This is a genomic window from Eisenbergiella massiliensis, from assembly GCF_003435485.1.
In genome coordinates this window covers 1-57,671 of sequence record NZ_QVLV01000025.1, presented here as the reverse complement: position 1 = coordinate 57,671, position 57,671 = coordinate 1, and the positions used below count along the sequence as shown (strand labels likewise).

The window sequence follows — 57,671 nt, the reverse complement described above, 5'->3', positions numbered from 1 at the left end:
TATATTTACCAGAAAACGGCACCTGCCAAAATTAATTCAACAAGTGCCGCCTTCTAACCGCGGCGATGCCGCCGCTTGTATTCTCTTATTTTTCTTTAATAAACTGGGCCACCTGCTTATCCCATACACAGATATGATTCAGCAGCCATTCCACAATGTTCTTCTTCACAGCCTCCACAAAAGATTCGCTGGGGCCTTCCTCCTCATCCAGCATATCCTTCAGCTCGTTAACGGCCTTTACGAAGGAAGCATGCTGCACCTTATGTGCTTCCAGCAGCGGATACTCGTTGTCTGCCTGAAGCTTTTCCTCATCTGCAAAATGAACATTGGTATAATCCATCAAAAATCCCAATGTCTGCACTGCAACCAGCTTCTCCGTACCTACCCTGCAGTCTTCGGTCAGCTTGTTGACCCTTGCAATCAGTTCCTGGTGCTGGCTGTCAATCAGGTCATTCCCTGTTCTCAGCGTATCATTAAAAACAATTGACATATCCTTACCTCCCAAAATCCTCCGGGCAATACGTTCCCCTCTCCCGGATTTCCTCAGATTACTCGGTTACGGAAAACTGGTCCTTGCCTACGCTGCACAGCGGGCATAACCAATCCTCGGGAAGATCTTCAAAAGCTGTGCCGGGATTGATTCCGTTGTCCGGATCTCCAAGCTCAGGATCGTAGATATATCCACATACATCACATACATACTTTTTCATTTTAACCACCTGTTCCTTTCTTAGTTATAATATTTTAACCACAATATAAATTATTATAACAAAAAGGAGGCTATATTACAATCTGTCCGTTTCAATCGCATCCAGTTTTTTTAAACCAGCTCATCCTGGATGCAGGCAGTATTTATGTTCTCTTCTATTGCTCCCTCATTACGGAGCTTCTTCAAATAATCCAATGCGGCTGTGCGTGTATCACCTATAATTCCTGCCTGTGTGGAAATTCCTTTTTCCCGGAAAAGCTCTTCTGTCCGGCCGCCCAGCCCACCGCAGATGACCGCATTCACCTTCTGCTTTTCAAGAAATTCCGGCAGCATGGCAGGACGCAGGCCGGGATTGGGGATATCCGTTTCCTTCATTATCTTTCCGCCGTAAACCATGTAAATATGAAATCTTTCGCACAGTGCAAAATGTCTGGCCACATGGTTACCGGTACTTGCTACAGCTATTTTCATCCTTATACCTCCTGCATATCGCAGGCTTGCCTGTGATACTGCATCAATCAAGCTGGTCATTTGAAAGGAGCCTGTGAAACCTGCGCCTCCCGTTTTTCCCTTCCGCTTTTTTATCTATTAATGGGTATCAAAGCCTGCCCTTAAGCCAGTTCGTCCAGCGTACATTCCAGGATTTCCGCTATCTGCTTCCCAAGCTGTATGGACGCTGCCTTCGTTCCTCTTTCTATCTGGGATAAATAAGACTGCCCTACTCCAATTGCGCCGGCAAGCTCGGCCTGGCTAAGCCCCTTTGCCTCCCGCCTTTTCTTGATATTTTCACCTACAGACATAATTTTCCCTTCTTTCCAGTTTATTACTGTGGTAATATGTTTATATATTACCATGATAATAGTATATCCCACAATTGGTGGATTGTAAATATTTGGTATTACATTTGTTGGATAAATAAAACTATTAAAGGAGTACCCCATGTACGAACCCGCCAATGTCGCCGAACGAATTAATAAGCTTTTGAAAGAAAAAAATCTGCAGCAGAAAGATATGCTTATGGAATGCGGGCTGAACAAAAATACGATATCCTCCATGCTCTCCCGAGGTTCCATGGTTAAGGCCGACACACTTGCCAAAATAGCCGATTTCCTATCCTGTTCTGTTGATTATCTTTTGGGTCGTACAGAAAATCCGGAAATTTACCATTACGAAAAAGCGTCTGAAAACGCAAAAAAAATGGCAGGTAACATTCCTGTCGTAAGTTCCGTTAAAAATTTCCCGATTTTCCATGAAGAAGCTGCCGTACCTGATTTCCATGCTGTGCACAACAGATCAGTAGCATACTCGCTTTATGCTGATGACAATAGCATGGAACCGGTTATCCGTATGCACGAACTAATTGATATTATCCCATTTACAGAGCTGGTTTCTGAGGAAATCGGTATTTTTTTGGTACAGGATGAGACGGTATGCCGGAAAATAAGGCTTTTTGTCGACAAAATAGAGCTTTGTCCATTCAATCCCGATTATCCCACATTACATATTTCCAGGTTTTCCCCGGACCATTTTCAGGTTCTGGGAAAAGTCGCCCTGAATGCCGCACAATACGCGCGTATGAAATCCATTTCCGCATCCGTTCGGAAATGATCCATAATTATTTCGTTTTCCTTCACAATTTCTTCAATTGTTTAACACAAAAAGGTCACAATTATAAGGTATCCTATAACCATAGAAAGCCAATAACGCTTTTTCAATATAGATACTCTTTTTCATAACTCAAGCCAGTACCACCAGGGTACTGGCTTCCTCCCTTTTTATGGGGTGTTTTTATATCTGCGGTTCCCTTTTATTTTATGGGATTCCTACCTGCGTTTTCCCTCCATTTTCTGGGACATATTTCATATCTGCGTTTTCCTTCATTATCCTCCCTCCCCCAAAGTACACAGACCCGGCAAAAAGAAAAAAGGCAAAAAAGCCCGCGGCCAGTGCGCCGCGAATCCTTTTTTGCCCTTTTTTAGCCATTTTTTCTGAACATTTTTTTCTTGAATTAAATTGCATTGATTTGCATTGAGCCGTCTCTGCCCTTTGGCCGCTCCTGCATTTTTCTGATTTTTACAGCGGCTCCGGTACGGAACCGTTACGGGCCTCTTCATTTATTTTGCGGATTACCCGGCAGGGATTCCCCACTGCCAGGGAATTGGGAGGAATGTCCTTGGTTACCACGCTTCCGCCGCCTATGACACAACCGTCCCCAATAGTTACGCCGGGAAGGATGATCACTCCGCCGCCCAGCCAGCAGCCGTTCCCGATTTTAATCGGACGCGCATAGGTACGGCAGAAATATTCCCCGCTTTCCGGATTCCAGTCCGGTGTGAGCCGCTGGGATAATTCCACAGGATGTGTCGCCGTATACAGCTGCACATTCGATGCAATGAGCACATTGCTGCCGATATCGATCCTGTTGCAGTCCACAAAGGTGCAGTTCATATTAACGGAAACATTGCTGCCCACATAAATATTTCTTCCGTAATCACAGATAAACGGCACGCCTACAGATACGTTGGTACCCATGCCGCCGAACAGCTTTCTCAGGATTTCCGTCTTTTCCTTTTTCTGCTCGTAGGCCAGGGCATGGTACTGGGCCAGCAGCCGTCTGGCTGTGCACTTGAATTCCAAAAAGACTTCATCATGACAGTCGTAATACTCTCCGGCCATACATTTTCCCAATTCGTCCATAAGCCACCTCTTTCTAAGCGCTGTTTATATTCTAATATCGTAACAGCGGCTGTAAATAGTGTCAATAATTTATGTACACTTATATTTTTGTCCTGAATGTTATCGTTTTTCCTCCCCGTTTGCTGCTGTGTGCCGAAAGCGGCAAATGCCATTCCTGAATTCAGGCAGCGAATCCTGGAGGGCAAAACAATAATTCCTGTTTCTATGCTGCGCCACCATACCCTGGTCGATGGAATGCATATTGCCCGATTTTATAAATCATTGGACGAACAACTCACCGCTATCGTCCGGCCATAACAGGAGCTGTGCTCTCTGCGGCTCGGTAAAACAGGGAAAGAGCGGGTGCATTGCCGCATCCGTCCTTTCCCTTCCCCCGGAGCATAATTGAAAATTGACCCCGGGCATCAGTTCTCATTTTTACCTGATATCATATACGCTTCTCAGACGGATACCCTCCGTATTTCCTTCCAGAATCTTCACGGTCTTCGTTCCCGCATTCATGTCAAAGAAATTATCCGAAAGCACCAGATTATCCTCTTCATTGCGGATTTCCACGCTCTTCGCATACGCCTGCGCCGTAACGGTGATTTCATCCCCTGCTATCTCACAGGACAGTTGCGGATTCTCATAGCAAAAATACTTGGGATATGAGAAATTAACCGTGCCGTCAGAAACGATCTGTCCATCCATTTCCATCTCATAGCTCACGTAATTGGTGCGAAGCTCCGCTTGCGGATAAAGCACCTTATCCAGCCATACGCTTGTAAGGGCAGGCACCGAAAGGGTTTCTTCGCCTCCCTCAAGGATTTCGGCTTTGGGATTACGCAAAGCCCACCTTACCGTGACCTGCGCCTCCTGCATCGTCTCGTTGGCCACGTTCAGGCGGATGGATTTCTCAAACTCAAAATGCTCCCGGTTCATGTTAGCTTCGGCGCTCATCATGCCCTGTTCCTCACAGGAAAGGAGGACAGGGGCGAAAAAGCGTCTGGCATAATAATGCAGCGCCTTCAGCCTGCCCGCATAGTCCACGCTGGACCAGGATACCACCGGCCAGCAGTCGTTGAGCTGCCAGTAAATCGCGCCCATACAGCGGCCCCGGTTGCGGCGGAAATGCTCCACGCCGTAACGGATGGCATCCGCCTGGAGAAGCTGTGAAGCATAAATAAAAGTGTCAAAATCCGAAGGATATTTATAGGTCTGCTGCATATAGCCCATGATTTTACCGTTGGCGCCATACTGCCGCTGGTGTTTTTCACAGATGTAGGAAAAAGCGTTGTAATCCTCAGGATCGTCCGTGAAGGTTTCGATGGTTTTCAGGGACGGGAACGCTTGGAAGCCAAACTCCGAGGCATAACGGAAGAAATATTTCCGGTACTCGGAAAACGGCCGGTTGCCGTGCCATACCGCCCAGTAATGCACATCCCCTCTGTTCGGATCGTTTGGCTCGTCCAGACAGCCGCCGGAGGAAGGGCTGGCGGGCCAGTAAAAGGCCTGGGGATCATAGGTATGGACAATCTCCGGAATAATGCGCTCAAACATGAGGAAGTAGTCACGCACCTCGCTGGCCTTGGTCAGCCAGCTGTTTTTCTCAAACACGAACTGCTCCATTTCATTGTTTCCGCACCACAGCCCCAGGGAGGCATGATGGCGGATCCTTTTTACGTTTTCAATAAATTCCTGACGGATGTTGGCTTCAAAGGCGGGCGTCAGCTCATATACGGCGCAGGCGAACATGAAATCCTGCCAGACCATCAGTCCCATTTCATCGCAGAGATCGTAGAACCAGTCGCTGGGATAATAGCCGCCTCCCCATACGCGGATGGCGTTGTAGTTGGCAAACCTGGCTTTTTTAAGCAGCTTCGCGGTGGTTTCCGGCGTCACCCTGCCTAACAGGTTATCCTCCGGGATATAATCGCCTCCCATGGCAAACACCGCCACGCCGTTCACCTCATGGGCAAAGCACTCGCCCCATTCATCCTTCCTTCTGCGCATGGCCATGGTACGCAGGCCGATGCGTTTTTCCCAGCTGTCAATTTCCCGGCCGTCGGAATACAGGATCACCTTTACGGTATACAGATCCTGCGCGCCGTAGCCGTTCGGCCACCACAGACGCGGATGTTCAATCCGGATTTCGGAGGGAGAATTTTCCGTCACGCTTTTCGTCCCGTCAGGCGCCGTGATTTCCACCGTATAGCTCATATGCTGGCCGCAGCCGCAGAATAACCGGCCCCCGGTCACATCCATCAGCTTCGGCACCCCATCGGTGATGCCCGCGGTTTCCTCCGTCACCTGAAGCTTCAGGACCACCCCGCTGACAGAACGGTTGCCAAGCGCCGCAATGGCAGCATCGCTGTCCGCCTCCGGCACGCGCTCATGCTCCTGCAGGATCAGTACATTGTCAATCCTTCCCCTGTCTATGCCAAGCAGGGTGACAGGCCGGAAGATTCCCGCATCCGGCAGATGTGCGCCCCAGTCCCAGCCGAACATATAATGCGCCTTCCTGATATGGACAAAGCCCTCCAGCGTATCGTCATTTCCCAGGGTACGGCATTCCTGGAAGGCCTGGCGGATGAATTTTGTGGGGGAATGCAGGACCACCCTCAGCTCGTTGCCTGCGGGCCTGACTTTTTCCTTCACATCATATTCCCAGATACGGTGCATGCTGTACGCATTCCCCAGGTGTTCCCCGTTCAGGTATACATCGGCAATCGTGTCCAGGCCGTCAAAATGCAGAAGCACCCGGTCTGACTCCCGGATTTCTTCCGGGCAGTCAAACTGTGTGACATACTCATAATCATATTCCATCAGGGAAAGGGCCTTGTCCTCATTGTCCTTCCAGAACGGATCCTCCATCCTGCCGTTTGAGAGCAGGTCCCCATATACGCTTCCGGGCACGGAGGCAGGCAGCCATTCCTGTTCTCCCGCACGGCGCATAGTCCAGCCTGTATGTAATGTCTGTTCTATCATCCCAGATTCTCCTTTCCGCGCAGATAATCCGCGTACCAGATGATAATCTCCTGAATGCGGGACAGCTCGGATTCCCGGCTTACGCTGCGGTAGATCTCCTTATAATGATACAGCCAGTTTTCCAGCTCCTCCGCCAGCTTCCATGCATCGGGAAGGCTGCCATAGTTTTTGCCATAAGCCCTGGACGCTACCACCCTGCCCAGCTCATTGAACAGCCGGATGGCGTCCATGGCAGTCAGATAGGGCTTTACCAGCCCTTTGGTACGGCTGTCCATGCGGGCAATGCTTTCATAGACCGCCCCCTTGATTTCCTCCAGGTTCCGGTTCTTTTCCTCCGCATTGTCAAGCAGATCCAGCTGCTGCGCAATATAGGCTTTGTGATCCTCCGCAAATTCAGCCACACCCAGCTCCCGGAAACGGATTGCCGTCTCCCAGCCAAAAGCGCTCTGGTTGGCGGCTGACGCGATAATGCCCACGAATTTTTCTTCCCGGTCACGGAATTCCAGCAGGGAAATCTGACGGTTGATCTGCTCGAATTCAGGGATCTGTGTATTCCAGGAAAAAGCCGCGCCGTATATCATGCCCACAATGCCGAATTCCGGATGGTTCACATGCAGGAAATCGCCCCAGTCCGTATTCAGCAAGCCGATGGAATGGTATTTTACGGCATAGGTACACATCCGCTTAATATTTTCATAGGAATTTTCAATCAGATAAACAAACTGGTTCCAGCCGCAGGCGCCCGGACAGGAATATTGCACCGCTCCCGCATCAGCCAGCCATTTCGTTTCCTCCTCGCGCTGATACTTTGCATAGCCCCAGTTCAGGCACACGGTTTCTTCGGGAAGCTCCTTTATCATCTCAGGAAAACCGCAGATGACATCGCCCCAGAACATGGGACGCCTGCCGTTCTCCACCAGGAATTCGCAGAGCGCCTTTACGAAATCAATGTAAATCCGATCCACGCCCTTTTCCCGGGCCGCTTCCCTGCTCTTTCCTTTTCCCAGATCAAAGGTTTCGTCCGCACATATGTTAAACTGCTTTGAAGTAAAAAGAGGCATGAACTCCGCGATTTTGCCTTTGATAAATTCCAGGCTTTCCGGATCCGTCACATTAATGGTGTGATGGTGCATCCTTCCCCGCAGGGAAAAAGGCATTTTCTCCGAATCCTCCAGCTCGCACAGATGGGAGTAGCCCTGGGAGCTGAGCACCTTGTAGAGATGGCCGAAGCAGGACAGGGAAGGCACCAGCTCTATCCCCCTCTCGGCGCAGTACCGATCCAGCTCCAGTATTTCAGCTGCGGTCAGCGGCGTATCATCCCGCCAGATTTCACTGAAATCACGGAACAGGAAGGTATGCTCAATATACAGCTGAAGCTGGTTCATTTTATAATACGCCATTTTATCGGCCATTTTTTTCAGGAAGGACAGCTTTGGCACCCGTCCTCTGGTAATGTCATGGTAAAACCCTCTGTTGGGGATGTCCGGCTCGTCCTCAATGGTGACGGCAGGAAGCACGGCTCCGCACTGCGCAGCCATCTGCAGCAGGGTCTGGCAGCCGTACCATACGCCGGCCTCCCCTCCTGTAATACGCACATTTTTTTCATCCACAGTGAGCCGGTAGCTTTGAGGCGCCATCTCCTCCGACTGCGACAGAATCACATCGCCCGGACGGCCCGTCCCCCTGGTCAGCGCAGGGGCAAAGCCCAGCTCCTCCTTCAGCGCCTCCACAGCCAGCTTTGCCTGGGCGGTCAGCTTTTCGCCGCAGGACGGCTCCAGCACCACATAGCTTCCATAGGACAGCGTAAAATGGCTGCCCGGTTCTCCAAATTCGATGTTTTTGGGTTGCGGTATCAGATACATGTTCCCTCTCCTTTTGCTCGTATAATTTATGTATTGTTTTCGGAAAGCTTTGTAAACGCGGCCAAACCGCAGGGTCACAGCTCCTTATATTTTGTTATTGTTCACCCCGTGACCAGTAACTATATTTTTCCTTCAGCAAAGGAATGCCGTATTCCCTCGGCGTGCCTGCCAGACGGTCCAGATAAGCCTCCAGGTGGCCCCGGCAGTGCTCCGGCCCTCCCTCGCGCATGACGGTCCACATGGGGTCCGCATCATAGGCTGAGGTTTTCATCATTTCATCATTCCAGTCCAGTATCATCCTGGCCCCGCGGGCACACAGCTCAGGACGCTCCTCTGCCAGGTTGTGCTGCTCATGGGGATCCGCCTCAAGATCAAAGAGCATTTCATCCGGAAGCAGATGATAGCCGCCGTGCACCGTACGGATATAAATATAGTTGTCAAAGCGCACGCTTCTCTGGCACACATGGGCGCACTGGGTCAGCACCTCACAGGGCCTGGAGCAGTCCTTCCCCTCCCGCAGCGCGGCCGCAAAGGAAACGCCGTCATAACGGTAATTTCCAAAGGTCTGTGTCCCCAGAAGCTCCTGTACGGTAGGCAGCAGATCCACATTATCATGGAAGCCCGTCACCCGTTTTCCACCCTCCACGCCGGGCCAGCGGATGATCATGGGAATCCGGCATACCGGCTCGTCCGCCATGCCATGTTCTCCGTATACGCCGAACTCGCCCAGATCCTCTCCGTGATCCGCCGTGATAATGATTGCCAGATTTTCATCATAAAGCCCATGGGACTTCAGATAATCCAGAACCATTCCGATATTATCGTCCGTATAGCGCACCCCGTCGTCATACAGATCAATCAGATGCTTCGCTGCCTCCCTGTCCTCCAGCCTGCCCGGATGCTTGGGCCACTGAGGGAAGGTATCGTCATTCCACATATTGATTTCATTGGCGCAGTGAGGCCCGATATGAAGCAGGTGCTCCCTGAAAATATCATCAGTAATCCAGTCGTCCGGCAGCGGCGTCCCCTGGAAATGGCTCTCATAATCCGCAGGCGTGCGGTAAGGAGTATGGGGATCCCAGTAATGCACATGCAGCATCCAGTTATCCTCCTCCCCATTTCTTTCCAGCCAGTCCAGCACATGGGGCGTCACCATTTCCGCGGATTCCCCTCCCCGGTTCCCCACATTGAAGCATTCATGAAAGCCGGCGTTGAACCACCAGGCCGAATGGCGCTCCGCAAAGGTGGAAAAGGACACCGTATGAAAGCCTGCCCGCCGAAACTGCATGAACAGCCCGTTCTCCGACATCAGATCCGTAAAGCCCCTGCTTTCCCCCTGCAGACGCATATCCGCCGCTGTGCCGCCGTGTCCCACGATTCCGTTATGGATGCCGTACTGCCCGGAAATCAGCGATGCCCGGGAAGGCAGGCAGGGCGCATTGGGACAATAATAGCGGTCAAAGCAGACGCCCTCCTCCGCCACGCTGTCCATCACCGGCGTGGTATCCCTGCCGTACCCGTAACAGCCCATATGATCCGCCCTCAGGGTATCAATATCAAACATTATTACTCTCATTGCATTTTCTCCCTTTTCTCATTGTGTCTTCACATAATCAGGTTAATTTCCAGCTGTTTGTCCCTTCACAGTCCGGCCTACCGTTTCGCCCGCATATCCGAGGGCGTGGTATTATAATAGCTGTGAAAATGCTGGTAAAAATAATTCATATTGGAATAACCCACATCCGCCGCGATCACCGCGATTTTTTCATCAGAATTCAGGATTCTTTCCTTCGCCACATAGAGGCGGTAGCACATGAGATATTCCGAAAATTTCATCCCCGTTTCCTTAATGAAAATCTGCCCCAGATACGTGGAATTCATCTTGAATTTGTCAGCAATGCTTTTCAGTGAAATGCGGCCGCCATATTCAACCCTCACCATCATGACAATTTTATGGATCAGCGGCGACATGGCGCCATAGTCCATATTCAGCACCGGATCACAGTTCTTTTTTTCATCCTCTTCCGGAAGCGTTCCGTGAAGCCTCTCCACGATTATTTTTTTCACAACCTCAAGAAGCTTCTTTTTTTCCACCGGCTTGAGCAGGTAGTCCAGCGCGCCGCAGCGGATGGCCTCGCAGGCATAGCTGAATTCATCATAGCCGCTCATCATCACATAATTGGAATGCACCCCCAGGTTATTCAGGCAGTTGATCACCTCATATCCCTTATCGTTTCCGATACACACATCCATCAGGCAGATATCCGGCCTCCAGTCAAGGATGTGCGACATCACCTCCATGGAACTCCGGGCCGTCTCAATCCTGCCGAAGCCCAGGCTTTTCCAGTCCAGAAGACGCTTGATGCCTTCCAGAATATTCGGTTCATCATCCACAATCACTAATGTATACAACAGTTCCCCTCCTTTCCTGCCTGTGTCGGAATAAAGACGGAAATACGCGCCCCTCCCTCCGGGTTATTCCCGATTTCCATAGTAAAATTCTCTCCATAAAAATATTTCAGCCTCATATATACGTTCCGAAGCCCGATATCCGCATCCGGATCATCGCTTCCCTCATACATATTTTTCCTTGTGGCCTCCAGCCGTTCCGGGGCAATTCCCAGGCCGTTGTCCGCCATCAGCACCCTGACGCCCCCGCCCTCAGGCTTTATCTCCAGAATCAGCAGATTGAATTCCGAGTCCCTGTCAAAGCCGTGGGTAAAAAAATTCTCCGCCAGGGGCTGCAGCCAGAAGCTCAGCGTACGTACCTCTTCCGCCTCCTTTTCCACCTCCAGCTGATAAACGAAATTCCCCGCAAACCGAAGCGACATAATCCGCAGATACATCTCCAGCAGCTCCACTTCCTCCTTCATGCTGATCACATCCGGACAGTGGACAATCATACGGTAAAGCGTCCCCAGCTGGGTAATCGCCTCCGCAGTCTCCTCATCCCCCCACATCAGCGCCTTGGAGCGTATGCTTTCCAGCGTATTATACAAAAAATGCGGGTTGATCTGATGCTTCAGGGCGCGCATGGCCGCCTCCTGCTGCTTCAGCTTCAGTATGTATTCCGTCCGGATATAGCCCTCCAGCTTCTGGCTCACATCCTTAAGGGCAATCGCGATCCTTCCGTATTCATTTTTATTCTCCTCATGGATATCCAGATTCTTCGCCACAGAAAAATCACCATTTTCCATAGCCCCCAGCATCTGCATGATATTGGAAAGGAACCGGGCGTCATTGCGTATTCCCACAAAAGAAACCAACAACGCTCCCCCCGCCAGGATAATGAGGACAAGGCTTGTTGCAATCAGGGCCCTTCTGTTCAAATCCCAGATCGTATTACTGTTAATCACTGAAATATATGAAAAATCATACTGGCTGGAAGGAAACACCGTATAAAAAATACGCTCATACCTGTTCCCATAGAACCAGCCCTGGCTTTCCTCCATATTCGCCGCAGCCCTGAGCCACTTCATCTCCTTTTCCTGCCTGTAATCCGCATGAAGTACCTTGTCCCCCTGCATGACAGCCCAGGCCCCCGAAAGGCCCACTCCCCGAAGCAGCTCGTCCCGATCCACCCAGAAGGTAATAGAACCCAGCTGCCTGCTGATGGAATCCGGATCCCGTATTTCAAAAGAAGACAGCATCATATTGCCGAATCCCGGAATTTTCATTGCCTCCTCTTCCGATTTCAGGCCAAAGGTAACATGGATATCCCCGGAAACCCGATCCAGCCATACCGCCTTAGTCCCCTCCCCGGAAACAAAGGTAACGCCTCTCACCTGAATCCTTCTGTTAACAAACAGCTTCTTCATATCCCCCGGCATATAGGCTATCTGCGCGGAGGAGGACTTACTGTTCCCCAGCCTCTTATGCACATATCCGGCCTCCGTCTCCGCCGTAAACAAAGCCCTCGCATCCTGCATCATCTTCCGGCTGGCATAGCAGCTCTCAATATATTCATTGAGCTGATCCTTCACTGTGCCGATTTTCTTCTCAACCACGGAAAAGGCATCCTGCGCCTCCTGCCTCTGCTGCGCCGCCCAAATCGTGGTAAAAAAAACCGAAACGCCCAGAAAACACAACATGCACAATACCAGAATCGCCGCCGCATTTCCCAGAAACTTCCGCCTGTATACCTTTATCTTCAAAAAAGAAATACTATGCTTCCTCATCCCGGCTCCCTTTTCTTCCTGCTTTCCCCGTATGCAACTTTCCGCTTACAGTTCTTTTCTTTACCGCCACTACCATTATACTGTCAAAAACTTCCGCCCACAAGAAAAGGTTATACTTTCAAATGTTTTGTCAAAATTCCCCTGACAATCCCCCAATTTCGAAGCGCCAATACCACAATCTGCCCAACATCAGTGAAAATCCAATCTCTCCTCTGCAGGTTGGACAGAAACAAACCTCCCCGCCGTGAACGTTGGGAGTCCGAACTTCACGCCGGGGAGGCTTGTTTCTAAAGATCACCGCAAGTGCACGATTTCACTTTATTTAAAGAACTCATTAATCTGCTTCTGTGCTTCTCCGATAATCGTATCCAGACCGGAATTCTTTAATTCTTCCAGACATTTCGGAACGGTCGTTTCCGGATCAGACGCACCTGTCAGCATATCATATTTATATTTATCCCAAACTGCCTGGCAGTTTGCAACTTCATTCTGGATGTTTGTGATATCCAGTGCAAAACCAAGACATACGGAGGAAGATGCTTCCTCGTTCTGTTTCCTTACCTGCTCCCACTGCTGAGGATCCGCATCCTCTGTAATGGACATATTGAAGAAGGTGCCCTGTGTGTATGCAGCCAGCGGCCAGTCGTCCCTGAGCTTCTTAATCACGCCGTCGCTCACATATTCGAAGGTATTGCCTTCCACGCCGTAAGCCAGCATATCACGGAATTTGGAATCGCTGTTAACCAGTTCAAGAACCTTCAGACATTCTTCTTTGTATTTGGAGTTAACGGAAATAGCGTTCATGGAACCCTGGATGGTTTCTGTGGAATACATAGGTCCGAAAACCTTGAATACATCGTATTTCTCAACGCCGTTCAGCGTCTGCCAGGTAGCTGCCGCGCTCGGCCAGCCCTGTGCGGAGGAGAAAGGAAGCTTCTTGGGAATTTCCGTCAGGACGTTTGCATCGGGATTCACGATTCCGTCCATATACCACTGATGCAGCAGCTTCAGGTTATCCATGATATCCTGCTGTTCCAGCGTGCAGACTACGGTACGGGACTCATCATCGATTTTTACGCCTATAGGCTGAAGGCCTGCGGTAAGTCCGTCATATTCATTGAAAAATCCGTTGAACGGGCTGCCCTGCGCCATCTGCAGAGGATAGAAGCTCTTTCCTTCGCCTTCCTTCATCGCACGGAAGGGAGCGTCCAGATCCTTCATGGTCTTGATGGATTCCAGGTCAATATTATATTTCTGTACATACTGGTCATCGAAATACCAGAACTGGGTAATGGAGGAATCCTTGTAGCTGGGCACTCCGTATACGTTTCCGCCGATTGTAACACCGTTCCACAGTTCTTCCGGGATAAAGCTGTAAAGATCCGGGGTTGTGGTCTGCACCATATCGGTCAGGTTCTCAAATGCGCCCAGGTTGATAAACTTACTGTAGTTGGTGTTGTTGGTAAACATCATGTCGAAATACTCGCCGGAATTGACAATGGTATTCATCTTCTGATCGTAATCGCCCCAGCCTGCCACCTTGATATCAATTTTAACACCCAGCTTTTCCACCAGGTAATCATTGATATTTGCCAGACAGTCCGTATAGTCGCTGGGAGTGGTGCCGCCCACCGTCCACCATATCAGGGTGGGGATATCGCCGCTTGCTTTATCTGTGGAAGCGCTTGTATCCGCAGTGCTCTCTGCCGCAGGTGTAGACTCAGCCCCGCCTGCTTCCCCCGTTGCCGCACCGGCGCCGGATTCTGTTTTGGAACCGCAGCCTGCCAGCATACCAACACTGAGTATACAGGAAAGACCGATAGCCAATAGTTTCTGAACCGTGTTCTTTTTCATAGTAACCTCCTTAAAGTTTGATTTATATCAACCGGCGGCCCATCCCGCCGGGATGATAACATAAAATTATCTGTGATCAGCCTTTTACCGCGCCGACCGTAAGACCGGAAATGAAATACTTCTGGAAGAACGGGTAGGCACATGCGATGGGCAATACGATAACCACCACAATAGCCATACGGGCCGCTTCCTTGGGCATGTTCGCCACCGTATCCGCCATGCTCGCCCCCATAGTTGCCGCATTCTGGGCCAGCATATTCACATTCGTCATGATGGCGTTCAGCAGAGCCTGCAGGGAATACAGACGCTGGTCATCGATATACAGCATGGACTGGTACCAGTCATTCCAGTATGCAAAGCAGAGGAACAGCCCGATTGTTGCAAGCACCGGCAGGGAAATGGGGAGGACAATTTTGAAAAATATCGTAAACTGCCTTGCCCCGTCCATCTTGGCCGATTCAATCAGCTCCTCAGGAACCGTGGTTTTGAAAAAGGTCCTGCAGATAACCACATTGAAGGAAGAGACGGCCAGCGGCAGTATCAGCGCCCACACCGTATCCTTCAGACCCAGCAGCTGGGAGGTGATAAAGTAGGTGGATACCAGGCCTCCGTTGAATACCATGGGGATAAACACCACCATTGTGAGGAAACCGTTCAGCTTATAGCCGGGACGGGAAAGCACATATCCCATCAGCGTGGTGAGCAGGATTCCCAGCACCGTACCGAATATGGTAACGAAAAGGGAAACGCTCAGCGCCCTGATGATCAGCGTGCTCTGTGTTGCCAGATAGGAATATCCTTCAAAGGATACGATCTTCGGAATAAGATGGTATCCGTAATCCGTAATGGAAGCCTCTGCGGACAGAGAGATGGCAATAACTAGCAAAACGGGAATAATACATACCAGCGCCATCAGGAGGAACATGAGATTCAGCAGAACATTAGCCTTATTGGACACCCTGTTGAAGCGGTCGAATCCGTCCGGCTCATTTTTTCTTTTCTTTTTGATAGTTTCAGCCATGAGGCACCTCCTTAAATCATAGCGCTTTCGCGGTCAACCTTACGCACAATGGCATTGGCTGTCAGAATGGTGATACAGCCCGCCACCGACTGCACAAACGCGGCTGCGGAGGCCATGCCCGTGGTGGATGATTTCAGCTGCTTGAATACGAATACATCCAATGTATAGGAAACATTATACAGAGAATTGGAATCACGGGGCACCTGATAGAACAGGCCGAAATCGGAGTAGAAAATACGTCCCACCGCCATGATGAACATCATGATAATAACTGTCTTCATCAGCGGAAGCGTCACATATCTCATCTGCTGCCACACGGTAGCGCCGTCTATGCCGGCCGCTTCATAATAGGTCTTGTCAATCCCCGTAATTGTGGCAAGATAAACCACCATGCTGTAGCCCAGATTCTTCCACATATACATGAAAATCAAAAACGGCGGCCACAGCTTCGGTTCCATATACCACTGATGCGGGTCCTTGCCCATAGACTCCAGAAGACTGTTAAGCAGTCCCTTGTCAAAGCTTAAGAACGCCCAGACCAGCGCGGTTACAACAACCCAGGAAAGGAAATAGGGCATGAACATCGCAGTCTGATAAACCTTGGCCATTTTCTTGTTATGCAGCTGCCCGATGAGCAGCGCCATCGTTACGGGAACAACAATATTGAGTATGATAAACGCGATATTATACAGAATTGTGTTTCGAAGGATAATCCAGATGTCTCCTGCGGAAAACAGGAATTTAAAATTTTGAAAACCAATCCAGTCGCTCTGAATAATACTTTGCAGGAACCCTCCCTTAATCTTGTAATCCTTAAATGCAATAATAATACCGAACATCGGCATAAATGCGAACAGGAAATACCAGATAGTCGTGGGGAGCGCCAGAACGGTAAGCTCCGTATCATCACGTGTCCAGCGTCTTTTCTTTTTTTTCGTTACGTCCTTTGCAGCCATGTGAAACCTCCCTTTCTATTTGCTTGACGGCGTTCAAAGGGGTCTGATTGAAAGTCCGCCGTCCTCCCGTTTCCCGTCAGCCGGCCTGCCGGAAAACAGCCGCCGGAAACGCGTACGCCTCATTCTTCTGCTGGGGAGCTATTAAGCTCCTTACTTCCGGCCGCTTTATGAATTAATTATAAACTATGCATTTCGCCATTACTATCTAACATTTCTTATATAGTAGTCTAAAAACAATATGTTAATTTTAAAATTTACCTCTACATTTTTATACACATTGCACAATGATTATAGAATAATCCCCTATTTTCCTTATCTTTAATTTGTGTAACTTTTTTAGTACCCTATCTAACGTTTCTGATATAGACATTCTCCTCCCCGCCCGCCTATACTGATTATAAGAAACGCCGCCTCCCCCGGGAATTTGTTGCTGTCCCCTCCCTCCACTTGGATTCCTGGCGCTGCCGCCCTTTGCCCGTCCCCCTTTGTCCGCCTGCCGGCTCGGGTATTGTTTTCTGTAAGGGTCGTCTAAAAACGCCGGTCCTTACGCCGCGTCTTTTGCGGCGTTAGTACCGCTGCGTTTTTAATCGAGCGCAAGCGTGCCCTCTAAGAAACAATACCCGAGCCGGCAGGCGGACAAAGGGGGACGGGCAAAGGGCGGCAGCGCCAGGAATCCAAGTGGAGGGAGGGGACAGCAACAAATTCCCGGGGGAGGCCGCCACAGAACAGGAGGGCTATCTATGCCGCAACCCAATATTTTGCTGATAACCACAGACCAGCAGCGCTTTGACACTATCAACGCCTGGGGCAACACCCACATTTTTACGCCGCATCTGAACTATATGGCCGCCATGGGAACCAGCTACCGCAGCTGCTATGCCTGCTGCCCCATCTGCGTTCCTTCCCGCACCACCATCATGACCGGGCTGCACGGCTATGAAAGCGGCGTGGTCTCCAATGCCACCCACGAAACCGTAATGCGCGAGCAGACCCGCCTGCGCCGCACGCTCCCGGCGCTGCTCACGGATGCGGGCTATCAGACCTGCGCCAAAGGGAAAATGCATTTTGAACCAGCCCGCGCCTGCTATGGCTTCGAACAGATGACTCTTCCCTTAGACTACATGCGCCAGTATGACCGGAAAGCCGAAACCGCCCGCCCCAAAGCGCACGGCATCGGCGAGTGCGAGATGGAACCGGTCATTTCCACAGTGGAGGTAAAAGACAGCATCACCACCTGGATCGTTGACCAGTCCATCGATTTCCTGGAAACCAGGGATACCACCCGCCCTTTTTTCCTCTGGACCAGCTTTACCAAGCCCCATCCTCCCTTTGATCCCTGCCGGGACTTCTGGAGCCTTTATGAAAATATTCCCATGCCCGAGCCTGTTTACGGCGGCTGGTCCCGCGACCTTGCCGGGACGCCCCAGGGCTTCCTGGCAGGCGCTTATGAAAATACGAACATGCATCTGTTCGGTCCCAGGCAGCTGGAAGCATCAAGACGGGCCTATTATGCCTGCATCACCCAGATCGACTATGCCTTGGGCCGCCTTTTCGGCGCCATGCGGGAAAACGATCTGTTCCGGAACACCTGGATCATCTTCACCTCCGATCATGGGGAAATGCTGGGGGATCACCACATGTCCCAGAAAAACCTGTTCTTTGAAGGCTCGGCCCATGTGCCGCTGCTCATTGTCCCGCCAGCAGGAAGCGGCATCCCCCACAACCTGACTGTGGACAGCCTGACGGAAATTGCCGATATATATCCCACCATCCTTGAGCTGGCGGGCGTCACGCCTCCGGAGGGCATCACCGGCCGCAGCCTCCTGGCGCCGGAAAAGCTGCCAAAGGACCGTGTTTTTTATGGAGACAGCCTGCACACCAACTTCTGCGTCATGAAGGACCGGGTCAAGCTGGTATACACCACCTGCGGAGACCATACCCTACTCTTCGATCTGAATTCAGACCCCATGGAGCGCAACGACCTCTCCACAGATCCTGCATGGCAGAAAAAAAAGAATGAACTGTGGCGGCTCCTGTTGAAGCACACCGCCGAAACCGCCCCTGAGGCGCTGGAAAAAAATGCGGACAATGACTGCTGCGATCCATCCGCCCTGCGCTTCCATACCACCCGGCCGCCCCGCTTCCCCGGTGATATGCCCGGACGCTGGTTCGGCTTCCACTACCATGATTACTCGGTGGATACCTTTCACTGAATTAAACCAGCCATCCGGCCTGCCGCCTTCTCCATTTTGCAGGCAGCTCCCGGACATTTCCGTTGTAAAAAAAGAAAAGCCTCCGGCCCTTCCTCTGTCAGCAGGGGAAGCGGCCGGAGACTTTTTTTGTGCGTCCGGCGCACATTAAATACCGTCCCGGCGGGTACAAATACCTGCCGGACGGTTATATCTGCCTTACTTAGCTGTCGTTTTTTTCTGTCTGAAATTCAGTTGCATATATATCCGGGCTTATATCCGGCGGCTGCCGTCCGCCGCACTGCATCCGGTCTTTGATTCCGTCATCGCGCCGGCGGGTATTTCATCCATCCAGTAAGCGCTCGTGCCCGCGTACATACCCTTTCCATCACGGATCTCCACACGGATATAGCCTTCCCTTCCGGATAACTCAAATTCCGCCTCCGTAATGGTCTCGCCTCTGCCGGCCAGCTTCTTATAACAATTCCGCCCTTCCTGGATAACGAAGATTTTTTCCACAGGAGAGGTCTTTACCACCAGCTTCCTGTCACGGATATAAGCCTCCTTAATTTCCGGCCCCATGGAAAAATAGAAATCTCCCTTTTCCAGGGCTTCCATCACCGCGCCGTATTCCAGCTTCTCCGCCTTCACCATAGTAAAGCCGCCGAAGGAATCACACAGCGGCGAATCAAAGGGAAAGCTGTTATGGTTATCATCGGTCGCCACCGTATAAATCCGCTGGCCGGTGCGCAGCATTTCATCATAGGACTGAGGGTTGAAGCCATACAGCCCGTCATGCTCACAGCCGTGGTTATAGATTTCCATCGCCCACAGCCCGCGCAGATCCTTATAATCCTCATAGGTCTGCAGCGACCAGTAAGGATGATTATAGCAGCAAAGGAAACCCTCTGTCTTCATCAGCTCAATATAGCCGTTGATGTACTCCGTATCACTATAACGTTTTAAAGGAAGCGTAATTTTTTCTTCCTTCTCCCGCCGCTCCGGGTGCTTATCATAAAAATTAAAATGATACACCTTAAGCGTGGGCCAGGCATTCTCATGGGCGCTGAACTGATTGATATCCGCCTCAAAAGCGGCGATACTCAAAAACCTGTCATCATTCAGCTCCTCATGCTTACAGTACTGCCTGTGATCCGTAAAGGCCACAATAGAATACCCTTCCTTCTGATACGCCTCCTTCACCTGCTCCGGCGTCAGCGCCCCATCCGAAACCACCGTATGGCAATGCAGATTCGCTTTGTAAAAATTCCCCTTTTCCGGCAATAAATAAAATGTTCCCATGCCCTGCACTCCTTTTTTCCGCCCTTACCGGCTATTTTTTCACCCTGATCTGACAGTAATCCAGCACAAGCTCACAGAATACCGCATTGGCCCAGGAAAACCATTCTCTTGTATATTTGGAAGGATCGTCCACATGGAAGCCCTCGTGCATCATTCCCTTGCCGCCGTCCGTATCACGCATCAGCTGCAGCAGACGCAGCTTTTCTTCCCTCGACGCCTCCGTCAGCCCCTGGATAGCCAGCCCTATATGCCAGATATAATAAGGAGGCACATGGGGACTGCCGATTCCGGCCGCCGCTTTTCCCTTGAAATAATAAGGATTTCCCTCACTCAGGATAAAACGCCTCGTGTTCTCCATCACTTCCCTGTCGCCCTCATAGCCCAGATACTCCATGGCCAGGAGACTCGGCACATTGGCATCATCCATCAGCAGATACTGCCCGTAGCCATCCGTTTCGTACGCATAAATTCTTCCATAATACTCATTTTTAATCACGGCGAGCGTCTCTATGGCATTCCTGACCTCCTGCCGGAAGCTCTCAGCCTCTGCCGCCAGCTCCTCATCCTTCAGGACCTCCCCGGCAATTTCCGCCAGATAACCAAGCACCACTGACGCAAACATATTGGAAGGAATCAGATAACCATATGTACATGCGTCATCGCTGGGACGGAAGCCCGACCAGATCAGCCCGGTCCCGGACTTCACCAACGCGCCCTTCCCGTTCCTGGAAAGCGTGTCCGTAAAATAACAGCCCTTCCTCACAAAACTGTAAGGCGATTCCTCCTCATGATGCTGCTCCGTCCGCCACACCTTGAGGATCCTGCGCACACCCTTTACAAACGTCTCGTCAAACTGATCCGTCCGCCCCGTATTTTTCCATACCAGATAAGAAAGCTGGATAGGATAACACAAAGAATCCAGCTCATATTTCCTCTCCCAGATCCAGGGCCCCATATCCGTCTCATCATGCTCCCAGCAGTTCCCGTTGGCCTCCTGGTTAAACGCATTCGCATACGGATCCAGATTCACATAGAAAAACTGCTTTTTCACCAGCCCCACCAGCATATCCGCGATATCGCCGTCCTCGCCGGCAGCCATCAGATAAGGCCGTATCTGTGCCACGCTGTCACGCAGCCACATGGCCGGAATATCCCCGGTAATAATATATGTAGTTTTGTCAGGCAGCCTCTTCACCGTAGTATCCAGCGTATTGGTAAAACAGTTCACAAACAGCTGCACCATCTTCGGATCCTCCGGGAAATTCTCCTCCACCCTCTTAATCAGTTTAAGCAATGCTTCAGGCAGCATCTTCTCCATCCTGGCTTCCTCCTTCTCTGCGCCGGTCCCCCGGCCCTCTGCTCCAATACCGCCGCCCTTCAGCTTCTAGCTTCTCAAGCCCGGGCGCCGGCACAACACTGCCATATTACCACAAACCAAAATCTTATCCTATCACACAAACCTCATTTTACATATCAAAAATAATAGATTATCCCTGTATTTTTACACCACAGCCGGACATATCTCCCCGGCTTACCATTCCCCAATCAACGGCCTGGGATAAAGCCACCATTTTTCAAAGTCCATACCATACTGAGAACTGCATATATTATTATCTTTCGGATAATCATAGCTTGTCCACTTATGATAGCTCTCAACGATCCTGTCCAGAAGCTCAGAATCCATAGTCTCACAGAACTCCCTGCAGTTCTCCACCAATCCCTCCGGCTTGTTCTCCACACCCGCCACCGTATCCTCCAGCCTGCGGTTAGACGGGAACAACACCCGGTTCTCCTGCAGCACCAGCCGATACAACGCATAAACAATCTCACTCGCCGTCCGGATCTTCATATACCCATCCGGTTTACAACACTTCCAGAAATAATTATAATTCAGCTGCAGATCACTGTAAAAAGAAAGCAGCTTCTCCTCCCGCTCCCTCTCCTGAAACACCGGAATCCTTGCCACAATCCCCTCAATCTCCGGATCACTGGAAAAAAGCACCCTCGACTTCACAAAAGAATTCCTCGTAGGCTCACTGCCCTTCTCCGCCGCCTGCATCAGGTACTCCTTCGTCATATACTTAATATCGAAATAACCGCCTTCATATGTACATTCAAAAATACACTCCGCCGTCCGGTTCTCCCTCATACGCTCCTCAAAATACTCCGGCGTCACAATAACCATGGCATCCAGATCCGAATCAATCCGTTCTACCCCCTTAGCCACAGAACCGCCGAATACCAGCGCAATCACCTCATCCCTCCCCCGGAACATATCCTCCAGTATCTTCAGTGACTCCTCATGATGCTTATACATACCCGTTCCTCTCCTCAATCCTTCTTATTTTTATTCATACATACGGTTAAAAAAATACCCGTCACCCCCACTATAAACGATACCCCACCCGCTTTCAATACCCCTCTTTTTAATTTTTCCATAATTTTCTCTTTCTAGTTTATCCACAACCTACGCCGCCTGCCGCTGTGGGTATTGCGCCCCCATTGCATAAATCAGAAATAGTAACAATTATCATTTCCCTATTGACATCTTCCTGAAAACATGTATAATGAAACATGTAAACAGCATATGCCAATTACACAAGCCGGAAACAAGAGGTGAAATTATGCCGCGTCCCATCAAGGAACGAAACGTCTGCTGCCTGCCCAAGTCATGTACCTTCGGGCCCCTGAACAGCACGGAAACAGAAGTCATATTTATGACTGTTGACGAATATGAATGTATCCGTCTGATAGATTTGAAGGGCTGTACCCAGGAGGAATGCGCGGAACGGATGACCATCGCCCGCTCCACCGTTCAGATGATTTATAATGAAGCACGCAGGAAGATGGCGGATTCCCTCGTGAATGGAAAGCTGCTCCATATCCAGGGAGGCACCTTCCGGCTCTGTGACGGAAACGGCTGCTGCCCCGCCGGTGAATGCCGGAGGCGCAAAGGCTGCAGCCAGAATTCCCCGAATAAAGATTCTCAGAAGCAAGTAACCAGTGCCGGTCAAATGCCGCCGCGTAAGCAACCCGACTGAATACCGTGGACATTTGACTCGCCCGGCCGGCGCCGGAATAATACACAGCCCGATGCCGGCATAACCAAAGGATTCCGTTGTATAACGGAGAAACAGGGAGAACATAATTATGAGTAATGTAAAATTTTTTATCTGCAGACACTGCGGCAACCAGGTGGAAATGATTCATGATGCGGGCGTTCCCGTTATCTGCTGCGGAGAACCCATGGAAGAGCTTAAGGCCAACACTGTTGACGCCAGCCTGGAAAAGCACGTTCCTGCCGTTACCGTTGAAGGCGACACCGTAAAAGTACAGGTAGGCAGCGCCGTTCACCCCATGCTGGAAGAGCATCACATTGAATGGATTTACCTGGAACTGGAAAACGGCGGCAGCCGTAAGGCACTCGCTCCCGGCGAAGCTCCCGAAGCAGTCTTCCATACCGCCGGCGTTAAGCCCGTGGCCGTATATGCATACTGCAATCTGCACGGCCTGTGGAAAACCGAATTATAACAGTCCCTTAAGCTTATACCTTAATCAGCCTTCTATTCATAAGCTCACAACGCTTTATGCTTTGTGAGCTTTATGGTGGTTTCCCATCCGATATCGTAAGCCGCTCAGGCTCATGGTAAAATAGACAAGTACATGTGAAAGGAATCATTAAAAATGAGTGAAAACTGCAATCACGATTGTTCGTCCTGCGGGGAATCCTGCAAGGACAGGGACCCGAAAAGCATGCTTCAGGCCCCTCACGAAATGTCCAGCATCAAAAATGTAATCGCCGTAGTCAGCGGCAAGGGCGGCGTGGGAAAATCCCTGGTGACTTCCCTGCTGGCTTCTTCCATGCAGAAGAAGGGATACCATTCCGCAGTCATTGATGCGGATATCACAGGCCCCTCCATCCCCAAAGCCTTCGGCATCCATGAAAAAGCATACGCCAACGAAATGGGGCTTATCCCTGTGAAATCCCGCGGTGGAATTGATGTCATGTCCATCAACCTGCTGCTGGACAATGATACGGATCCCGTGCTGTGGCGCGGCCCCATTATTGCGGGTGCAGTCAGCCAGTTCTGGACCGACGTTATCTGGGAAAATGTGGATTATATGTTTGTGGACATGCCTCCCGGAACCGGTGACGTTCCTCTGACCGTATTCCAGTCCCTCCCCTTAAAGGGCATCATCGTGGTGACCTCCCCTCAGGAGCTTGTTTCCGTCATCGTTGAAAAGGCTGTTAAAATGGCTGAAATGATGAACATCCCCGTTCTTGGCATTGTGGAAAACATGTCCTATTTTGAATGCCCCGACTGCAAGAGCAAACACAGTATTTTCGGCGAAAGCCATATCGATGAAATCGCCGCAAGACACGGAATTGCCTCCGTATCCAAGCTGCCCATCGACCCTGCAATTGCCTCCGCCTGTGACAAAGGGGAAATCGAAGCGGTGGACGCGCCCTGGCTTGCAGAGCTTTCCGCTTCTCTTGAAAAAAACTGTAATTAAATAACAATGGCGTAACAATTCAGCCTGCGGCCGGACTGTTACGCCATTGACTGTCCCGCTTTTATAAAAGATTCCAAATTGCCGCCTGCCTGTAAACATAATCAGGCTCTGCGCGGCCTGTAAAAATGACAGCTTACCAAAGATTATGGTAACTGTCATTTTTCTTACCCATTTTACAAAACGTTACTGTCCGGCCCGCACATTTTCTCATCATGGATGGACAGCGACAGAAAAAAGCTTTTGCAGGAGGATCATGCCGGACTTTTCCGCAAAGCAAAAAAGGCGCTTACACCACTCAATGGTATAAACGTCTTCATCTGAATTCCATGGATTATATGCCTGACACTGCAGCTATCAAAACCCGGCATGGAATACCGGAGGTATTTACTTATAAATCTAAAAAAAAGGGGGGGGTGCTGGTGCAGCCGAAGCCGCACCAGCGAATTTTGTGGGTTGATGACTTTTCAACTTAGGTATATCATAATACATATTTATAAATTTGTCAAATATTTTTTATAAATTTTTATATAAAATATAAATTATCTAAATTTAATTTACAAATTATACCCATATATCTTTATGATGCTTCACCTGCCGCCGCACCGGACGCAGGCCTTCCCATTATTTCCATGTCACCGGACACACGCTTTCCATTTCCACCAGCTCCGCGTTGATTTCCAGACGGACGGGAATATCCTCCATGGAACGGGCCTTCATATCGATTTTATTATGAAGCAGCATGATCAGGCTCCTGCCCAGCAGCCTGCGCGGAATCCGCATGGTGGTAAGCGTGGGTTCCATGATGCTGCATATGCTCCGCCCGTCAAAGCCGATGACCGACACATCCTCCGGCACCCGGTAGCCGGCGCTTTTCAGGGCGCGGTATACGGGAATCGCCAGCACATCATTTTCCACAAGCAGCGCTGTGGGCGGCTTCACCCCGCCCTTCCACAGCAGCTCCAGATACTCCTGCGCCTTAGCTCCCCGGCAGTTTGTGACAATATCATGCTCCCTGTTCAGCTGCAGTCCCAGATCTTCTATGGCATAATGAAAATAACGCCGTCTCTCCAGCAGCGAGCTGCGCGCAGTTCCGGTGGCTACATAGCCGATTTCCCGGTGGCCCTTCTCCTGAAGGTAGCGCACGGCGGTATAAATGCCCTGCTGGCTGTTTACCGTCACGGAGCTGGCTTTCACAAACGGATCATAGCAGTCCAGCATCACATAGGGAATATCCATGGCATCCAGCTCTTTCTTCAACTCCTGGCTCATCACGTCGGCATATACGAGCATTCCCGCATATTCTTCCCTTCTTATGCTGTCCCGGAGCCGGCTGCCCTTTTCATCATACATATGGATAATGGAAAAATGATAGCCCAGGTGCCTCGCTTCCCTCTCCGCCCCCTCAATAACGGGAGGGAAAAAAGCCGCCTCGTCCCCCTCGTCCTGATAATCGGACATGACAAGATAAGCGATATTCTTCATAGGAGCCGGGCTTCCTTCCTGCAGCTCCTGCGGTTCCTCCTTGATCATATACCCGTATCCCATCTCCTGAATTCTCGCCAGAAGAGAGCTGCGCAGTTCATCACTGATTCCGGGCTTATGATTCAGTACCAGTGACATCGTCGCAGTGGAAACGCCAAGCATTCCGGCCAGTTCTTTAGATTTAATTGCCACGATTCTTCCCCTCACTAAATTTATAAATTTTATTTATAATAATATTGTACCGTATTTTTAAATATTTTCAAGCATTTACAGGAATACTAATTAACAAACTTCAGCGGCGGATTTTAGCCATTTCTGCCACCACGGCAGAGCGCCGGGGAGTTTTTTCAAATATACGCAGGCAAAACGTAATTGTGAGGCAACAATACAGTTACAGCAAAACTATACCAGAGAAAAAGGAGGAAAGATATGCAGGAAGAAAAAAGACCTTATCACGACGGCTTATCCTTTCCCAGCGCCAATATCCCCGGCATCACACCGGAATCCGCTTTTACGGACGGGTATCTGACAGCGCTCCACACCATGGATGAAGCACATTCCCGTGTCCGGATCGGCGATGACGGCAAGGCCTCCGATATGAATCCGGAAACCGAAATGTCTCCGGACGGCTGCAATCCGGTCAGCAAAGACTCGGAAATGGAACGCGCCCATGACGGCGGGGATGACATGATTTTTCCCGGCGTACTTCCCGGTATGCCCGGTGTACTTCCGGGCGGCTACGCCGGTGCGGTACCACCCTTCTATTTTCCCGGCTCCGGATCTACCCCGGGGATGTAACCCGGAAGACGGCCGCGCCCGGACAAAAAAAGCCCTGTAAGGGAGCATATCTGCAATTTGGATATGCTTCCCTTACAGGGCTTTAATTTTTTTATCCGATCATGATATCCAGGATTTCCCGGTCGGTGTCACGCATGCCGTCACGGCCCAGGCGGGCAACATTGGCAATGGTGGATTCCACCCCTTTTTTCACGATACCGTCACCGTCCACGAATTCCTGGCCGTTCCGGTACATATAGTATCCCAGGATGCCGGCGTCCACAGCGGAAGCTATTTTGGCCGCGCAGGATGCCTTGGCGCCGTCGCACACGATGCCTGATACATTGGCCAGGGTATTGACCACCGTATGGATGATTTCTTCATAGCCGCCGCCCAGCAGATAAGCGATTCCGGCGCCGGCCCCTGTTCCCGCGCTCACCGCGCCGCAGTAGGCGGAAAGCCGTCCGATGCCTTCCTTCAGATGAATCGCCGTCAGATTGGAAATCAGCAGGGCGCGGTAAAGCTGCTCTTCTCCCGCTCCCAGCTCCCTTGCGTATTCGATAACAGGCACGGATACGGTAATCCCCTGGTTGCCGCTTCCGGAATTGATGACCACGGGAAGCTCACAGCCGTTCATCCTGGCATCAGAACCCGCGGCCGCCTTGGCCCTTGCCCGGATTTTCACATCATCGCCGTAGGCCGCAAGCAGCACCTTTCCCACGTTTGCGCCGTAGGCATGCTTCATTCCCTCTTCGGCAATGGCCATATTGTATTCTATCTGCCGATCCAGGACCTGCTTTACATCGTCCAGACGGGCGGTCAGGGCAAAATCCACGATTCCTTCCATGCTGAGAGAGGATTTTGCCTCCGCCTGGGAGCCTTCCTCATCCGTTCCTGCCGTCCGAAGTATCTCACCGTTTTTTTCCACCAGCACCACATTGGTATGGGAATCCGCTATGCGCACGCGGGCTTCCCGGTTTCCGGCCCACACAGTCACCGTAAGGTCAAAGGTACGGCAGCCGCCCGCCTTCTGAATCCGGATATCCGCTGTCTGCAGATAGTCCCTGATTTCTCCTCGCTGCTCCTCCGTCAGGCCCTCGAGAAGCTCCAGCTTATCCTCCGGCCTGCCGGAAACAACCCCTGCGGCTGCCGCGGCCTGGATTCCTTTCATGCCGCCCGTGTTCGGTACGATGACGCTCTTTACATTTTTTATGATATTTCCGCTGGCCTCCACCAGAAGCCGATCCGGCCTTTCCCCCAGCGTCTGCGCCGCCAGCGCCGCCGCATAGGCAATGGCAATCGGCTCCGTACACCCGAAGGCGGGCACCAGCTCCTGCTCCAGAATCCGGAGATATTCCCGGTATATGCTGCTGTTATGTTCCATGTTCGCTCCCATCTGTTTGTGCCTGTTCACATGCGCACTGCCCGTGATATATAAACCGCATGTGTAACTGTTCAGTACCCCTCACAGTTACCCGCAGATTTCATCTATTTTTTTGAGTTCCTCCGCCGTGAAAGAGGTTCTGTGGATAATCTCAATATTTTCCGTAATCTGGGCGGGCCTGGATGCGCCTATCAGCACACTCGTCACCTCTCCGTCCCTCAGGATCCAGGACAGCGCCATCTGCGCCAGGCTCTGCCCTCTGTTTTGTGCGATTTCATTCAGGGCGCTTATCTGATCCAGACGTTCCTGCGTCAACGCGGATTCCTTCAGGAAACGGCCGTCCCTCTTAATCCTGCTGTCCTCCGGAATCCCGTGAAGGTATTTATCCGTGAGAAGTCCCTGCGCCAGCGGACTGAAAGCGATTATACCGCAGCCGTTGGCCGCTGCAAAGGATTTCAGGCCGTCCTCTTCTATACTGCGGTCAAATATGGAATATCTGCTCTGGTTGATGATAAAAGGACACTTAAGGTCAGACAGAATCTTCATTGCCTTTTCCGTATATTCCCTGGAATAATTGGAAATTCCCGCATACAGAGCCTTCCCGCTCTTTACGATCTGATCCAAAGCCATCATCGTTTCCTCCAGCGGCGTCTCCGGATCCATACGGTGGTGGTAGAAAATATCCACATAATCCACCTTCATCCGCTTCAGGCTTTCATCTAGGCTGGAAATCAAATATTTCCGGCTGCCGCCGTCCCCGTAAGGCCCCGGCCACATATCATAGCCCGCCTTGGTGCTGATCACCATCTGGTTGCGGTAAGGGCGCATTTCACTTTCCATGATCCTTCCGAAATTCTCCTCCGCGCTTCCGTAAACAGGCCCATAATTATTCGCCAGATCAAAATGGGTAATCCCGTTATCGAAAGCCGTGAAAACCAGCTGCTTCATATTGTCATAATTGTCCTTGCTTCCGAAATTGTGCCACAGCCCCAGAGAAACCGCAGGCAGCTTCAGCCCGCTGTTTCCGCAGCGGAAATAATTCATATGTTCATAACGATCTTCTTTTGCCAAATACATTTTTTACCTCCTCTATACCGCAGGTCTGCCCGCGGTACTGCAACAACCATCTGTTTAAAAGTTCCATTCAGGCCTCACCTCTGCCCGCGCCCTAAAGCGTTTTTTTCCATATTCCTATATGCTTCTGGCCTCTTCCAGCACCCAGCGGACATGTTCTGCGGGCAGATCCCCTGGAATGGTGCAGTCTGCGCCCAGCAGAAAGCCTTTTTTACCGCAGGTTTCGATCAGTTCCCTTACCGCCTTCCTGATCTCTTCCTCATTTCCTGAGTACAGCACGCCCTCCTTCCGGTTATCCAAACCGCCCAGGGCAGGCTTCCCGCCGAAAAATTCTCTTCCCGAAGGAATATCCATCTCCTCCACATACACCGCCCAGTTAATAGCTGCGGCTTCATAGTCCTGCCATACCTCCACACGGTTCTTATCCCCGCCCCAGCCGCAACAGTGCAGAATATTATGACTGCTCAGGCCATTGGCATAATCCAGGACCTCCTTGTCAAAGGGGGTAACCAGGCTGCGGTATTCCTCCGCAGTAAACCGGAAGGTTTCCGCATTCTGCACACAGTAATAAATACCATCGCAGCCAGCTTCCTCGAGCAGCCCCTTCACCAGCGCCTTCGCATCCTCCGCAATTACGCCGCAGGCATACTTCACCGCTTCCGGGTCCGCCTTGATGCAGTCCATCATTGTTTCCCAGCTCGTCTGAAGACGGAAAAAGGAAAGAGGACAAAATACATTATAAAATACACAGCACTCCCCGTCCACCGCTTTTACAATGGCGCGCGCCCGTTCAACCTGCTCCCTGATGAACTTATGCCCGCTTCCCAAAGGCTTCATATCATAAAGCTGCGACACATTCTCCATTTTTTCCAGTGTTTCATTGGGATATCCGAAATAACCGTCGCACATGATTTTGATAAAATCCTGATCCGTATCCCTGTACCACTTAAGATGCGCATCCACACATGCCTGCCCCAACGCCTGCTCCTGCGGAAAATGAAACCAGAATGCGCCGGGAACGTGATCCGCCTCCCTGTTTTCCAATGCTGCCAGTACTCTTTCTTTCTTGTTCATTATAATTACCCTGCCTTTTCTTATTTTAAACTGACTGTCCAGTTCCTACACAGTTACCTTTCCCCAATGCCCGCTTTCAGCTCGCCTAACAGCCCGTTCAGGCTTCCTCTCCATTAAAATCACATTCATTCAAAGCCAGCATGGCCATAGTATAAATTTTCGCCGCAGAAAGCAGTTTTTCCAGATCCAGCCCCTCGTCCGGTTCATGGGCGCCGCCGTGTCCCTTCCTGAACAGAACGCCTGCCATATCCCCTTCCCGCTCAGGCATGGATCCGATGCCATAGCCAAACGCATTGGGCAGCTTCCTGGCATACGTTCCGCCTCCCATCACATAAGGTTCAGCTGTGCATCCTGTAATTTCGTTAAATAAATCCGTCAGAAGGCCAACCTCTTTTCTGTCCTTCGGGAAATAATTCGGCGCAGAATTCCTGATAAGCTCCCATTTATAACCTCCCCGGCCGCAGTACTCCTCCAGCCCGGCCTCCAGCTTTCCCGCATCCGCCGTAATGGAATAACGGATATTAAACTGCAGCCGCGCCCGATGACCCTGAAGCCTCAGCACAGTCCCCGCGCAGGTCAGACGCCCGGAAACCTCATCTGAATAAGAGATTCCAATATGCTCCCCATAATAATCCGACGTGGCATCGGCAATAAACTGAAGCAGCTTCCGATCCCCTTCCTCCAGAAGCTTGGCCCCACACATCGCGGCCGCCAGTTCATGGACAGCATTTACACTGCCTTCTGGGAAAGCGCTGTGTCTGCTGGTTCCATACGCAGTCACCCTGATTTTCCCATCCCGGGCCTCCGCCTTCACACATTCCGGAAGCGATGCCTGCAAAGCAGCCAGCTGTCCTTCCGAAACTTCTGTCCTTTTACCAACCACCAGAACCGCCCTGTCAGGGATAATATTGCCTGCGCTTCCGCCATACAGCTCCAGCACCTCATCACTGAAGTCCCTGCCGGAAACTGCAGCCCCTTCCAATATCCCCTTTTCCCCATAACAAACCGGAAAACCACAGTCCGCGATCATAGACAACGCCGGAAGCGGATATTTGGACGTGTAATACTCCAGATCCGACATCCCCCTTTCCTCATCGCACCCTGCAAAAAGACAAAGCTCATGCGCAGCCGGAAGCCCCAGCTCCCTGATACAACGCATCACATAAAGCATGGCCACTGCCGGCCCCTTATTATCCTGCGCCCCTCTGCCGATAAGATACCCATCCTTCACCACCGGCTCAAACGGCTCATAATCCCAGCCCTCCCCCAGCGGCACCACATCCAGATGATTCCACAGGCCAATCGTATTGCTCCAGTCCTGATTCTCCACACCGATGCTTCCCACATAATACTCCCGGTTCTCCGTATGGAACCCATATTTCCTTCCCATGGCAAGCATCTCATCCAGCGCATCCCTGCACCCCTGCCCAAACGGCCCCTGCTCCGCCTCCGGATCCGAAATACTGGGAATCCGCACCAGCCTCTTAATATCCTCCGTCATCTCCTCCCGATGCCCGTCAAACCACTGGCTGACCTTCTCATAAATTTCACCATCATACATTTTTCCCATATTGACTCCTATCTGGCCTCCGCCAATCTCCCCGGCCCTCTAACCCGTAAGCCTTATGTTATTATTATAGATACCAAATCACATTTCTTCTATAACCAATTCCTTCAAAAACTATGCAGTTTCAATCATTTTGGCCGGCCTGCCGCATCCGCCCCGTTTCCGTCCGCCCTTGGTCCGATGGGGGCTGGGCCTGTCTTCCTTCCCCGGGGCCGGGCGGGGTATGTTCTGTTCTGTTTGAGAAAACGGCGATGTTTCTTACCGCTCCGGGAAGTCAGAATTCTGACGTCCTTAGAGGCTTGTCTGACGAACGAAGACAATTTTAGCCGCAAATCACAAACTCACTCCTGCCAAAAAAGTTACATGCGGCTAAAATCACGGAGGAGGAGTTCAGCCTCGCTGGCAGAATTCTGACTTCCCGGAACGGTTAGAAACACCCCGTTTTTGAAACAGAACAGAAAATACCCCGCCCCGGCCCCGGGGAAGGAAGACAGGCCCAGCCCTCCTCGTACCAAGGGCGGACGGAAACGGGGCGGATGTGGCAGGCCCTCACTACCTCATGAAGAAAAACAGCCGGACTGCTGAACAATCCGGCTGTATCCGCCACCAAAAGGAGCCTACCGGCTTCCCTTATCATATATTTCACCCAAAGCGCGGGGCGCCCTGTTGTGCTTGGAAAAGAATACAAGCAGCAGAAGCGTCAGCACATAGGGGAGAATCATTACCAGATCCTGATAGCTGCTGGGCATTTCCAGCATCTGCACGATGCGGTAGCCGCCGGAACGGGCAAACCCGAACAGCAGGCAGGCTCCCAGTGTGGGGAGGATTCTCCAGTTTCCGAAAATCAGCGCGGCAATGGCCAGGTAGCCATAACCCACATAGATATTGTTGGAAAAATTCGCTGAAATGGAATAGGCGAAGCAGATGCCTCCCAGCCCGGAAAGCGCGCCGGAAACCATAACCGCCACCAGCCTTACCCTGCCCACTTCAATGCCCGCTGCATCCACCGCATGGGGATTATCGCCGCAGGCACGCAGATGCATGCCGAAGCGTGTCCGGTACATCACAAACCAGGCAATGAACGCCACCACAATAATCACGATTTCAAAGGGATATACATTGGTAAATACCGCTCCCAGTATGGGTATTTTCGAGATTCCCGGCACCGTCAGCCTGCTTGACACCCCCAGCACGAATTTGTCGGAGGCCGCCCCGAATACGGTGGCATTGATCTGCTTTGTCAAAAAGGAGGTTAATGCCATCGCCAGGATATTAATCACCACGCCGCTGATGACCATATTTGCCTTGAACCGGATACACAGCAGCGCATGAATCAGTGAAAACAGCATGCCGCCAATTACAGCAAACAGCATGGCGATGTAGAAGGGAACCGCTGAATTTCCCGCAAATTTATCCGCAACGAGCACCGCGACGAGCGCGCCGGTAAAAGCGCCGAAGCCCTGCAGGCCCTCAATGGCAAGGTTGGTAATACCGCTTTTTTCACTGTAAATACCGCCGATGGCCATGATGAAAAGCGGCAGTGCAAAGGACAGTCCGTCAATGATTACAGTATTCATTTATCCTTCCTCCCTTCCTCGTCCTTCACCCGCGACAGCAGGTAGCTGATAAACGCCGAGCATGCGGAGAACAGCAGGATGATACCCGTGATAACATCGGCAATTTCCGCCTGGATGCCCGCCGCCGAGCTCATGTAGGTACTTCCCTTGTCCACAATGGTAATCAGGAAAGAGGAGAAAATAATGCCCACAGGATTGTTGCTTCCCAGCAGCGAAACCGCAATCGCATCAAAACCGGTGCTGGAAAGCACCCTGGGCTGGATGGAAGCAAAATATCCAAGGTAATAGGTAACGCCCGCCAGGCCTGCCAGCGCCCCGGAAATCAGCATGGTGACCACAATATTCTTTCCCACATTGATGCCCGCATAACGGGAAGCGCTGCGTGAAAAGCCCACCGCTTTCATTTCATACCCCATTTTGGTCCTGTCCAGCAGGAATTTCACGGCGAACACAGCTATAAGCGCCAGGACAAAGCCCAGCGGGATATCCATTTTCAGATTTCCCACCACCGTATCCGCCAGCGTCAGGCGCGCCGCCGGGGCAATGGCCTTTGACTGCCTGGAAACCGGATCCACATAAAAGGTATTGATACAGAAGCTGCAGACATACTGAATAATGTAATTCAGCATGATGGAGGATACCACCTCATTGATATTGAATTTATATTTCAGCAGGCCGATAAGGCCGCCCACCAATGCGCCTGCCAGGATACCGATAAGCAGCACCAGAGGCTTTGACAGAACCGCGTTCAGTCCGCTGTAGCCTACCAGAATGGAGGATAAAAAGCCTGCCGCCAGCATCTGTCCGGATACGCCGATATTAAACAGGCCTGTCCGCATGGCCACCGCCACCGCAAGCGCCGCAAAAATCATGGGCGTCAGGTAATTTAAGAAGCTTAAAAAGTCGGTAAGGATGCTTTTGTATCCCGCATAGGATGCCTTGGGGGCAAGGCCGCAGCCCTGCAGCAGGTTATAATATGCTGAAAAAGGATTCTTCCCCAATACGGCAATCACCACAGCGCCTGCGATCAGGCCTATTAAAACACAGAAAACGGGAATGGTCACGCTTTGCGTCTTTTTATTTCCCAGGGTCCGGCTGATTAGTTTTTTCCAGATTGATTGTTTCTCATGCATGCCGCTTCACCCCCATCATAAATTCTCCCACTTCATTTGTGGTCAGCGTTCTGGCATCGGCAATCTTCTGTATCTTCCCGTTGTAAATTACACCGATGGTATCCGCGCAGTCCATGATTTCATCCAGTTCCAGGGAAATCAGCAGTATAGCCTTTCCCTTGTCCCTTTCGCCAATCATCTGGCGGCGGATATTCTCAATGGCCCCGATATCCAGTCCCCTGGTAGGCTGGACGAAAATCATCAGATCTGATTCCTGCTCGATTTCCCTTGCGATAATCGCCTTCTGCTGATTACCGCCGCTCATGGAACGCACAACTGTCCTCAGGCCCTGGCCGCTGCGGATATCATATTTATCGATCAGATCCTCAGCATAGCTGTCAAAGGCCTTTTTATCCAGAATCCCTTTTCTGGAAAACGGCTCCCTGAAATAGCTCCTCAGCCCCAGATTTTCCGACAGGGTGAAATCCATGACAATGCCATAATTCTGTCTGTCCTCAGGGATATAGGATATTCCCTCCAACGCCCTGCGGCGGATGGATTCCTCCGTAATATCCTTCCCGTTCAGCCACACTTTTCCTTTGTGCAGGGGAAGCAGCCCGGCGATGGCGTCAGCCACCTCAATCTGCCCGTTTCCGGCCACGCCCGCGATAGCGAAAATCTCCCCGCCATGGACAGTAAAGGAAACATCCTTAACCACCTCAAAATGATCCTGATTGACCACAGTCATATGCTCCACCTTCAGAACCTCTTTTCCGAATTCAGGCTCCTTCTTGGGCGTTTCAAAGCTGACCTCGCGTCCAACCATCAGGTTGGCCATCTTCCGGGTGCTGGTTTCCTTCACATCCAGAACGTCAATCAGCCGGCCTCTGTTCAGGATAGCGCAGCGGTCGGCCACCTTCTTGATCTCTTCCAGCTTATGCGTGATCAGGATGATGGTCTTCCCGTTTTCCCGCAGCCCCTTGATGATATCCAGGAGGAACTCGATTTCCTGCGGCGTCAGCACCGCCGTAGGCTCGTCAAAAATCAGGATTTCCGCTTCCCGGTACAGCATCTTCAGAATCTCCACCCTCTGCTGGGTGGACACGTTAATATTTTCAATCACATCCGTAGGCTCCACTTCCAGCCCATACTTCTGGGAAAGGGCGCGGATATCCTCATTGGCCTGCTTCATATCCACTGCGGGGAAAAGGCCAAGCACCTTTTTCACCGGTTCCATCCCCATGACGATATTCTCGGCTATGGTATAGTTGCTCACAAGCTTGAAATGCTGGTGCACCATACCGATATTCAGCTTCGTGGCATGATTGGGCGAAGAGATCCTTACCTTTTCCCCCCGGATATATATATCGCCCTCATCCGGCTCATACATTCCGAAAAGCATGCTCATAAGCGTTGATTTTCCCGCACCGTTCTCGCCCAGAAGGGCAAAGATTTCCCCCTTCTTTACCTGAATCGTGACATCGTCATTGGCAACAATGCCCGGGAACCGTTTGGTAATATGGCGCATTTCCACAATATAATCCGACATATATTCCCTCTCATTCCGCCGCTCTGTGGCAGCTGTATTTCCATAATATACTTAGGGGATGTCATCACCCCGTTCCTTGCTGGCATCCCCTAAATATACATGTGAATGCGGCCGCGCCGCATTCTGTGCTGTTCAATGCTGCCGCGTTTGGCGCAACAGTCTTCTGTTAAATAGAAACGGGCCGGGAATCCCGGCCCGCCTTCCCTTTCATTTCCGGAGGCAGCAAAGCGGACGGATGACTTCTATATCCGCATGGCAGCTGCCGCAAAGGTCAAATACCCATAACAGGCCAGGCAGGCGCATTCACCGCCCCGCTGTCCGTACCGGCGCATTTGATTTACTCCGCCTTGAAATCATCGGGAGTAATTCCGTTGAAGTTGGCTGCAGGAACAATTTCTCCTGCTTTTACTTTTTCATAAGCCGCATCGATCTTGGTGATGGTATCTGCGGACAGCTGGCATCTTCCGCTTTCTTTTACATAACCGGTGGAATCGGTATCTGCGCCCAGGGTTACGTTTCCTCCCTTGAAGGAACCGTCAGCGATAGTGGTCAGCGCTCTGTCAACATTAATGCTCATTACCTTCAGTCCGCTGGTAAGGATTACGTTGGCATCTCCGTTTGCCCCGTCGTCATACTGATCAACGTCACAGCCGATGATATATACGCCTTCGGCTTCCTTGGCAGCTGTGATAACACCGTTTCCGGATGCACCGGCAGCTACGAACATGATATCCACGCCTTCGTCAATAAGCGCGTTACCAACAACCTTGCCAGTTGCTTCGTCAGCAAAAGAACCTACATAATTTCCCCCTACATTCTCTCCATGTACATCAGTTCCCGCATAAGAAGGAAGTTCTACCAGTTCGACCGATTTTCCCTCGGTTTCATTTACGTATTTCACACCGCATTCAAATCCATACTGATAATTAACATTAGAAGGATAAGCTATGCCATTTACAACGGCAACTTTGTTGCTCTTAGTCTCATAAGCAGCAGCCATTCCTGCAAAGAAACCGCTCTCCTGCTCTTTAAACTGCATGGCATAAATATTTTCTACTTCTATTGATTCCTCTACGCCTTCAGGATCGGCAGGAAAAGCATCCACCAGGATGAATTTCACATTCGGGTTGTCCTGTGCGATCTGGGCGATTCCGGCAAACTGGAAACCGCAGCATACAATAGCGTCATAATCAGCTACGATGTCGGCTACTGCCTGAACGGCTGCAGCGGTGTCGCCTGTAGGCTCTTTTACAGGAGTTACGGTAGAGGAAGGATTCTTTTCGATAAAGGAAAGAATTCCGTTGTAGTTATCCTCGTTAAAGGAACCGTCATCCACTCCGGAGGGACTGGATACAATTGCGATTTTCAGTGCCGCATTGCCGGCATCTGCGGTATCGGATGCAGCTTCACTGGAAGATGCTTCCGTAGACGCTTCCACAGATTCAGCAGGCGCCGCAGTTTCCTGGGCGGGTGTGCTGCTTTCCGCAGGAGCAGTGCTGCCGGAATTGCCGCAGGCTGTCAAAGACAGTGCAAGCAGAGCAGCCATTGCAAGAGAAAGTGCTTTTTTCATAATAAAATCCTCCTTTTTTACCGTCCGAGACGGCATGTTCGAAAAAACCTAATTACAGCTAATTACAAACCAATCATAGCATTTTACCATTCAAAAAACAATGACAAAATTCCTGAAAAATTTACCTGAACGCTTTCCGCGTTACTGTTTTCCCTCCGTCCGGGCTCCTGCTGTCACGGTTCCGCCCTCCGGGATAATCCGGTTTTTATGCAAAGCCGGTTTTAAATGATATCCATTACGTCCTTTACAGATTGCACGCCGATCAGCCGGATACCTTCGATTTTGGGCAGCTTGTCCAGACATACTTTGGGAAGCACACAGGTTTTGAAGCCCAGCTTTTTCGCCTCCGATACACGGATGGCAGCCTGGCTGACCGCCCTGACCTCGCCGCTCAGCCCTACCTCGCCGAAGGCAATCATCGTCTCCTCGATAGGCCGGTTGCGGAAGCTGGAAATCACAGCCATGACGATACCGAGATCGATGGCCGGCTCCTGTATTTTCATCCCGCCGGCTATATTTACATAGGCGTCGCAGCCGGATACCTGCAGACCCAGGCGCTTTTCCAGGACCGCCATAAGCAGGTTCACCCGGTTGAAATCCGTCCCCGCCGCCTGGCGTCTGGGAAATCCGAAATTGCTCTGGCAGACCAGCGCCTGAATCTCCACCAGAATGGGCCTGGTTCCCTCCAGAGAGCAGGAAACCACCGAACCGCTGGCCCCTTCCGGCTTACCGTTAAGCATGAACTCGGACGGATTTTTCACCTCGCACAGGCCTTCCTGACGCATCTCAAACACACCGATTTCGTTGGTGGATCCAAACCGGTTTTTGACGCCGCGCAGTATCCGGTAGGAGGCATGCCTGTCCCCTTCAAAATAGAGGACGGTATCCACCATATGCTCCAGCACACGGGGGCCTGCCACGGTTCCCTCCTTTGTCACATGTCCTACAATAAAAATGGAGATGCCATAGCCCTTTGCCAGCTTGAGGAAAACCCCCGTGGACTCCCTTACCTGGGAAACGCTTCCCGGCGCTGCGGAAACCTCCTCCTGGTACATGGTCTGGATGGAGTCTATAATCACGATTTCCGGCTTCTCCCTGGCAATCGCCTCTTCTATGTCCCCCAGGTTGGTTTCACACAAAAGCTGCAGGGAATCGCTGAAATTCCCGATTCTCTGCGCCCGCATTTTAATTTGCTGCAGGGACTCCTCCCCGGAAATATAAAGTACCTTTTTCTCCTTTTCGGACAGGAGCCGGCACATCTGCAGCAGCAGGGTGGATTTCCCGATTCCCGGATCTCCTCCCACAAGTACAAGGGAGCCGGCGACAATTCCGCCGCCCAGCACCCGGTCCAGCTCTCCGATTCCCGTCAGGATACGCTCTTCTTTTTCCATGGATATTTCCGCAAGAGTGGACGGCTTCTTCCCGCCGGAGGACAGTCCTGCCGTACGCTCCACGACAGCGCTCCTGGAAGCGGCCTTCCTCACCGGCTCCTCCACAAAGCTGTTCCAGGTATGGCAGCCCGGGCACTGCCCCATCCATTTGGACGACTCATAGCCGCATTCCTGACAATAAAACACAGTTCCTGATTTTGCTTTCGCCATATTTAAAAAAGGGGCGGAAAACCGCCCCTGCCCTCCTGATCTTTCATTGTTAAGCAGCGCTTATTTATGGATGTCTACCTTCACTTCTCCCGCGCCTGCAAGCTCTACGGAAAGACTCAGCTTGCCGCCCAGGTTCGTGCACATCCTTCCGGCATCCTCTCCATTAATCTGCACATCGTATTCCGTATCATCCTGCAGTCCGATGGTGAGCTGTGCGTCCTCATTGCCTTCTACCACAAAGCTCACGCCGTCCTCGCTCTCCGTGAACTCAAGAACACTGGTTCCCGGAACAGATTCATAGACAAACATGCCGTTTTTCTCCAGCTTGGTCATGGTCTGGTAGGTTTTCACCTTATACAGATCTCCTTCGTGGGAAAAATCCTCCAGCTTTGCTTTTTCAGCAAGGGTATGGTTCCCAAAGCTGATGCTGCCGTCTGCCTCTGCGCGGATTAATTCATTTACTACTGCCATTTTCTTTTGTCCTCCTTCATATGGTTCCTCTCGGGGTTAACTGTTTGAAACTGTATTCTTACCGTAACCATGAAACTGCTTCACAGTTACTTTTTTACCTGAAAGGTAATCTTTCCTTCCTTACACCCTACGGTTACATTATCTCCCGGCTGAATCCTTCTCGCAAGGATTTCTTCCGCCAGGGCGTCCTCAACCATATTCTGGATGGCCCTCTTCAGGGGACGCGCCCCCATTTTCAGGTCGGAATGCTTCTCAACGATATAATTCTTGGCCGCCGGCGTAATGGTCAGCGAAATATTCAGCTGCTTTTGGCATCTGTCGGTCAGATCCTTTGAAAGCAGGGTTATAATCTGCTTCATATTTTCCTTCGTCAGGGGATGGAAAACCATGATCTCATCGATCCGGTTGATAAATTCCGGCTTAAACAGCCTTTTTACCTCTTCCATGACGCCGGACTTCATTTTCTCATAATCCTTTTTTTCATCCGTATGGGCGGTAAAGCCCAGGTTCTTCGGAGCGATGATGCGCTGCGCCCCTGCATTGGAGGTCATGATAAGCACGGTATTCTTAAAGCTTACCTTCCGGCCCTTGGAATCCGTAATATGCCCGTCATCCAGCACCTGAAGCAGGATATTGAATACGTCCGGATGCGCTTTTTCCACTTCATCGAAAAGCACCACGGAATAAGGATTGCGCCGCACCTTCTCAGACAGCTGGCCGCCGTCGTCAAAGCCAACATATCCCGGAGGGGAACCGATCAGCTTGGAAACGGAATGTCCCTCCATATATTCTGACATATCGATCCGGATCAACGCATTTTCCGATCCGAACATAGCCTCTGCCAGCGCCTTGCTCAGCTCTGTTTTCCCAACGCCCGTAGGCCCCAGGAACAGGAAAGATCCGATGGGCCTTCTGGGATCCTGGAGTCCGACCCTGCCGCGGCGCATTGCGCGCGCTACGGCGCTTACGGCCTCATCCTGGCCGATAACACGCTTATGCAGTATGCTTTCCAGCTTCAGCAGCCGTTCGCTTTCCTTTTCCTCCAGCTTGCTCACCGGAATTTTGGTCCACATGGCCACCACGCCCGCAATGTCATTCTCGGTGACCTCCTGCCTTCTTAAGGCGTTCTTTTTCTCGATCCGCGCCTTCTTCTGGACCAGCTTTTTCAAGAGTTCATCCTGCTCCCGTTTCCAGACACCGGCCTGGGAAAAGGCTTCAATGCGGATGGCGCCTTCTATTTTCAAATCCAGCTCCCGGATCTCTTCGTTTAACTTCCTGATATCTTCCGGCGGCTCCATATGCTGCAGACGGACGGCTGAAGCCGCTTCGTCTATTAAATCAATCGCCTTATCAGGCAGACGCCTGTCGTTAATATATCTGCTGGAAAGCCTTACCGCCGCCTCAATAGCCTCGGGAAGGATCTTCACCTTATGGTGATCCTCATACCTGGGGGTCACTCCCTCCAGTATGCGCACTGCCTCTTCCTCTGTGGGTTCCTCCACATTTACCGGCTGGAATCTTCTTTCCAGGGCGGCATCCTTCTCAATATATTTACGGTATTCCGTAATTGTTGTGGCGCCGATCAGCTGGATTTCCCCTCTGGCAAGGGATGGCTTCAGAATATTGGAGGCGTCAATCGCCCCCTCCGCGCCGCCTGCGCCGATCAGGGTGTGCAGCTCATCCAGGAACAGCAGGATGTTCCCATCCTCCGTCACCTCTTTGATTACCTTCTTAATACGCTCCTCAAATTCGCCTCTGTACTTGCTTCCGGCAATCATGCCTGACAAATCCAGCATGAGGACCCGTTTGTTTTTCACTGTATCCGGCACCTCGCCGGCCACAATTTTGGAAGCAAGCCCTTCCACAATTGCCGTTTTACCAACGCCCGGTTCTCCTACCAGGCAGGGATTATTCTTCGTTCTCCTGCTGAGTATCTGGATAACCCGGCTGATTTCCTCTTCTCTTCCAATAACAGGATCCAGCCTGCCGTCTCTGGCCAGCGCGGTCATATCCCTGCTGTATTGCTCCAGTGTGGCGGTGCTTCCCTTCTTTTTCTGTTTCTTAATGAGTTCTTCCTTGTACTGCCCCGGCTCCAGCCCCATAGCTGCAAGGGTATCCATATACAGCTTCTGCGGCTGAAGGCCGCAGGTGTTCAGCAGCCTGACAGCTACGTTCTCCCCTTCCCTGAGCAGGGAAAGCAGGATGTGTTCCGTTCCGGTCAGCGCGGAATTAAAACGTGCCGCCTGCCTGTGGCTTTCTTCCAGTATCGCCATGGCACGGGGCGAATAACCGTCCCTTTCCTTTACCGGAGTTTCGGAAACAGGCGCAATCAGATCCTCGATCATTTCACGGATTTCCAGTTCATTGGCTCCGTTTTCAATCAGGACTCTGGCGGCCACACCGGTTCCCTCTTCCAGGAGTCCCAGCAGGATATGCTCAGTTCCCACATAATTCTGCTTTAACTTCCTGGCGGCCTTCTCAGCCAGCATAAGGGCCGCTCTGGCCTTATCTGTATACTGTGACTGCATTATTCCAGTCCTCCATATTCTTCATAGATTTCATCAATTAAAGCATGCACTTCTTCCCGGGAAATATTCTTGCAGCTTGCTTTGGCCAGCAAAACCCGCATATCCTCCCGGGTCTCCAGCATAGCCTGCTTCTTGCCTTCATCAACGGCAATCACCGCGCCTTTTCTTCTGTCTACCTTAACAAAGCCTTCCTGTTTTAATACGGTATATGCTTTATTCACGGTATGCATGTTAATTCCAATGGTGTCGGCAAGCTGCCTCACACTTGGGAGCACATCGCCTTCATGGAAGCGGTTTGTGGCTATTCCGAGAATTATCTGGTTTCTCAGCTGCATATATAAAGCTTCATCACTGTTAAAATCAATCTCTATAATCATTTCCAATCCGCATCGCTCTTCTTTCTGTTATTCATTTGTTATATTTATAGTATAACAGGGAGCACATCCTGTCAACCGCTTTTCGGTTTCCAGGCGCCGGGATATCCGTCCCGTTGTTTTGTCAGTGGAAATTTATTACAGAAACGGCTGTTTTTACGTAAACCGGCATTTGATTCAAAAAAGCCGCTGTAGTCCTACTTACTCAGCGGCTTTTTTAACATAAGGCTGGTCCGCGGAGCGTGGCAGCCGTTATTTATCCTCAGCCCTGCACCGGCCGGTTGTGTAATCCCCGGCGGTAAGGGCGCTGTACTGTTGCGGTTATTTTAATCGTAACTGTGAGAATACTGAACAGTTATTTTAAATCAAGGAATTCGAAGTCCAGATCATCGTCTTCATCCACATCGAGGAAATTACGGGGCTTATAATCCTGAGATTTCCTGCCCTTTCCTGAGGCTTTGGAGCTTCTTCTGGGAGGTTCCTCATAGGAGACTTCATCGGGGTACATATCTTCATCGTCCTCCTCGTCGTCATCCTCATCCTCTTCGTCATCCTCATATTCATAGCGGCTTCTTCTGCGGGAACCTCTGCCGCCGCGGGAGGCTTTGCTCATACCTCTCCTGCTTCTTCTGGGGACGTAGTCATCGTCATCTTCGTCGTCCTCATCATCCTCATCGTCTTCGTCCATGTCGTCATCGTCGTCGTCATCCATTTCATCATCGTCATCGTCAAATTCATCATAGCCGTCGTCATAGGTTCCCTTCAACTTGAAGATTAAAACGGTTACGGCAACAACGAGCAGGCCTACGATAACCGCAAGAATAATGATTATCATACGAAGGCTTCCCGTCTGCTTCTCCATTTCGGCAATATTGCTTTCATTGGTCTGGGCAGCTCCGAGAAGATCGGAAACCTTATATCTCGTACCATTGATGTTGTCGTTCAGATACCAGTCATTCGTTCCGGTTCCGTCATCCGCATAGCTGACGTCATAGTCATTGGTGGACGGCGCCGTATCGGAAGGAGTCTCCGCAGGCGTTTCCTCAGGCGGCTCCGCAGGTGCTGCTGGCTGCACGGTTTCCGCTATTTCCAGCGTATCCTCGCGTACATACCCGTTGATCGCCTTGCCGTCCTTTTCTCCGGTAATCTGATACCAGATCTTTCCTTCGCTTCCTGTGGTTTCCCCGGTTACATCCATAACATCACCGGAAGAAAGGCTTCCAACCACACTTGAATTGGTAGAGGCTTCGGAACGGACACGGGCGCTGGCGGCAATTATTTTGATTTTGGCTACCGTAGTGCCGTTTATGCCTTCCTCAGAATTTTCGTTTATAATTTCATTTAATTCTGCGTCGTCTCCTCCGGCATCTTCCGCACCCTCATTACCGCCTTCCGAATCACCGTTATTGACACTGCCCTGACTGCCCAGGCTATTGGTTGCATGTCCCGTCAGCGCTGTCTGTGCCGGCACTGCGGCGCAAAACAATATAGCTGTCAAAACTGCCGTAATCCGAAGCACTATACCTGTACTTTTCGTTTTTATCCTGTTCATTTCCTGACCCCTTTACCATTTGTGGTTTACGCCTCGTCAATAGCTTTGCCGATATCCGTACGCATATACTTATTGGCAAAGTCTACCCAGCCGGCGGCCTCATAGGCGTTGGCTCTCGCCGCCTTCAGGTCCTTGCCCGTTGCGGTGATGCCGAGAACCCTGCCGCCGTTAGTCACGATGTTCCCTTCATTGTCGAATCTGGTTCCGGCATGATAGCAGAAATAACCGTCGGCGTCTTTGAATTTCTCCAGGCTGCTTATCTTAAGGCCCTTTTCGTATTTTACCGGATAGCCCTGTGATGCCAGCACCACGCAGACCGCCGCATTGTCTTCAAACTGCAGCTCAATCTGATCCAGCGTGCCGTCAATGCACGCTTCCACTACATCTATGATATCGTTCTTCATACGCGGAAGCACAACCTGCGCTTCAGGATCCCCGAATCTTGCATTGTATTCCAGCACCCTGGGGCCTTTTTCCGTAAGCATCAGGCCGAAGAAAATAATTCCCTTAAATTCCCTTCCTTCCTCCGCCATAGCATCCACAGTGGGCTGATAGATATATTGTTTACAGAAATCATCAACTTCTTTCGTATAGAACGGAGAAGGAGAAAAAGTTCCCATGCCGCCCGTATTCAGGCCCTTGTCCCCGTCGCAGGCGCGTTTATGATCCTGTGCGGAGGTCATAATTTTGATATGCTTTCCGTCAACAAAGGAAAGTACGGAAACCTCGCGTCCGGTCATGTATTCCTCCACCACCATACGGTTGCCGGCGGAACCGAACTGCTTATCCGTCATAATGCTTTTCACGCCTTCCAGCGCTTCTTCCTTTGTATTGCAGATAAGCACCCCTTTGCCCAATGCCAGCCCGTCTGCCTTCAGCACGATAGGGAAGCTGGCCGTTTCCAGGTATTCCACTGCCTTCTGTGCATCATCAAAAGTTTCATAGGCTGCTGTGGGGATGTTGTATTTTTTCATTAAATCTTTGGAAAAAGCCTTGCTTCCTTCCAGAATCGCCGCATTTTTCCTGGGGCCGAACACACGCAGCCCCGCTGCCTCAAGGACATCCACAATGCCCGCAGCCAGAGGATCATCCGGCCCTACAATCACCAGATCCACTTCCTTTTCCTTTGCGAAGGAAGCGATTTTATCAAATTCATCCACGCCCAGGGGGACGCATTCAGCCACTTCGGCAATACCTGCATTTCCAGGCGCACAGTATATTTTATCTGCTTTCGGGCTTCTGGCCACGGCTGCCGCAATCGCATGCTCCCGTCCGCCGCCGCCTACAATCAGAATTTTCATTTGTATCTCACCTTTCCGTCTTCCACACTGATTCTGCCGTTGGCAATCATATCAATCGCCTGAGGCAGAAGCTGCCATTCGGCTTCCTCCATCACACGCTGCTGAAGCGTCTTCGGTGTATCGTCCTGGTGCACCTGAACGCTCTTCTGCAGGATTATCGGGCCGGTATCCGTTCCTTCATCCACAAAGTGAACGGTCGCCCCGGTCACCTTCACTCCCCTCGCCAATGCAGCTTCATGCACCTTCAGCCCATAGAAGCCCACGCCGCAGAACGACGGGATCAGGGAGGGATGGATATTGATTATACGGTTACGGTAGCTTTCTATCATGGCCGCCGGTATGGCAACCAGAAAGCCTGCAAGAACGATTAAATCCGGATGGTATTCATTGACCTTTTCCAGAAATGCCCGGTTAAAGGCCTCACGATCCGGAAAATCCTTCGGAGAGACGCAGACGGCATCAATTCCGTTCTGCTCCGCCCGGGTCAGCGCATATGCATTCTTATTGTTGCTGATGACACCTATAATTTCCGTATTGGTCAGGCTGCCGCTGCCAATGGCATCGATAACAGCCTGCAGATTGGTGCCTCCGCCGGATACACACACCAGAATTCTCAGCATAATACGACTCCCTTTTCCCCGGCTTCCACTTCACCGATAACATAAGGGGTCTCTCCTGCCTCACGGACAGCCGCCATAGCTGCTTCGACCTCTGACGGGTCCACTGCAAGCACCATGCCGATACCCATATTATATGTATTGTACATCATCTGCTCTTCAATATTTCCCTTATCAGCAAGCAGCCTGAAAATAGCAGGCACCTCATAGCTATCCTTCCTTACAACGGCACGGACGCCGTCGTCGGGAAGCATACGGGGAATATTCTCATAGAAGCCGCCGCCTGTAATATGGCTGCACGCTTTGATCTCAACCCCGGCATCCTTCACGGCCTTCAGAGCCTTCACATAGATCTTGGTGGGCGCAATCAGCGCTTCACCCAATGTTGTCCCCAGTTCCTCATAGTAGGTCTCCAGGGATTCCTTAGTCATTTCAAAAACCTTTCTCACCAGCGAAAAACCATTGCTGTGAACGCCGGAGCTGGCCATGCCAATCAGCACGTCTCCCGCCTTCAGCTGTTCGCCGGTAATCAGCTTCTTCTCATCAACGATGCCCACAGCGAATCCTGCAAGGTCGTATTCGTCCTCAGGATAAAAGCCGGGCATTTCCGCAGTCTCGCCGCCAATCAGGGCAGCACCCGCCTGCTTACAGCCATCCGCCACACCTTTAACGATAGTGGCGATTTTCTCAGGATAGTTCTTTCCGCATGCAATGTAGTCCAGGAAAAACAGCGGTTCGCCGCCCGCGCAGGCAATATCGTTCACACACATAGCCACGCAGTCAATACCAACCGTGTCATGCTTATCAAGAAGAAACGCAAGCTTCAGCTTCGTTCCCACGCCGTCCGTTCCGGAAACCAGTGTGGGCTTTTCCATTCCCTTAAAGCTGTCAAGGGAGAAAGCCCCGGAAAAACCGCCCAGGCCGCCCAGAACCTCCGGACGCATAGTTTCCTTCACATATTTTTTCATCAGTTCAACCGATTTATACCCTGCTTCAATATCTACACCAGCGTTCTTATAATCCATCGTATCCTCCATCGGGTACGGATCCAGTGCGCCCCGGCGCAACTGCCGTATTCCCTGTTTTATCTTTAATTTCTGTGACTGTCCTGTCTGCTGACAGCCATATGCAAAAATCCGGTCCGAACCGTTGCCGGCGGCAGTTTTTGCTTTCAGGTTCACCGCTTCTTACGCTTAACTCAGACCTGCGTGCCTGCAAAACAGCTTCTTAATATTACTTATTATAATTCCTGTAGCCTGTTTCCTGGAGATGCGCATCCTTTTTCTGAACGCTTTCCTTCAGCCCCTGGGAGTAATCCTTCAGTTTCTGAAGCAGAGCCGCATCTGAAGTAGCAAGAATCTTAGCCGCCAGAAGCCCTGCGTTCGCGCCGCCGTTGATAGCGACCGTAGCAACCGGAATGCCGCTAGGCATCTGTACGATAGAATAAAGGGAATCCCTGCCGCCCAGAGAGGTTGTATGCATGGGAATACCAATTACCGGCATCGGGAAAATTGCGGCACACATACCAGGAAGATGTGCAGCCATACCCGCTCCTGCTATAATCACCTTAAATCCCCTGTCTTCCGCAGACTTCGCATATTCAAAAAAAACATCCGGCTCCCTGTGGGCGGAAATGATCTTCATTTCATAAGAAATCCCCAGTTCCTCCAGAATATCAGCTGCCTTTGCCATTACAGGCATATCGGAATCGCTTCCCATTACAATACCAACCTGTGCCATTGGTTATCCTCCTTCATCCTATGAGCCCGTCCAACCGCCCCCGCCGGGCCCAAAGCCCCTCACTTCGGCAAAAGACAGTCAAAAACAAGCCAGTAATATTTCAACCTACAGTGTACTAAACTTTTTCCCGATATGCAACATCAACCAAACCGAATTAATAAAAAATTCAACTTTTCACAACCAAACTATATTTTTTTTCAGGGGAATGGATTATAATGTTGTTACCAACGAGCAGCGCCCTGAACAGGGAAAAGCTGAATGGAGAACAGCTTCAGCTGCTCTCCAGGCAGTTTTTCCCTGTTCAGGGTTGGGGCGACTGCCCCAAGCCGGGAAGCCCCGGGCTTCCCGGCCCAAGCTGCGGCCCCCCGGTGCCAGGCTGTGCCCTTGCCCTTAAGCCCTTACCCCAAGCTACGCTGCCCCTCCATTCCTTTCAGCCATGCGCACCACCACACCAATCCACCCCCAGGGAGTTGATACACCACCCATGTGCCAAATACAATACGACATAACCTACGAGGACCTGAACCCCACGTTCCTCTTCACCTGCCAGATATCCAGGAAAGAACCGGAACGCCTTCACAGCCACGACTTCATAGAAATAGCCCTGATCCTGTCCGGTGAGGGCCATTTTGTGCTGGGCGGAAAATGGTATCCGGTTAAAAAAGGCGATGTACTCCTCATTAATCCGGGCATCCAGCACCAATGCACCTATTCCTCAGCAGAAGCCCCTCTGGAGGAATTTTACGTAGCCTTTACGGACATACACATCCGGGACATGGAACGCAACCAGATCCTCTTCCCCGGCCACGAATGCCTCATCCGCCCCGGCGAGAAGACCTTCGTCACACTGTCGCGCCTCTGCTCCCTCATCAAGACGGAAAGCACCAGCTGCCAGCCGGGACGCTACTTCATGCTCAAGGCCTACGTCACCCAGATGATCCTCCTGCTCTACCGCGAACAGGTAGTAGCGCCGGTCACAATAGAAGAAGGCTATGAATTTGAATCCACCAACAAAAAATACGTGGTAGAGCAAATCATAGACTACCTGGACTGCCACTACAATGAAAAAATATCCCTGGATCAGATCGCCAGGAATATGTACCTGAGCCCTTTTTACATATCCAAAATTTTCAAAAGCGAAACCGGCGACACCCCTATCAACCACCTGATCAAAATCAGGATGGAAAAGGCCCGGCTTCTGCTTGACAAGCAGAAGGATGCCAGCATACAGGACATTGCCCTGTGCGTGGGATATGACGACGCCTACCACTTCAGTAAGCTGTTCAAGAAACATTTTGGGGAATCACCTTCTAAATATAGGAAGAAACAGGAATAGTTAAAAATGCCGTCGAAATTCTGCTAACAGTTCAGCCTTCGGCCGAACTGTTACTGCATCCGCCCATGATAAGTCGCCTTCGGCGAGAGGCGGATGCCTGCTGCCACCACGTTTTCTCTCGGTTTGCGCAGTGAATGCACAAACCTGCCTGAACCGTTACAAATTCTGTCAACTGTTCTGCAAACCATCTTGACAACAGGAAAACCGTCACGGTATAATAATGGACGTGACAGCATAGCTTATGCTGCAAGCTGCGGTTATGGCGGAATTGGCAGACGCGCCAGATTTAGGTTCTGGTGGGAGACCGTGCAGGTTCAAGTCCTGTTAGCCGCATCAGATAATGATAATCCGAACCCGGTTCCAATTGGGGATGGCTTCGGATTTTTAGTATATCTTAAGTGCTAAAGCAAAAACGGCGGTATCGTGAGTGATACCGCCGTTGCTGTTTCAGTTCTGCCAGCACCTCCGGCGGGATACGGTCAATAAGGAAGTCTGCCGCCCGCCGAAGGATAAAGGCGTACAGCAGCTTCGCTTCGTTGCTCAAAGGCTGGAATGTAGGTGTTTCAAAGAGAAAATTCGGGAGCAGGGTAAAGCGGAATACCTTTTCCTGCTGATGAATATAAATGGTGTTTGTCATAGTGTATTTTGCGGACGGTTAGAAGCCCGTTCTCCGGAGGAGTTGGTACTTGATACCACCAGCCCCGGTTGTGGGTTTGTAAAGCCCGATAAATCAAGTTTTTTCCTGCCTAACAGTCCACAGCAGACCTCCTTTTCCGTTCACTTTCTGAATGGAATTGTGGACGCTGTGAGTTCAACGATTATGAAGCAGCACACCCCCGGCTTGACCGACCCGCAGTTAATGCAGTAAATTACCGTCCATAGACGAGGACAGCTTTTGCCGCTATGTGATACAGCAGGACATAAACGAGATTGCCTTTGACCTGCGAGAAGCCCACAGGAACAATTTTTTCAGAGTTCCAGAGGACAACCCGCTGAAAGGATTTTTACCGTCTGTTGATGAAGCCGCCAGTGAGGACAGCGACCCAGAGCAAGCATCTTTGGCGTTTATATGTAAACGGCTCAAGCTGAATTACAGGAAGCTGTCAGCAGAAGAAAGGAAGTTGCTGAAAAAGATTGCAGAGAAATCAGACTTGCTGAAAAATCCAACCCCACAACGAGGGACGAAGTAAAATGAGGAGGTTTTATGGTGAAACGGATATGGGCATTGTTACTGTGTGTGGTAATGAGTATTTCGTTGAGTGCCTGTGCAGAAAATAACTTAGACCGAATGTATATTGAAGAAGCACAGTTGACAGAAGAAGAAAAAAATATTGCCGAACTATTGGGATTAAATCAAGAATACCGTCTGTATGATTTTTCCATGGATGATATTGTGAAAAGTATGCAAATAAACATCTATGAATTAATTGATGGAGAATGGCATATAATCGCAGGTGGTGGTGGGCAAGCATTCGAGGATTCGGAAGGACGGCTTGCTCTCGGCTTTGATAATGTCGCAGACGGATTGAGAATTGCCGTACAAAGCGAACATAATAGTGGTTCGACATCATATTTCAAAGAAAGCAAGAATGATATTACTGGTATGGGCTATGCTACTTCTACTTTGAGCGATAAACAGAAAATTGTTTACGACCAAGAAATTCCGTTAGTGATACAGATAATAACTTCTAAAAACGAAGTACATTCCTATGTAGTTGATTATTTTTTCCAACCAGAGGAATACGAAAAATATGATTACGAATATGTATATGCTATCACTGTCCTTTTTAGCCAAAAACCAGTGAGTGAATTAGCAAACTAACTTCTAAGATTATGAAACATAAATGCGCCGCCGTTGACAGTCCTGCCGCCTTTGCAGACGGGTAATCAAGGCGGGAAAGCCCTAAAATGACTTCCCGCCCATTTTAATTTTTACAGGAGTGTGTCTACAAGTTAGGGACATTTTGTCCCAAAGTTCGGCGTGAGACGAGGAATGGGGGCTTTCATATACGCTCTGTCTGCTGATAAAACCAGCCCTGCACTTGCGGCCCACACCACGCAATCACAGCCCTGTTTTCTTGCCGCTTCAATCCCTTTGCCCTCCCCGGCGGCAACATCATTTTACAGCAACGCCGACAGAGCGTATAACACACTACACTTTGCAAGGGCCGGTCTTGCGGAGGTTGAGGGTTCGGATTTATCTGTACTCGGTGCATTATTAAAAAGCTCAGTATTTACAGGGATTAATGTAAATACTGAGCTTTTCTTATTTTAAAGAATAATAACTTTACTAACTTTTTCACCGTCGTCCCCATGTTGAAACAGCCTGTATGGAGCTGTATCTTCCGCCGGTGGACTTCACCTTGCCGGAGACACTCAGCCGGTCATATATCTCATCAATGACCTGAGGGGCCAGGAATTTTCTGGCGCTGCGCACCATACCGTAGATGGTATAGGATAATTGACGGGCAAGAATAATTTTAGACGTGTTATCGGAAAGTCCCGCGTTTTCAAGTTCACAGGAATTTCCGAAGACTGCCAGGGAAAAATAAGGCAGCCACTTCATGTCGGGAAGCTCCTTCTGAAGGCGGGCGATGCAGGCCTCATTTTTCAGAAGAGGGTTGTAGAAATAGTTTTTATAAGAGGTCAGCTGACTGGCGCAGAGGGTCTGAACCCAGTACTCTTCCTCCGGATTACCGGAGATCCAGCCCTGGTAATCCTTGGCTTCCACAACGTATATGCCTGTCTCGTGTATCATGATAATATCCGCGGCAAAAGCCTCTGCGTTCTCCATGTAACGCCAGTTCACAAGAATTTTCTTGTAACCGCCCACATCCCTTAGTATGCGGAGGACCTCCCCGCTGCATTTACGTTCTCCGCCATAGGTGACATCATAATAAGAGCTGTGCGACAGTTTGTTTCTGTCCAGCTTATTGTAAAGGTGATTTCTGTATAGGTAGCTTAAAACCAAAATCAGGCAAAGCACTGACAGCATTCAATCCTCCTGGTTGTTTACGGGTACCGCCCCGGTTGTTTTACAGGTATCCGCCGGCGCCTCAAAAAGCAATGCTTATGAAGGATACCAGGCATTCTGCAAAAGCACCGATGTTACATAATTCGCCATTTTTGTCGAACCTTCTTTATTTGGGTGGGTTCCGTCGCTGGTATAATGGTTCAGCTCGTAAACCTCCATACCGCAATTGTGCACATCTATCACAGGAATACCATAAGCCGCGGCAATTGCCTTAATCCGGCTGTTGAAGTCGGCAATGGTATTTCCTTTTTCATTTACCCTGGGATGATCCCCTGAATTGGCCTCTGTAAGCGTCATACAATAAATCCGGGAGGCCGGGTAGGTGCGAAGGAGCTTCTGAAGCATAAGCTCATAGGCCTCCGAAAAATTAACGTAATATTTCTCACCGCGTCCTGTGGGAACTCCGTCAAATTTACCCAGTTCCATCGCCCGGAAGAAATCGTTTGCTCCCATATAAACAAGAATGATATCCGGCGAGGTTCCATAAGGTCCTTTCAGGTCATTGATTCTGCGGTCGCTGCAGCCGGCGCTGGAATGCTCATCCTTGGAATCCCCGCAAACCGTGCTTGCGGAATAGGAACCGTTTGCAGCAAGGCGCATCCCTGTATTGTAAAGCACCTGCATCCACCAGGTCTGTGTCACATCCTTCACATCATTATTCGCCTCAGGGTAAAAGCATGCATAGCCATCGGGAATATATCCCTGATAGGTAGAAATGCTGTCTCCCAGGACGGATACGCTCAGCCCCTTCAGCGGTGTCTGCGCAGGTGAGGATAACAAGCCTGCGGCAATCAGCCTTCCATTGGATACCGTACCAGCCTGGGCCTGCTGGGCCAGCATAGTATCCGCCTGCTCCTGCAGCTGTCTGGCAGCTGCCTGCACTTCCTCCTGTGTCTTTGCAGCCTGCGCGGCGGCTTCTTCCTGTAGCTTTGCAGCCTGTGCGGCGGCTTCCTCCTGTGCCTTTGCAGCCTGTGCTGCCGCTTCTGCCTGTGCTTTCTGTATCTGTGCCGCGGCTTCCTCCTGCAGCTTCTGCCACTGGGCCGCCGTTTCTTCCTGGAGCTTCCGTGCTGCTTCCTGAGCCGCCGCTTCCGCCTGTGCGGCCTCTACGGCCTCCCTGGCCTGCTGCTCTGAAAGAGCCTGCTGGTAAGCGGCAAGCTGAGCCGCATATTCTTCCTGCGCCCGGCGATAAGCCTCGGCCTGTGAAGCTGCTGCCTCCTGCTGCCCCGCTGCGGCCTGCTGCTCTGCCGATACCTGCGGCACCTGGGCAGATGCCGTTAAGTTTGCTAAGTTTGATGTGAACAGGCAGCTGACACTGAGCGCCGCTGCCAGAAACGTAAATTTTGTCTTTTTTCTCATTGCAAATCCACTGGAAAATATCGACCCCCGATATTCCCATCCTCCTTGTTTTGCGGAGCAAAATGTGAGCTCTCTGCGAGCAGAGGATTTTCCTCCTTGTTTTGCGGAGCAAAATGCGAGCCCTCTGCGGGCAGAGGATTTTCCTCCTTATTCTGACTGTCTGTTGATGTCCGGCTCCTTTTTCTGTTACAACTGCATGTATTCGCAGTCATATGGCGCCCTGTCTGAATTTGCACCTATTATATCAGTATTTTCTCCTTGTGTGAACCGTCAATTTTACCGAAAGCAAAAAGCGGGATCCCCAGCCTGCTATACCGGCTTAAGATCCCCTCCTTCTGTCATTATTTCTTTTTTACAGGAAACCACAGTTCGATGTAACCATATTCTGCCGTGCCGCATTTTCCTTAATGACAGATGACAACAGGACACAGGCGGATTATAATCAATCTCAGACACAGTCCAAATGCCGGTACCCGCAATAAGGGCAGTCCCTAAATTACCGGAAATTTTCCGAACTTTAAGATGAAAGGCGGTTATTATGTGGTTCTGGATATTCATGTTCCTCTGCAATTTACTGATTCCTCTGTTTATGGCTGGCTTCGGCCGGGTTATGCTGAAGCATCCGCCTAAGGAAATCAACAATTTCTTCGGATATCGCACTGCAATGTCCCGGAAGAACAGGGACACCTGGGATTTTGCCCATGCACTGTGCGGAAAAATATGGTGGAAAGCAGGATGGCTCCTGCTGGTTCCCTCCATTTTCATTCAGCTTCCTTTTATGCACAGTGATGAGGACACAGTCAGCCTTGTCAGCCTGCTTTTATGTATCGTTCAGTGTGCTGTGCTGATCGGTTCCATTTACCCGGTTGAACGGGCATTAAAGAAAACCTTTCACCCGGACGGAACGAGAAAACAGGGGTAGCAATACCGGCTTCCTGCTGTTCAGCGGATTTCTTCCGTATTTATCATCAGGCTCTCGATCTGCCCGGCGGCGATTACCGGCGCGGCATCCACATTTTTATGGCAGTTAATCCAGAGCGTTTCCAGGTTGGGAAGCCCGGCAAATACGGAGATATCTTTGATACCTGGCAGGATAATCATAACCGAACGCAGGCTGTCCATCCCCTGGAATACGCTGATATCCTTAATTTCCGGGTAAGACTCGCCCCACATCATCAGTTCCTCCAGCTGCGGCATCCCGTTAAGGAAATCCAGATTAGAAAGCTTTGGCGATACCATAAGGTTCAGGTATTTTAATTTTTTCAGCCCGGACAGCGGGGAAACATCGGTAAAATCCCGCACTTCAAAGGTGAGGGACACCAGATTGCCAAACTCCTGCAAATCCTCAAGGGTACGGATAGTCAGCCCGCCCGAAGGGATTTCCATCATCCGGTCTCCCATTCCAATCCGGTAAAAATCTCCCAGCCAGCCCACTACATAAAAGGACTCATAACGGTCCAAATCACTGGACATCACCGGACCGCTATCTTTTTCCAGAAGGGCGCGGACAATCGTCTCAATCCCCTTATCCTTCCATTTGATTTCATAATCCGACGCGCTTCTTTCCAATGACGGGAAATGCGGCGCCTCTGCGTCCATATAATATGCAACTATGGCAAAGGGATTATGCAGATATGGGTAAGGCCAGTTTTCCTGCCCCATTCCCTGCGCTTTTACTCCTTCCCTCTGCCCTGCCTTCCCCAGCTCGCGGAAGGATCGCGCGGCTCCCACGGTGATTTCCCGGCAGTCTGCGGCGGAATAGGGATTGACGCCGATGAATTCCGCCATATAATTATCACCGAAGCAGTAGCAGACCGTGACATACCAGCTGCCATCCACCTGGCTTCCGGCAAATTCCACCACATAAATCGTGCTCTCCCCATTTCCCTGCTTCGTATAAAAATCTATGGCTTCCAGATTATTTCCAAGCACCGCTTCTGCGGATTGTTCCAGGGCTTTCTTCGTATCCTCCCAATTCTGGGTAAAGGTGCTCTTTTCCGGCACCGTCGGCCGCACATCCACAAGAAGCACCGCATCGGAATTGGAAAACCAGATTCCCCAGGGTATACTGTCAGGCCCCGGGCCTGTGGTCCATTGCCCGGAAACATTGAAGCCGTAGGCTTCCGTCTGCATAATATCAAAGCCGGTCTGTGCCGGGCGGGCAATTGGTTCCTCCACAAGCATTACCGGCAGAAGCGCAGCACGCTCCGCAGCGCCTCGGGGCCGTGGCAGGCAGGCCGCCTGTGCGGGCCTTTTCCCCTGTTCCGGTAAAAGAGAGGACTGGGGAAAAGCATTATTCATTCCCGTCAGAGACATCACCATCCCCATAATCAGCGCCGTTAATTTTATCAGCAGCATACTGTGCCCTCCCTTCTGTCCTTGTTCCCAGGCCGACCTGTTAAATACACAGGCTTAAATACACTGGCTTGCTTCAAATCAGCGGTTAATTAATATATTGATCTACAAGAAGCTGCCCGATAGGGCCGTTGCTCCCCACAATACTTCCTTTTTCCCAGGGGACAGGCTTTTCTCCCTGAAAACCGGTCACCGTGCCGCCTGCTTCTTCAATGAGCAGAAGCCCCGCCGCATAATCCCAGGGTTTCAGGTTCATTTCAAAAAAAGCGTCCAGCCGGCCGCAGGCAACATAGGCAAGCTCGATGGCTGCGGAGCCTATCCGCCGGATATCCTGACAGTCCAGGAACACCTTTTTAAATATTTCAAAATTCCGATCCGCATATTCATGCTCATAGGGCGTGGTTCCGATGGATATCAGGCTGTCAGCCATTGTTTCCGCACGGCTTACATGGATGGGCTCTCCGTTCAGGAAAGCGCCTTCCCCCTTCACTGCCGTAAAAACCTCATCGGAAAAGGGCTGGTAAATCACGCCGCATACCATTTCTCCCCGGCTGCACATCCCCAGAGATACGGCGCTGTTTCTGAAATCATGAATCAGGTTCGTCGTCCCGTCCACCGGATCCAGAATCCATATATCCGCGTTAAAATCTATCTCACTGTTATCCTTTTCTTCACCCATAAACTGTATCCGGGGCCATTCCTTATGCAGCTGCTCCCTCAGGTATTCCTGAACCCGGAAATCCACCTGGGTCACATAATCCGATACGCCCTTTACGGTTACCTGTGAAACCGCCTGCTTATCCGTAAGCAGCCCTTTTGTCCCTTTCACCAGGGCAACCAGCTTATTCATATCAATTTTCATGGCATTTCATCCTCCTGTACCTTCAGCATAGCACAAAGCCACAGGATAAGGAACTGCCAACAGCAATAAATTAACTTCTTGAAATTAACTATTCAATTCAGCCCGCACAGGCTTTAGTAATAAGCATTTGCGGGCTGAATTGTCATGCTGATGATGGGCAGCTGCCAGGTGATATCCTGCGGCTTTATCTATACTTCGTTTTGTACTTCAGGCTATTTATCCGTTGTTTTTTCTGCGGCTCACATAACAGGCAATCGCTTTCGACATCTGCTCCGCCGTTCCTTCTCCGAAACGGTCGATGTTCTCCGTAAAACGTTCGTCGGCTGTGTACATCTGTCCAAGGCCCTCCAGAATCTCATCCGTACAGGTATAATATCTGGCGCTGATAAAATCCTGCCATTTTGCCACCAGTGCCTGCACCTCCTCAGACTCCGGCGCAAGCTCCCTGCTCTGCGCAAAAGCCTGCATGATGGAATCGCTTTCCTTCATCACTGCCTCCCATTCCCCGTTGCTGTAGCCGTCCGTGCGTTTTTTACTCTCCTGCCAGGCCTGGGTATGGCCCCAGCGTTCTTTGGCTTCCTCTGCATATTTTTCCTTGCAGCGTTCAATTTCGCTACTGTCAAATTCCTGAAAACTCATCTCTTTTTCTCCTTCCATTCTTCGTTCCGTCAGGGCAATCAGACGTTCCAGCCGCTCCTTCTTTTTTTTCAGGAGTTCATGCTGCGCCCTTAATGCCTCATTTCTGTCAAAGGAAGGGGAATCCAGCATTTCCTTAATCTGTGACAACGGAAAATCCAGTTCACGGAAAAACAGGATCTGGGAAAGCCGTTCCATATCCTTTTCCCCGTACAGGCGGTAGCCCGCATCCGTTACCGTTTCCGGCCGCAGAAGGCCGATCTGGTCATAATAATGAAGCGTCCTTATAGTCACTCCCGTCATTTTCGCTGCCTCGTTGATTTTCATCTGCATTCCTTTATCCATCCTTTTCTTCATTCATTGGGGACCGGTTCCGTTCTGAATGAGTTCAGTGTAATCTATGACGCAGCGTCAAAGTCAAATGTTTTTTTTGATTTCTGCCTAAAATGTTATAGTTAATTCGTGATTCACCATTTAAATTCGTGCTTGACG

General features: G+C 50.8%; 48 protein-coding genes, 1 tRNA gene and 2 pseudogenes. 11 read left to right on the top strand and 40 right to left on the bottom strand.

Annotated features, from left to right (window positions below):
• Positions 1-85 precede the first annotated feature (85 nt).
• The 4 genes from DXC51_RS24245 to DXC51_RS29690 all read right to left on the bottom strand — a co-directional run bounded on the left by DXC51_RS24245 (position 86) and on the right by DXC51_RS29690 (position 1,509).
• Entirely contained in the window at positions 86-490 is a 405-nt protein-coding gene (locus tag DXC51_RS24245; RefSeq protein WP_117531066.1) for a bacteriohemerythrin, read from the bottom strand.
• A 58-nt stretch (positions 491-548) separates the two neighbouring features.
• A complete protein-coding gene (gene rd, locus DXC51_RS24240; RefSeq protein WP_025489001.1) occupies positions 549-710 on the bottom strand; it encodes a rubredoxin in 162 nt (53 codons plus the stop codon).
• Between the two features lie 110 nt (positions 711-820).
• Positions 821-1,180 (bottom strand): NifB/NifX family molybdenum-iron cluster-binding protein, encoded by a 360-nt coding sequence (locus tag DXC51_RS24235; RefSeq protein ID WP_181970186.1) that lies wholly within the window; start codon positions 1,178-1,180, stop codon positions 821-823.
• Between the two features lie 140 nt (positions 1,181-1,320).
• Positions 1,321-1,509 carry a helix-turn-helix domain-containing protein gene (locus tag DXC51_RS29690; protein ID WP_181970185.1) on the bottom strand — a complete coding sequence of 63 codons (189 nt, stop codon included), beginning with the start codon at positions 1,507-1,509 and terminating at the stop codon, positions 1,321-1,323.
• A gap of 139 nt (positions 1,510-1,648) precedes the next feature.
• Here DXC51_RS29690 and DXC51_RS24225 point away from each other — a divergent pair, with 139 nt between their 5' ends.
• Positions 1,649-2,317, top strand: a complete 669-nt coding sequence (locus DXC51_RS24225) for an XRE family transcriptional regulator (RefSeq protein WP_117531060.1) — start codon at positions 1,649-1,651, stop codon at positions 2,315-2,317.
• A 465-nt stretch (positions 2,318-2,782) separates the two neighbouring features.
• On the opposite strand, the gene DXC51_RS24215 is transcribed toward DXC51_RS24225, so the two are convergent.
• The 9 genes from DXC51_RS24215 to DXC51_RS24175 all read right to left on the bottom strand — a co-directional run bounded on the left by DXC51_RS24215 (position 2,783) and on the right by DXC51_RS24175 (position 16,244).
• Positions 2,783-3,406, bottom strand: coding sequence for a sugar O-acetyltransferase (locus DXC51_RS24215; protein ID WP_117531056.1), 624 nt, complete (start codon positions 3,404-3,406; stop codon positions 2,783-2,785).
• 417 nt (positions 3,407-3,823) lie between these two features.
• Complete coding sequence (locus DXC51_RS24210) at positions 3,824-6,373, bottom strand: beta-mannosidase (RefSeq protein WP_117531054.1); 2,550 nt, start codon at positions 6,371-6,373, stop codon at positions 3,824-3,826.
• Positions 6,370-8,235, bottom strand: coding sequence for a beta-N-acetylhexosaminidase (locus DXC51_RS24205; RefSeq protein ID WP_117531052.1), 1,866 nt, complete (start codon positions 8,233-8,235; stop codon positions 6,370-6,372). The genes DXC51_RS24210 and DXC51_RS24205 overlap by 4 nt, the downstream gene beginning before the upstream one ends.
• 94 nt (positions 8,236-8,329) lie before the next feature.
• Complete coding sequence (locus DXC51_RS24200) at positions 8,330-9,811, bottom strand: sulfatase family protein (protein WP_117531050.1); 1,482 nt, start codon at positions 9,809-9,811, stop codon at positions 8,330-8,332.
• A gap of 77 nt (positions 9,812-9,888) precedes the next feature.
• Complete coding sequence (locus DXC51_RS24195) at positions 9,889-10,647, bottom strand: response regulator transcription factor (RefSeq protein WP_025488998.1); 759 nt, start codon at positions 10,645-10,647, stop codon at positions 9,889-9,891.
• A complete protein-coding gene (locus DXC51_RS24190; RefSeq protein ID WP_021635719.1) occupies positions 10,635-12,413 on the bottom strand; it encodes a sensor histidine kinase in 1,779 nt (592 codons plus the stop codon). Before DXC51_RS24190 ends, DXC51_RS24195 begins: the two co-directional genes overlap by 13 nt.
• Before the next feature lie 318 nt (positions 12,414-12,731).
• Entirely contained in the window at positions 12,732-14,267 is a 1,536-nt protein-coding gene (locus DXC51_RS24185; protein WP_021635721.1) for an ABC transporter substrate-binding protein, read from the bottom strand.
• A gap of 76 nt (positions 14,268-14,343) precedes the next feature.
• A complete protein-coding gene (locus DXC51_RS24180) occupies positions 14,344-15,288 on the bottom strand; it encodes a carbohydrate ABC transporter permease (RefSeq protein WP_102287963.1) in 945 nt (314 codons plus the stop codon).
• An 11-nt stretch (positions 15,289-15,299) separates the two neighbouring features.
• Positions 15,300-16,244, bottom strand: coding sequence for an ABC transporter permease (locus DXC51_RS24175; protein WP_021635723.1), 945 nt, complete (start codon positions 16,242-16,244; stop codon positions 15,300-15,302).
• Between the two features lie 740 nt (positions 16,245-16,984).
• Here DXC51_RS24175 and DXC51_RS24170 point away from each other — a divergent pair.
• Complete coding sequence (locus tag DXC51_RS24170) at positions 16,985-18,457, top strand: sulfatase-like hydrolase/transferase (protein ID WP_117531160.1); 1,473 nt, start codon at positions 16,985-16,987, stop codon at positions 18,455-18,457.
• A 249-nt stretch (positions 18,458-18,706) separates the two neighbouring features.
• Here the strand turns inward: DXC51_RS24170 and DXC51_RS24165 are convergent, their stop codons facing one another.
• From DXC51_RS24165 to DXC51_RS24155, 3 genes are all read right to left on the bottom strand, one after another.
• On the bottom strand, positions 18,707-19,735 hold the full coding sequence (locus DXC51_RS24165; protein WP_117531162.1) for a PHP domain-containing protein: 1,029 nt from the start codon (positions 19,733-19,735) through the stop codon (positions 18,707-18,709).
• Between the two features lie 31 nt (positions 19,736-19,766).
• On the bottom strand, positions 19,767-21,053 hold the full coding sequence (locus DXC51_RS24160) for a glycoside hydrolase family 125 protein (protein WP_021635729.1): 1,287 nt from the start codon (positions 21,051-21,053) through the stop codon (positions 19,767-19,769).
• Between the two features lie 213 nt (positions 21,054-21,266).
• Entirely contained in the window at positions 21,267-22,052 is a 786-nt protein-coding gene (locus DXC51_RS24155; RefSeq protein ID WP_117531164.1) for a nucleotidyltransferase domain-containing protein, read from the bottom strand.
• 307 nt (positions 22,053-22,359) lie between these two features.
• Between DXC51_RS24155 and DXC51_RS24150 the strand changes: the two genes are divergently transcribed.
• From DXC51_RS24150 to DXC51_RS24140, 3 genes are all read left to right on the top strand, one after another.
• Complete coding sequence (locus DXC51_RS24150; RefSeq protein WP_117531166.1) at positions 22,360-22,776, top strand: DUF134 domain-containing protein; 417 nt, start codon at positions 22,360-22,362, stop codon at positions 22,774-22,776.
• A 109-nt stretch (positions 22,777-22,885) separates the two neighbouring features.
• On the top strand, positions 22,886-23,266 hold the full coding sequence (locus DXC51_RS24145; RefSeq protein WP_117531168.1) for a desulfoferrodoxin family protein: 381 nt from the start codon (positions 22,886-22,888) through the stop codon (positions 23,264-23,266).
• A 153-nt stretch (positions 23,267-23,419) separates the two neighbouring features.
• On the top strand, positions 23,420-24,250 hold the full coding sequence (locus DXC51_RS24140) for an Mrp/NBP35 family ATP-binding protein (protein WP_117531170.1): 831 nt from the start codon (positions 23,420-23,422) through the stop codon (positions 24,248-24,250).
• A gap of 621 nt (positions 24,251-24,871) precedes the next feature.
• Here DXC51_RS24140 and DXC51_RS24135 read toward each other — a convergent pair.
• On the bottom strand, positions 24,872-25,924 hold the full coding sequence (locus DXC51_RS24135) for a LacI family DNA-binding transcriptional regulator (protein ID WP_025488994.1): 1,053 nt from the start codon (positions 25,922-25,924) through the stop codon (positions 24,872-24,874).
• Positions 25,925-26,161: 237 nt separating this feature from the next.
• On the opposite strand from DXC51_RS24135, the gene DXC51_RS24130 reads away from it, so the two are divergent.
• On the top strand, positions 26,162-26,530 hold the full coding sequence (locus DXC51_RS24130; protein ID WP_025488993.1) for a hypothetical protein: 369 nt from the start codon (positions 26,162-26,164) through the stop codon (positions 26,528-26,530).
• Positions 26,531-26,621: 91 nt separating this feature from the next.
• Here DXC51_RS24130 and DXC51_RS24125 read toward each other — a convergent pair whose 3' ends face one another.
• The 17 genes from DXC51_RS24125 to purE form a co-directional block, all read right to left on the bottom strand.
• Positions 26,622-27,893, bottom strand: coding sequence for an L-cysteine desulfidase family protein (locus DXC51_RS24125; RefSeq protein ID WP_117531172.1), 1,272 nt, complete (start codon positions 27,891-27,893; stop codon positions 26,622-26,624).
• A gap of 87 nt (positions 27,894-27,980) precedes the next feature.
• Positions 27,981-28,970, bottom strand: a complete 990-nt coding sequence (mgrA, locus tag DXC51_RS24120) for an L-glyceraldehyde 3-phosphate reductase (RefSeq protein WP_021637006.1) — start codon at positions 28,968-28,970, stop codon at positions 27,981-27,983.
• Between the two features lie 114 nt (positions 28,971-29,084).
• Complete coding sequence (locus tag DXC51_RS24115) at positions 29,085-30,041, bottom strand: uroporphyrinogen decarboxylase family protein (RefSeq protein ID WP_117531174.1); 957 nt, start codon at positions 30,039-30,041, stop codon at positions 29,085-29,087.
• Between the two features lie 97 nt (positions 30,042-30,138).
• Complete coding sequence (locus DXC51_RS24110) at positions 30,139-31,611, bottom strand: Sapep family Mn(2+)-dependent dipeptidase (RefSeq protein WP_117531176.1); 1,473 nt, start codon at positions 31,609-31,611, stop codon at positions 30,139-30,141.
• A 614-nt stretch (positions 31,612-32,225) separates the two neighbouring features.
• Positions 32,226-33,185 (bottom strand): ABC transporter permease, encoded by a 960-nt coding sequence (locus DXC51_RS24105; protein WP_117531178.1) that lies wholly within the window; start codon positions 33,183-33,185, stop codon positions 32,226-32,228.
• Complete coding sequence (locus tag DXC51_RS24100) at positions 33,182-34,318, bottom strand: ABC transporter permease (protein WP_117531180.1); 1,137 nt, start codon at positions 34,316-34,318, stop codon at positions 33,182-33,184. The genes DXC51_RS24105 and DXC51_RS24100 overlap by 4 nt, the downstream gene beginning before the upstream one ends.
• Positions 34,311-35,846, bottom strand: coding sequence for an ABC transporter ATP-binding protein (locus DXC51_RS24095; protein ID WP_117531182.1), 1,536 nt, complete (start codon positions 35,844-35,846; stop codon positions 34,311-34,313). Before DXC51_RS24095 ends, DXC51_RS24100 begins: the two co-directional genes overlap by 8 nt.
• A gap of 337 nt (positions 35,847-36,183) precedes the next feature.
• Entirely contained in the window at positions 36,184-37,416 is a 1,233-nt protein-coding gene (locus DXC51_RS24090) for a BMP family lipoprotein (protein ID WP_025488985.1), read from the bottom strand.
• 221 nt (positions 37,417-37,637) lie between these two features.
• Positions 37,638-39,017, bottom strand: a complete 1,380-nt coding sequence (gene radA / locus DXC51_RS24085; protein WP_117531184.1) for a DNA repair protein RadA — start codon at positions 39,015-39,017, stop codon at positions 37,638-37,640.
• 60 nt (positions 39,018-39,077) lie between these two features.
• Positions 39,078-39,488 carry a hypothetical protein gene (locus DXC51_RS24080; RefSeq protein ID WP_021636995.1) on the bottom strand — a complete coding sequence of 137 codons (411 nt, stop codon included), beginning with the start codon at positions 39,486-39,488 and terminating at the stop codon, positions 39,078-39,080.
• Between the two features lie 86 nt (positions 39,489-39,574).
• The gene (locus tag DXC51_RS24075; protein ID WP_117545558.1) at positions 39,575-42,016 is read right to left on the bottom strand and encodes an ATP-dependent Clp protease ATP-binding subunit; all 2,442 of its coding nucleotides are present in this window, start codon (positions 42,014-42,016) and stop codon (positions 39,575-39,577) included.
• Complete coding sequence (locus DXC51_RS24070) at positions 42,016-42,393, bottom strand: GntR family transcriptional regulator (RefSeq protein ID WP_021636993.1); 378 nt, start codon at positions 42,391-42,393, stop codon at positions 42,016-42,018. Before DXC51_RS24070 ends, DXC51_RS24075 begins: the two co-directional genes overlap by 1 nt.
• A 352-nt stretch (positions 42,394-42,745) precedes the next feature.
• Positions 42,746-43,942, bottom strand: a complete 1,197-nt coding sequence (locus DXC51_RS29685; RefSeq protein WP_181970184.1) for an SH3 domain-containing protein — start codon at positions 43,940-43,942, stop codon at positions 42,746-42,748.
• Between the two features lie 26 nt (positions 43,943-43,968).
• On the bottom strand, positions 43,969-45,243 hold the full coding sequence (gene purD, locus DXC51_RS24055) for a phosphoribosylamine--glycine ligase (RefSeq protein WP_117531188.1): 1,275 nt from the start codon (positions 45,241-45,243) through the stop codon (positions 43,969-43,971).
• Positions 45,240-45,863, bottom strand: coding sequence for a phosphoribosylglycinamide formyltransferase (gene purN, locus DXC51_RS24050; protein ID WP_021636990.1), 624 nt, complete (start codon positions 45,861-45,863; stop codon positions 45,240-45,242). The genes purD and purN overlap by 4 nt, the downstream gene beginning before the upstream one ends.
• Positions 45,857-46,885, bottom strand: a complete 1,029-nt coding sequence (purM, locus tag DXC51_RS24045) for a phosphoribosylformylglycinamidine cyclo-ligase (protein WP_117531233.1) — start codon at positions 46,883-46,885, stop codon at positions 45,857-45,859. Before purM ends, purN begins: the two co-directional genes overlap by 7 nt.
• Before the next feature lie 208 nt (positions 46,886-47,093).
• Entirely contained in the window at positions 47,094-47,600 is a 507-nt protein-coding gene (gene purE, locus DXC51_RS24040; protein WP_021636988.1) for a 5-(carboxyamino)imidazole ribonucleotide mutase, read from the bottom strand.
• Positions 47,601-48,084: 484 nt separating this feature from the next.
• On the opposite strand from purE, the gene DXC51_RS24035 reads away from it, so the two are divergent.
• On the top strand, positions 48,085-48,936 hold the full coding sequence (locus DXC51_RS24035) for an AraC family transcriptional regulator (RefSeq protein ID WP_021636986.1): 852 nt from the start codon (positions 48,085-48,087) through the stop codon (positions 48,934-48,936).
• A 253-nt stretch (positions 48,937-49,189) separates the two neighbouring features.
• Positions 49,190-49,269: transfer RNA gene (locus DXC51_RS24030), tRNA-Leu, on the top strand.
• 166 nt (positions 49,270-49,435) lie between these two features.
• Here the strand turns inward: DXC51_RS24030 and DXC51_RS30140 are convergent.
• Positions 49,436-49,573 (bottom strand): annotated as a pseudogene (locus tag DXC51_RS30140) (replication initiator protein A); the annotation flags it as partial.
• A gap of 138 nt (positions 49,574-49,711) precedes the next feature.
• On the opposite strand from DXC51_RS30140, the pseudogene DXC51_RS24020 reads away from it, so the two are divergent.
• Together DXC51_RS24020 and DXC51_RS24015 are read left to right on the top strand one after the other, a co-directional pair.
• A pseudogene (locus DXC51_RS24020) lies at positions 49,712-50,126 on the top strand (helix-turn-helix domain-containing protein); the annotation flags it as partial.
• A 14-nt stretch (positions 50,127-50,140) separates the two neighbouring features.
• Positions 50,141-50,758, top strand: coding sequence for a hypothetical protein (locus DXC51_RS24015; protein ID WP_117531192.1), 618 nt, complete (start codon positions 50,141-50,143; stop codon positions 50,756-50,758).
• A 477-nt stretch (positions 50,759-51,235) separates the two neighbouring features.
• Here the strand turns inward: DXC51_RS24015 and DXC51_RS24005 are convergent, their stop codons facing one another.
• Both DXC51_RS24005 and DXC51_RS24000 read right to left on the bottom strand, forming a co-directional pair.
• Positions 51,236-51,931 (bottom strand): nuclease-related domain-containing protein, encoded by a 696-nt coding sequence (locus DXC51_RS24005; RefSeq protein ID WP_117531195.1) that lies wholly within the window; start codon positions 51,929-51,931, stop codon positions 51,236-51,238.
• 75 nt (positions 51,932-52,006) lie between these two features.
• Complete coding sequence (locus DXC51_RS24000) at positions 52,007-53,326, bottom strand: SGNH/GDSL hydrolase family protein (RefSeq protein ID WP_117531197.1); 1,320 nt, start codon at positions 53,324-53,326, stop codon at positions 52,007-52,009.
• A 538-nt stretch (positions 53,327-53,864) separates the two neighbouring features.
• On the opposite strand from DXC51_RS24000, the gene DXC51_RS23990 reads away from it, so the two are divergent.
• Positions 53,865-54,248, top strand: coding sequence for an SdpI family protein (locus DXC51_RS23990; protein WP_117531201.1), 384 nt, complete (start codon positions 53,865-53,867; stop codon positions 54,246-54,248).
• A gap of 20 nt (positions 54,249-54,268) precedes the next feature.
• Here DXC51_RS23990 and DXC51_RS23985 read toward each other — a convergent pair whose 3' ends face one another.
• The 3 genes from DXC51_RS23985 to DXC51_RS23975 all read right to left on the bottom strand — a co-directional run bounded on the left by DXC51_RS23985 (position 54,269) and on the right by DXC51_RS23975 (position 57,524).
• Positions 54,269-55,684: a leucine-rich repeat domain-containing protein gene (locus tag DXC51_RS23985; protein ID WP_117531203.1), complete on the bottom strand. Its 1,416-nt coding sequence runs from the start codon at positions 55,682-55,684 to the stop codon at positions 54,269-54,271.
• A gap of 85 nt (positions 55,685-55,769) precedes the next feature.
• Positions 55,770-56,543 carry an inositol monophosphatase family protein gene (locus DXC51_RS23980; protein ID WP_117531205.1) on the bottom strand — a complete coding sequence of 258 codons (774 nt, stop codon included), beginning with the start codon at positions 56,541-56,543 and terminating at the stop codon, positions 55,770-55,772.
• A gap of 216 nt (positions 56,544-56,759) precedes the next feature.
• The gene (locus DXC51_RS23975) at positions 56,760-57,524 is read right to left on the bottom strand and encodes a MerR family transcriptional regulator (protein WP_243003263.1); all 765 of its coding nucleotides are present in this window, start codon (positions 57,522-57,524) and stop codon (positions 56,760-56,762) included.
• Between the last annotated feature and the right edge of the window lie 147 nt (positions 57,525-57,671).

Bases quoted from the DNA above. Each gene is read 5' to 3' on its own strand.
- DXC51_RS24245 (WP_117531066.1), bottom strand. From the start codon at position 490: ATGTCAATTGTTTTTAATGATACGCTGAGAACAGGGAATGACCTGATT.
- rd (WP_025489001.1), bottom strand. From the start codon at position 710: ATGAAAAAGTATGTATGTGATGTATGTGGATATATCTACGATCCTGAG.
- DXC51_RS24235 (WP_181970186.1), bottom strand. From the start codon at position 1,180: ATGAAAATAGCTGTAGCAAGTACCGGTAACCATGTGGCCAGACATTTT.
- DXC51_RS29690 (WP_181970185.1), bottom strand. From the start codon at position 1,509: ATGTCTGTAGGTGAAAATATCAAGAAAAGGCGGGAGGCAAAGGGGCTT.
- DXC51_RS24225 (WP_117531060.1), top strand. From the start codon at position 1,649: ATGTACGAACCCGCCAATGTCGCCGAACGAATTAATAAGCTTTTGAAA.
- DXC51_RS24215 (WP_117531056.1), bottom strand. From the start codon at position 3,406: ATGGACGAATTGGGAAAATGTATGGCCGGAGAGTATTACGACTGTCAT.
- DXC51_RS24210 (WP_117531054.1), bottom strand. From the start codon at position 6,373: ATGATAGAACAGACATTACATACAGGCTGGACTATGCGCCGTGCGGGA.
- DXC51_RS24205 (WP_117531052.1), bottom strand. From the start codon at position 8,235: ATGTATCTGATACCGCAACCCAAAAACATCGAATTTGGAGAACCGGGC.
- DXC51_RS24200 (WP_117531050.1), bottom strand. From the start codon at position 9,811: ATGAGAGTAATAATGTTTGATATTGATACCCTGAGGGCGGATCATATG.
- DXC51_RS24190 (WP_021635719.1), bottom strand. From the start codon at position 12,413: ATGAGGAAGCATAGTATTTCTTTTTTGAAGATAAAGGTATACAGGCGG.
- DXC51_RS24185 (WP_021635721.1), bottom strand. From the start codon at position 14,267: ATGAAAAAGAACACGGTTCAGAAACTATTGGCTATCGGTCTTTCCTGT.
- DXC51_RS24180 (WP_102287963.1), bottom strand. From the start codon at position 15,288: ATGGCTGAAACTATCAAAAAGAAAAGAAAAAATGAGCCGGACGGATTC.
- DXC51_RS24175 (WP_021635723.1), bottom strand. From the start codon at position 16,244: ATGGCTGCAAAGGACGTAACGAAAAAAAAGAAAAGACGCTGGACACGT.
- DXC51_RS24170 (WP_117531160.1), top strand. From the start codon at position 16,985: ATGCCGCAACCCAATATTTTGCTGATAACCACAGACCAGCAGCGCTTT.
- DXC51_RS24165 (WP_117531162.1), bottom strand. From the start codon at position 19,735: ATGGGAACATTTTATTTATTGCCGGAAAAGGGGAATTTTTACAAAGCG.
- DXC51_RS24160 (WP_021635729.1), bottom strand. From the start codon at position 21,053: ATGGAGAAGATGCTGCCTGAAGCATTGCTTAAACTGATTAAGAGGGTG.
- DXC51_RS24155 (WP_117531164.1), bottom strand. From the start codon at position 22,052: ATGTATAAGCATCATGAGGAGTCACTGAAGATACTGGAGGATATGTTC.
- DXC51_RS24150 (WP_117531166.1), top strand. From the start codon at position 22,360: ATGCCGCGTCCCATCAAGGAACGAAACGTCTGCTGCCTGCCCAAGTCA.
- DXC51_RS24145 (WP_117531168.1), top strand. From the start codon at position 22,886: ATGAGTAATGTAAAATTTTTTATCTGCAGACACTGCGGCAACCAGGTG.
- DXC51_RS24140 (WP_117531170.1), top strand. From the start codon at position 23,420: ATGAGTGAAAACTGCAATCACGATTGTTCGTCCTGCGGGGAATCCTGC.
- DXC51_RS24130 (WP_025488993.1), top strand. From the start codon at position 26,162: ATGCAGGAAGAAAAAAGACCTTATCACGACGGCTTATCCTTTCCCAGC.
- DXC51_RS24125 (WP_117531172.1), bottom strand. From the start codon at position 27,893: ATGGAACATAACAGCAGCATATACCGGGAATATCTCCGGATTCTGGAG.
- mgrA (WP_021637006.1), bottom strand. From the start codon at position 28,970: ATGTATTTGGCAAAAGAAGATCGTTATGAACATATGAATTATTTCCGC.
- DXC51_RS24115 (WP_117531174.1), bottom strand. From the start codon at position 30,041: ATGAACAAGAAAGAAAGAGTACTGGCAGCATTGGAAAACAGGGAGGCG.
- DXC51_RS24110 (WP_117531176.1), bottom strand. From the start codon at position 31,611: ATGGGAAAAATGTATGATGGTGAAATTTATGAGAAGGTCAGCCAGTGG.
- DXC51_RS24105 (WP_117531178.1), bottom strand. From the start codon at position 33,185: ATGAATACTGTAATCATTGACGGACTGTCCTTTGCACTGCCGCTTTTC.
- DXC51_RS24100 (WP_117531180.1), bottom strand. From the start codon at position 34,318: ATGCATGAGAAACAATCAATCTGGAAAAAACTAATCAGCCGGACCCTG.
- DXC51_RS24095 (WP_117531182.1), bottom strand. From the start codon at position 35,846: ATGTCGGATTATATTGTGGAAATGCGCCATATTACCAAACGGTTCCCG.
- DXC51_RS24090 (WP_025488985.1), bottom strand. From the start codon at position 37,416: ATGAAAAAAGCACTTTCTCTTGCAATGGCTGCTCTGCTTGCACTGTCT.
- radA (WP_117531184.1), bottom strand. From the start codon at position 39,017: ATGGCGAAAGCAAAATCAGGAACTGTGTTTTATTGTCAGGAATGCGGC.
- DXC51_RS24080 (WP_021636995.1), bottom strand. From the start codon at position 39,488: ATGGCAGTAGTAAATGAATTAATCCGCGCAGAGGCAGACGGCAGCATC.
- DXC51_RS24075 (WP_117545558.1), bottom strand. From the start codon at position 42,016: ATGCAGTCACAGTATACAGATAAGGCCAGAGCGGCCCTTATGCTGGCT.
- DXC51_RS24070 (WP_021636993.1), bottom strand. From the start codon at position 42,393: ATGATTATAGAGATTGATTTTAACAGTGATGAAGCTTTATATATGCAG.
- DXC51_RS29685 (WP_181970184.1), bottom strand. From the start codon at position 43,942: ATGAACAGGATAAAAACGAAAAGTACAGGTATAGTGCTTCGGATTACG.
- purD (WP_117531188.1), bottom strand. From the start codon at position 45,243: ATGAAAATTCTGATTGTAGGCGGCGGCGGACGGGAGCATGCGATTGCG.
- purN (WP_021636990.1), bottom strand. From the start codon at position 45,863: ATGCTGAGAATTCTGGTGTGTGTATCCGGCGGAGGCACCAATCTGCAG.
- purM (WP_117531233.1), bottom strand. From the start codon at position 46,885: ATGGATTATAAGAACGCTGGTGTAGATATTGAAGCAGGGTATAAATCG.
- purE (WP_021636988.1), bottom strand. From the start codon at position 47,600: ATGGCACAGGTTGGTATTGTAATGGGAAGCGATTCCGATATGCCTGTA.
- DXC51_RS24035 (WP_021636986.1), top strand. From the start codon at position 48,085: ATGTGCCAAATACAATACGACATAACCTACGAGGACCTGAACCCCACG.
- DXC51_RS24015 (WP_117531192.1), top strand. From the start codon at position 50,141: ATGGTGAAACGGATATGGGCATTGTTACTGTGTGTGGTAATGAGTATT.
- DXC51_RS24005 (WP_117531195.1), bottom strand. From the start codon at position 51,931: ATGCTGTCAGTGCTTTGCCTGATTTTGGTTTTAAGCTACCTATACAGA.
- DXC51_RS24000 (WP_117531197.1), bottom strand. From the start codon at position 53,326: ATGAGAAAAAAGACAAAATTTACGTTTCTGGCAGCGGCGCTCAGTGTC.
- DXC51_RS23990 (WP_117531201.1), top strand. From the start codon at position 53,865: ATGTGGTTCTGGATATTCATGTTCCTCTGCAATTTACTGATTCCTCTG.
- DXC51_RS23985 (WP_117531203.1), bottom strand. From the start codon at position 55,684: ATGCTGCTGATAAAATTAACGGCGCTGATTATGGGGATGGTGATGTCT.
- DXC51_RS23980 (WP_117531205.1), bottom strand. From the start codon at position 56,543: ATGAAAATTGATATGAATAAGCTGGTTGCCCTGGTGAAAGGGACAAAA.
- DXC51_RS23975 (WP_243003263.1), bottom strand. From the start codon at position 57,524: ATGGATAAAGGAATGCAGATGAAAATCAACGAGGCAGCGAAAATGACG.